Annotated in this window: 39 protein-coding genes (1 of these 39 running past the window's edge); 20 read left to right on the forward strand and 19 right to left on the reverse strand. The window is 71.0% G+C overall.

Translation table 11 applies throughout. The features are described from left to right. Positions 1-197: 197 nt before the first annotated feature. From ACIQM0_RS31880 to ACIQM0_RS31900, 5 genes are read right to left on the reverse strand one after another with little or no spacing between them, the layout of a single operon-like run. Positions 198-1,508 (reverse strand): DUF58 domain-containing protein, encoded by a 1,311-nt coding sequence (locus ACIQM0_RS31880; protein ID WP_401293383.1) that lies wholly within the window; start codon positions 1,506-1,508, stop codon positions 198-200. 11 nt (positions 1,509-1,519) lie between these two features. Continuing rightward, positions 1,520-2,521, reverse strand: a complete 1,002-nt coding sequence (locus ACIQM0_RS31885; protein ID WP_401293385.1) for an AAA family ATPase — start codon at positions 2,519-2,521, stop codon at positions 1,520-1,522. Continuing rightward, positions 2,518-3,741 (reverse strand): DUF4350 domain-containing protein, encoded by a 1,224-nt coding sequence (locus ACIQM0_RS31890; protein ID WP_401293388.1) that lies wholly within the window; start codon positions 3,739-3,741, stop codon positions 2,518-2,520. Before ACIQM0_RS31890 ends, ACIQM0_RS31885 begins: the two co-directional genes overlap by 4 nt. Next, positions 3,738-4,427, reverse strand: coding sequence for a DUF4129 domain-containing protein (locus tag ACIQM0_RS31895; RefSeq protein ID WP_401293391.1), 690 nt, complete (start codon positions 4,425-4,427; stop codon positions 3,738-3,740). Before ACIQM0_RS31895 ends, ACIQM0_RS31890 begins: the two co-directional genes overlap by 4 nt. A 4-nt stretch (positions 4,428-4,431) precedes the next feature. Next, positions 4,432-5,631 (reverse strand): glycerophosphoryl diester phosphodiesterase membrane domain-containing protein, encoded by a 1,200-nt coding sequence (locus ACIQM0_RS31900; protein ID WP_401293393.1) that lies wholly within the window; start codon positions 5,629-5,631, stop codon positions 4,432-4,434. A gap of 140 nt (positions 5,632-5,771) precedes the next feature. Here ACIQM0_RS31900 and mtnA point away from each other — a divergent pair, with 140 nt between their 5' ends. The 7 genes from mtnA to ACIQM0_RS31935 all read left to right on the forward strand — a co-directional run bounded on the left by mtnA (position 5,772) and on the right by ACIQM0_RS31935 (position 14,289). Next, positions 5,772-6,917, forward strand: coding sequence for an S-methyl-5-thioribose-1-phosphate isomerase (gene mtnA, locus ACIQM0_RS31905; protein ID WP_401293395.1), 1,146 nt, complete (start codon positions 5,772-5,774; stop codon positions 6,915-6,917). 4 nt (positions 6,918-6,921) lie between these two features. After that, on the forward strand, positions 6,922-7,611 hold the full coding sequence (mtrA, locus tag ACIQM0_RS31910; RefSeq protein ID WP_187740742.1) for a two-component system response regulator MtrA: 690 nt from the start codon (positions 6,922-6,924) through the stop codon (positions 7,609-7,611). A gap of 1 nt (position 7,612) precedes the next feature. Then, a complete protein-coding gene (gene mtrB, locus ACIQM0_RS31915; protein WP_401293398.1) occupies positions 7,613-9,643 on the forward strand; it encodes an MtrAB system histidine kinase MtrB in 2,031 nt (676 codons plus the stop codon). Positions 9,644-9,728: 85 nt separating this feature from the next. Continuing rightward, a complete protein-coding gene (locus ACIQM0_RS31920; protein WP_401293597.1) occupies positions 9,729-11,498 on the forward strand; it encodes an LpqB family beta-propeller domain-containing protein in 1,770 nt (589 codons plus the stop codon). Between the two features lie 112 nt (positions 11,499-11,610). Continuing rightward, positions 11,611-12,339 carry a ComF family protein gene (locus ACIQM0_RS31925; protein ID WP_401293401.1) on the forward strand — a complete coding sequence of 243 codons (729 nt, stop codon included), beginning with the start codon at positions 11,611-11,613 and terminating at the stop codon, positions 12,337-12,339. A 320-nt stretch (positions 12,340-12,659) separates the two neighbouring features. Next, positions 12,660-13,349 carry a ribosome hibernation-promoting factor, HPF/YfiA family gene (hpf, locus tag ACIQM0_RS31930; RefSeq protein ID WP_363031436.1) on the forward strand — a complete coding sequence of 230 codons (690 nt, stop codon included), beginning with the start codon at positions 12,660-12,662 and terminating at the stop codon, positions 13,347-13,349. A 184-nt stretch (positions 13,350-13,533) separates the two neighbouring features. Beyond that, on the forward strand, positions 13,534-14,289 hold the full coding sequence (locus ACIQM0_RS31935) for a response regulator (protein WP_401293404.1): 756 nt from the start codon (positions 13,534-13,536) through the stop codon (positions 14,287-14,289). Positions 14,290-14,320: 31 nt separating this feature from the next. Here the strand turns inward: ACIQM0_RS31935 and ACIQM0_RS31940 are convergent, their stop codons facing one another. Then, positions 14,321-15,496, reverse strand: coding sequence for a winged helix-turn-helix domain-containing protein (locus ACIQM0_RS31940; RefSeq protein WP_401293407.1), 1,176 nt, complete (start codon positions 15,494-15,496; stop codon positions 14,321-14,323). A 53-nt stretch (positions 15,497-15,549) separates the two neighbouring features. Next, positions 15,550-16,137, reverse strand: coding sequence for a GNAT family N-acetyltransferase (locus tag ACIQM0_RS31945; protein ID WP_401293410.1), 588 nt, complete (start codon positions 16,135-16,137; stop codon positions 15,550-15,552). Between the two features lie 241 nt (positions 16,138-16,378). Here ACIQM0_RS31945 and secA point away from each other — a divergent pair, with 241 nt between their 5' ends. Continuing rightward, positions 16,379-19,195 carry a preprotein translocase subunit SecA gene (secA, locus tag ACIQM0_RS31950; RefSeq protein ID WP_363031403.1) on the forward strand — a complete coding sequence of 939 codons (2,817 nt, stop codon included), beginning with the start codon at positions 16,379-16,381 and terminating at the stop codon, positions 19,193-19,195. A gap of 543 nt (positions 19,196-19,738) precedes the next feature. On the opposite strand, the gene ACIQM0_RS31955 is transcribed toward secA, so the two are convergent. Further along, positions 19,739-20,158 (reverse strand): Rv3235 family protein, encoded by a 420-nt coding sequence (locus ACIQM0_RS31955; RefSeq protein WP_363031402.1) that lies wholly within the window; start codon positions 20,156-20,158, stop codon positions 19,739-19,741. A gap of 289 nt (positions 20,159-20,447) precedes the next feature. On the opposite strand from ACIQM0_RS31955, the gene ACIQM0_RS31960 reads away from it, so the two are divergent. Both ACIQM0_RS31960 and ACIQM0_RS31965 read left to right on the forward strand, forming a co-directional pair. Further along, positions 20,448-20,954, forward strand: a complete 507-nt coding sequence (locus ACIQM0_RS31960; protein ID WP_401293414.1) for a DUF6912 family protein — start codon at positions 20,448-20,450, stop codon at positions 20,952-20,954. Positions 20,955-21,034: 80 nt separating this feature from the next. After that, positions 21,035-21,706 (forward strand): HAD family hydrolase, encoded by a 672-nt coding sequence (locus ACIQM0_RS31965; protein WP_401293417.1) that lies wholly within the window; start codon positions 21,035-21,037, stop codon positions 21,704-21,706. A gap of 94 nt (positions 21,707-21,800) precedes the next feature. On the opposite strand, the gene ACIQM0_RS31970 is transcribed toward ACIQM0_RS31965, so the two are convergent. Beyond that, the gene (locus ACIQM0_RS31970; RefSeq protein ID WP_401293420.1) at positions 21,801-22,367 is read right to left on the reverse strand and encodes a DJ-1/PfpI family protein; all 567 of its coding nucleotides are present in this window, start codon (positions 22,365-22,367) and stop codon (positions 21,801-21,803) included. Between the two features lie 390 nt (positions 22,368-22,757). Here ACIQM0_RS31970 and ACIQM0_RS31975 point away from each other — a divergent pair, with 390 nt between their 5' ends. Beyond that, positions 22,758-27,824: an NAD-glutamate dehydrogenase gene (locus ACIQM0_RS31975; protein ID WP_401293423.1), complete on the forward strand. Its 5,067-nt coding sequence runs from the start codon at positions 22,758-22,760 to the stop codon at positions 27,822-27,824. A gap of 97 nt (positions 27,825-27,921) precedes the next feature. Here the strand turns inward: ACIQM0_RS31975 and ACIQM0_RS31980 are convergent, their stop codons facing one another. Both ACIQM0_RS31980 and ACIQM0_RS31985 read right to left on the reverse strand, forming a co-directional pair. Then, positions 27,922-28,701, reverse strand: coding sequence for an ABC transporter ATP-binding protein (locus ACIQM0_RS31980; protein WP_401293425.1), 780 nt, complete (start codon positions 28,699-28,701; stop codon positions 27,922-27,924). Further along, entirely contained in the window at positions 28,694-29,635 is a 942-nt protein-coding gene (locus tag ACIQM0_RS31985) for an ABC transporter permease (RefSeq protein WP_401293427.1), read from the reverse strand. Before ACIQM0_RS31985 ends, ACIQM0_RS31980 begins: the two co-directional genes overlap by 8 nt. A 117-nt stretch (positions 29,636-29,752) precedes the next feature. Between ACIQM0_RS31985 and ACIQM0_RS31990 the strand changes: the two genes are divergently transcribed. The 5 genes from ACIQM0_RS31990 to ACIQM0_RS32010 all read left to right on the forward strand — a co-directional run bounded on the left by ACIQM0_RS31990 (position 29,753) and on the right by ACIQM0_RS32010 (position 37,838). Next, the gene (locus ACIQM0_RS31990) at positions 29,753-30,370 is read left to right on the forward strand and encodes a TetR/AcrR family transcriptional regulator (protein ID WP_123471426.1); all 618 of its coding nucleotides are present in this window, start codon (positions 29,753-29,755) and stop codon (positions 30,368-30,370) included. A gap of 377 nt (positions 30,371-30,747) precedes the next feature. Next, complete coding sequence (locus ACIQM0_RS31995; RefSeq protein ID WP_401293431.1) at positions 30,748-34,293, forward strand: CDP-glycerol glycerophosphotransferase family protein; 3,546 nt, start codon at positions 30,748-30,750, stop codon at positions 34,291-34,293. Between the two features lie 358 nt (positions 34,294-34,651). Continuing rightward, positions 34,652-35,803 (forward strand): glycosyltransferase family 39 protein, encoded by a 1,152-nt coding sequence (locus tag ACIQM0_RS32000; RefSeq protein ID WP_401293600.1) that lies wholly within the window; start codon positions 34,652-34,654, stop codon positions 35,801-35,803. A gap of 75 nt (positions 35,804-35,878) precedes the next feature. After that, positions 35,879-37,393: a methyltransferase domain-containing protein gene (locus tag ACIQM0_RS32005; protein WP_401293434.1), complete on the forward strand. Its 1,515-nt coding sequence runs from the start codon at positions 35,879-35,881 to the stop codon at positions 37,391-37,393. A gap of 70 nt (positions 37,394-37,463) precedes the next feature. After that, positions 37,464-37,838, forward strand: a complete 375-nt coding sequence (locus ACIQM0_RS32010) for a hypothetical protein (protein WP_401293435.1) — start codon at positions 37,464-37,466, stop codon at positions 37,836-37,838. 79 nt (positions 37,839-37,917) lie between these two features. Here the strand turns inward: ACIQM0_RS32010 and ACIQM0_RS32015 are convergent, their stop codons facing one another. The 5 genes from ACIQM0_RS32015 to ACIQM0_RS32035 all read right to left on the reverse strand — a co-directional run bounded on the left by ACIQM0_RS32015 (position 37,918) and on the right by ACIQM0_RS32035 (position 48,126). Next, positions 37,918-40,092 carry a CDP-glycerol glycerophosphotransferase family protein gene (locus ACIQM0_RS32015; RefSeq protein WP_401293438.1) on the reverse strand — a complete coding sequence of 725 codons (2,175 nt, stop codon included), beginning with the start codon at positions 40,090-40,092 and terminating at the stop codon, positions 37,918-37,920. Between the two features lie 402 nt (positions 40,093-40,494). After that, positions 40,495-41,418: a carbohydrate ABC transporter permease gene (locus ACIQM0_RS32020; protein WP_401293440.1), complete on the reverse strand. Its 924-nt coding sequence runs from the start codon at positions 41,416-41,418 to the stop codon at positions 40,495-40,497. Next, positions 41,415-42,839, reverse strand: a complete 1,425-nt coding sequence (locus tag ACIQM0_RS32025; protein ID WP_401293442.1) for a carbohydrate ABC transporter permease — start codon at positions 42,837-42,839, stop codon at positions 41,415-41,417. The genes ACIQM0_RS32020 and ACIQM0_RS32025 overlap by 4 nt, the downstream gene beginning before the upstream one ends. A 4-nt stretch (positions 42,840-42,843) precedes the next feature. After that, the gene (locus ACIQM0_RS32030) at positions 42,844-44,214 is read right to left on the reverse strand and encodes an ABC transporter substrate-binding protein (RefSeq protein WP_363030593.1); all 1,371 of its coding nucleotides are present in this window, start codon (positions 44,212-44,214) and stop codon (positions 42,844-42,846) included. A 228-nt stretch (positions 44,215-44,442) separates the two neighbouring features. Then, the gene (locus tag ACIQM0_RS32035; RefSeq protein WP_401293445.1) at positions 44,443-48,126 is read right to left on the reverse strand and encodes an FHA domain-containing protein; all 3,684 of its coding nucleotides are present in this window, start codon (positions 48,124-48,126) and stop codon (positions 44,443-44,445) included. Positions 48,127-48,625: 499 nt separating this feature from the next. Here ACIQM0_RS32035 and ACIQM0_RS32040 point away from each other — a divergent pair, with 499 nt between their 5' ends. The 4 genes from ACIQM0_RS32040 to ACIQM0_RS32055 all read left to right on the forward strand — a co-directional run bounded on the left by ACIQM0_RS32040 (position 48,626) and on the right by ACIQM0_RS32055 (position 54,200). Continuing rightward, complete coding sequence (locus tag ACIQM0_RS32040) at positions 48,626-50,305, forward strand: protein kinase (protein ID WP_401293448.1); 1,680 nt, start codon at positions 48,626-48,628, stop codon at positions 50,303-50,305. A 203-nt stretch (positions 50,306-50,508) separates the two neighbouring features. Next, positions 50,509-51,759, forward strand: coding sequence for a protein kinase (locus ACIQM0_RS32045; protein WP_401293450.1), 1,251 nt, complete (start codon positions 50,509-50,511; stop codon positions 51,757-51,759). A 92-nt stretch (positions 51,760-51,851) separates the two neighbouring features. Then, on the forward strand, positions 51,852-52,958 hold the full coding sequence (prfB, locus tag ACIQM0_RS32050; RefSeq protein ID WP_401293452.1) for a peptide chain release factor 2: 1,107 nt from the start codon (positions 51,852-51,854) through the stop codon (positions 52,956-52,958). Between the two features lie 348 nt (positions 52,959-53,306). After that, on the forward strand, positions 53,307-54,200 hold the full coding sequence (locus ACIQM0_RS32055; RefSeq protein ID WP_401293455.1) for a hypothetical protein: 894 nt from the start codon (positions 53,307-53,309) through the stop codon (positions 54,198-54,200). A 94-nt stretch (positions 54,201-54,294) separates the two neighbouring features. Here ACIQM0_RS32055 and ACIQM0_RS32060 read toward each other — a convergent pair whose 3' ends face one another. The 3 genes in view from ACIQM0_RS32060 to ACIQM0_RS32070 are tightly spaced (each overlapping or abutting the next) and all read right to left on the reverse strand, a layout consistent with a single transcriptional unit that may run on beyond the window. Continuing rightward, positions 54,295-55,584 carry an MFS transporter gene (locus ACIQM0_RS32060; RefSeq protein WP_401293458.1) on the reverse strand — a complete coding sequence of 430 codons (1,290 nt, stop codon included), beginning with the start codon at positions 55,582-55,584 and terminating at the stop codon, positions 54,295-54,297. Beyond that, positions 55,581-56,891, reverse strand: coding sequence for a hydrolase (locus tag ACIQM0_RS32065; protein ID WP_401293461.1), 1,311 nt, complete (start codon positions 56,889-56,891; stop codon positions 55,581-55,583). Before ACIQM0_RS32065 ends, ACIQM0_RS32060 begins: the two co-directional genes overlap by 4 nt. Further along, positions 56,891-57,671, reverse strand: partial view of an ATP-grasp domain-containing protein gene (locus tag ACIQM0_RS32070; RefSeq protein WP_401293464.1) — the 3' portion only. 473 nt of this gene lie beyond the right edge of the window; the window shows 781 of its 1,254 coding nt (coding positions 474-1,254); the start codon falls outside the window, past its right edge — the gene reads right to left on this strand; its stop codon occupies positions 56,891-56,893. The genes ACIQM0_RS32065 and ACIQM0_RS32070 overlap by 1 nt, the downstream gene beginning before the upstream one ends.

Here is a 57,671-nt window from a genome sequence, read left to right on the forward strand (position 1 = left end):
ACCCTGTGGGAGAGTAGGACGCCGCCGAACTCCTTTTATAGTTAAGCCCCGTGCCCTTGTGGCACGGGGCTTTTCTGCGTTCCCGACCAGAAAGGGCTTGAACGGATACACGCGGGTCACTTCTGTCCGTCCTTCCGCCCGTCCGTCCTTCCTTCCTTACGGCCGCGCCTGATCCGATCAGGTGCGGCCGCGGCGCGCTACAGACGGCCTGCTGCCTTGAGAGCCAGGTAGGCGTCGGCGAGCGCCGGCGCGAGAGTGTCCGGAGTGGCGTCGACGACAACTACGCCGCGGCGCTGGAGCCGGTCCGCGGTTTGACGCCGTCGGGCCTTGGCCTGGGCACCGGCAGCCGCCTCGTAGATCGCGTCCACTGTGCCCCTCGCGCCGGCCATCTCCTCGATGTGCGGGTCGCTGACGGCCGCCAGCAGCACGGTGTGCCGCTGGGTCAGGCGGGACAGGACGGGCAGCAGGCCCTCCTCGACGGGGGCTGCGTCGAGACTGGTCAGGAGCACGATCAAGGAGCGGGGAGGGGCGCTCGCCAGAGCCGTGGCACTGAGGCCTCTCGCATCCGTTTCCACGAGCTCAGGTTCGAGCGGTGCCATCGCGTCGACCATGGCCGACAGGACTTCCCCGGCCGCCCGGCGCTGAACGCGGGCACGAACACGGCGGTCGTAGGCGAGCAGATCCACACGATCGCCGGCCCGGGTGGCGAGAGCGGTCAGGAGCAGGGTCGCGTCCATCGCCGCGTCGAGACGAGGGACGTCACCGACCCGCCCCGCCGAGGTACGGCCCGTATCAAGGACGACGAGGATGTGACGGTCTCGCTCGGGGCGCCACGTTCGTACGGCGACGGCAGACTGCCGGGCGGTCGCCCGCCAGTCGATCGAGCGGGTGTCGTCGCCCGGGACGTAGGCACGGAGACTGTCGAACTCCGTACCCTCGCCGCGCGTCAGGACGCTGGTGCGGCCGTCGAGTTCCCGCAGCCTGGCGAGACGGGACGGCAGGTGCTTGCGACTGGTGAAAGGCGGCAGGACCCGGACCGTCCACGGCACTTGATGACTGCCCTGGCGTGCCACGAGACCCAGCGGGCCGTACGAGCGGACGGTCACCTGCTCGGCCCGTCGGTCACCACGGCGGGTGGGGTGCAGGAACGTGGTGACGCGACGGCGTTCGCCGGGCGGGACCGTCAGTTTGTGGCGGGACGCGGACTGTTCCGTGCCGGGTCGCCAACTGCTGGGAGGCCAGGCGTCACGGAGGTGTGCCCGCAGTCGGCGGCGGGAACGATTGACTACGGTGAGTTGCACGTCCGCGCTGTCACCGAGTCGAACGGTTGTATCACCAGATCGGGTGAACTGGAGCGGGCGCACTGGCGCAGCCAGGGCATAGTCGCACAGAATTGCTAGAGACAGCGGGGCGTTGACCGCGAGCATGCCCGTCCAGCTCGGGGCCAGGATGCCTACAGGGAGTGACCCCAGGGCGGCGAGCAGCGCGGTGCGTCCGGTGAGGGCCACGATTCACCGCCTCATCGGGGTACGGGGACTTGGGCGAGGACTGCGGTGATGACGGAGTCGGGAGTGACACCTTCCATCTCCGCCTCGGGCCGCAGCTGGATGCGGTGGCGGAGTGCGGGGAGGGCCAGGGCTTTCACGTCGTCCGGAATCACGTAGTCGCGGCCCGTGAGCCAGGCCCATGCGCGGGCGGTGGAGAGCAGAGCAGTGGCACCTCGGGGTGAGACCCCGAGGGAGAGCGAGGGGGAATCACGCGTGGCACGACAGATATCTACGACGTAGCCGGCGATCTCGGGGGAGACGCTGGTCTTGGCAACAGCGGTGCGAGCGGCTTCCAGGTCGGCCGGTCCTGCGACCGGACGTATGCCCGCTGCCTTGAGATCGCGGGGGTTGAAGCCGTCGGCATGGCGGGTCAGGACGTCGATCTCGTCCTCACGGGACGGAAGAGGCACCGTCAGCTTGAGGAGGAAGCGGTCCAACTGGGCTTCGGGGAGCGGGTATGTGCCCTCGTACTCGACCGGGTTCTGGGTGGCCGCGACCAGGAAGGGGTCGGGGAGGAGACGCGGGGTTCCGTCGACGGTGACCTGGCGCTCCTCCATCGCCTCCAGGAGAGAGGACTGGGTCTTGGGAGGCGTTCGGTTGATCTCGTCGGCGAGCAGCAGGTTGGTGAAGACCGGTCCCGGCTGGAAGGAGAACTCTGCAGTGCGGGCGTCGTAGACGAGGGACCCGGTGACATCACTGGGCATCAGGTCGGGGGTGAACTGGACGCGCTTGGTGTCGAGTTCGAGTGACGCCGCGAGGGCCCGGACCAGGAGGGTCTTGGCCACGCCCGGGACGCCTTCGAGCAGGACGTGACCTCGGCAGAGCAGTGCGACGACAAGTCCGGTGACCGCCGGGTCCTGTCCGACCACGGCCTTGGCGATCTCGGAGCGCAGCGCTTCCAGCGAGGCGCGGGCCGTGTCGTCGTTCCTGATGGTCTCGGCTGTCCCGGCGGGAACGGGGGGCGGGGCGGTCATGAGGTACGAACCTCCCTTTCGAGGGAGTCGAGTTGGTCTGCCAGAAGGACGAGCGCGGCGTCGTCGGAAGGAGCCGAGCCGAAGATCAGTTCTTGGAGGCCGCTGTCGGTCGTGCCCAGGCGCGCGGAGACGGCGGGCAGGAGTGCGGCGGGGGAGTGGGCGTCCCGCGGGGAGACACCCACGAGGGGGGCGAGACGGGTGCGAGAGGCGTGGCGCAGTGAGTCGGCGGCCCGGTCGCGGGCGTTGGTCTTGCGGTGGAGGCGGGCACGGCCCTCGGTGGACTCGGAGGCGCGAATGGCCACGGGCAGCCGTTCGGCGATCACGGGGCCCAGCCGACGCGCTCGCCAGACGGCGGCAAGTACGGCGGCGAGTGCGAGTTGCAGGGTGCCCCACAGCCAGCCCGGGGGGATCAGGTCGATGAAGCTGCTCTCGCCGCCCGCGCCCTCGTCTCCCGCACGGTCATTGCCTCCGCCGCTGGTTGAGGCGGAGCTGTCGGTAAGCGAGGGGAGGTACCAGACCAGATGCGAGTGGGAACCGAGGAGTTGAAGGGCGAGCGAGGCGTTGCCCTGCTTGTCCAGACGGTCGTTGTACAGGATGTCCGGGGAACCGAGGAGGACGGTGTCACCCGCGGCCGGCTGCCGGAGGAGCAGCAGGGAGGGAAGGCCATCGGCCGGGTAGCAGGCGAGGGTGTCGAGGCTGTCCGAGGAGTAGCGGAAGCCGCCCGTCTCGACGTCGCCGGCCTGCCGGGCCGCGTCCAAGGAGCACCGCGGGGCACGGGTGGTCACTGGGGCGGATGGCTCTGCCCGGACACCGGGCGCCAGTGCGCCCACGGAGGGAGGACCCGCGGCGAGGAGTACGGTCCGGCCCGCGGTGTCGGTGGTTGCCGCGCGGAGCGTGTTCTGCTGGCCCTGCGTCAGCAGGTTGGGCGCGGCGACGAGCAGTGTGGTGTCGGGGCCGACGGCGGATGTGGCGTCCTGGAGCGTGGTGACGACACGGACGGAGACGCCGCGGTCCTTGAGGAGTTCGGCGACGGCCCGGCTGCCGGAGCGGTCCGCGGAGCGGGGGTCGAGACGGCCGTGCCGATCGCCGGAGTGGGTGGCCGCCAGGGCGACTCCGGCGGCCACGAGCACGAGGACGGCGAGCAGCAGTCCACGTATGCGGTTCCAGACCTGACGGGGGGCCGGGGCGGCAGAGGAGGATGGGGCGGTGACCGCGGTCATCCGGCGGCTCCCCGGAGGGTGCCGGTCAGCTCGGGCCTGGTGGACCCGAGTTCCACGTCCAGGGCGAGCAGGGTCAGGTATGCCCGCTCGTCGGCGGTGCGGCCACCGTATGTGACGTCGTCGAACTGCCGGGCCGCCGCGAGCAGTCGCGTGGCGTGCGCGGGGAGCGGGCGGCCGGCTTCCGCGGCGGCTTCATCGGCCGTGCGGCCGGGGCGCGGGTCCAGCAGGGTGCGTTCCTCGAGGGAGCGGACGATGGCCCGCATCCGTTCCTGGACCGCCTGGTTCCAGCGGCCGGCTGCGGCGTGTGTCTCGGCGGCTGTGCGGTGCTCCGCGGCACTGTGGGGGCCGCTCTCGAAAAGGGCGTCCGACGGTCCGGGACCGCGCTGCGGGGTGCCCAGCCGCCACCAGAGCGCGGCGACCAGAGCGAGGACGACCAGTGTCAGTACGACCAGCCCGACCGGGCCGCCGGGGGCGACGCCCGAGGCGGACGAGAGGAGATCACCGATCCACTGCCACAGGTGGTCGAGGGCACGTTGGAGGGGGTTCGGGTCGTTCTCGTGGTACATCGGTTTGGAGAGTTCGTGCCGTGCCGCCTCGCGGGCGGGCACCCGTGGGGTGTCCACGGGTATGTCGCCGCTCGCCCGGACCAGCAGCTGCGCCGCCGCTGTGCCGCCCACCCCCGGCACGTCGTCAGCTCCTGCTGTCGTAACCCGGCAGACCGGCTGCCCTGGCGAGTTCGAGGTCGAGTGCCTCGCGCCGGATGCGCTGGTCCACGTAGAGCAGCGCCATCACACCCGCGGAGAGCGGGTAGGTGATCGTTGCGATGACCACGTCTCCGATGCCGGAGATGATCAGGAAGGACCAGCCGAAACTGTTGGCGCCCTCGGTGAGGAATGCGTCCAGGCCGCCGCCGTCCGCGACCACCGCGACGATGCCGAACGGGATCCCGATCACCAGGGTCACGAAGAGCGTCAGCAGCCAGGTGAGCGCCAGGATGCCGAAGGTCCGCCACCAGGCGCCCCGGATCAGCTTGGCGGAGCGTCGCATCGAGGCCGTGATCGACTGCCGCTCCAGCATCAGCGCGGGGGAGGCGAGGCAGAAGCGGACCATCAGCCAGACCAGCACGACACACGCGGCGAGAAGCCCGAGGAAGGCGAGCCCGACACCTGCCGTGTCGCCGAGCAGGAAGCCGGGCAGGAGCCCGACGGTCATGATGCCCACGGCCATGACAGCCAGCAGCAGGGTCAGGCCCAGCAGCGGGAGCAGCCGGGGCCGGGCCTCGGCCCACGCGTCGGAGAGGGTGACGGGGCGGCCGAGCACCGAGCGGCTGATCACCACGGTCAGCACCGCTGTGGTGAAGATTGTGGCGAGCATCGTGATGAGCAGGGGCGGGGCATTGTTCAGCAGGCTGGACTGGAGCGAGTCGGCTGCCTGGCGCAGGGCCTCCGAGCCCGTGGCGTTCGCGTCGACCGACGGGGGATCGGGCAGCAGATAGCGGTCCACGAGGATGATCGCGGTCTGGACGATCACGGAGACGGTGAGCGTGATGCCGAGGACCGTGCGCCAGTGGGCGCGCATGGTGGACACGGCGCCGTCCAGGATCTCGCCGACGCCCAGTGGCCGGAGCGGGATGACGCCGGGCCGTGCCGCGTCGGGACGGCCCCAGCCGGGCCCCTGGGGCCGGCCGCCCCAGCCGGGGGCGGCCGGCGGCGCGCCGGGGCCGGGACCGGAACTGCTCGGCGGGGACCACTGCCCTGCGGGCGGCTGCGTGGGAGACCAGTTTCCCGCAGGTCCGCTGCCGTCGACAGGCTCGGAAGGCCGGGGGATACCCGCCTCTTGGCCGTCGGAGGGGGCAGATCCGGGCGGGGCCCAGCCCGGAGTGTCGTTCATTCTCGCTCCTTAACGGTCCTGTCCGCTCATCGGGGCGTCAGGTTGCCAGCCATCGTGCCACGCGTTGCACCCGTCCGGGCCTGGCGCTCTATCTCGTTCGTCCCTTCATTTGTGGGCGGCTCACCGGGCAGACTGGGCGGATGGCTGATCAGGACGCGCAACTGCCGGTGGGCATCGCCCCCTCGGCGCTTCCCGTACTTCGCTGGGACGAGCCACCGGAAGGCCCTGTGCTGGTGCTTCTCGACCAGACGCGGTTGCCGGCGGAAGAAGCCGAGCTGGTGTGTGCCGATGTGCCCGCGCTGGTCGAGGCGATCCGGACGCTGGCGGTGCGGGGAGCACCTCTGCTGGGTATCGCGGGGGCCTACGGCGTGGCTCTCGCCGCGGTACGGGGTCAGGACGTGGAGGTGGCCGCGGGGCTGCTGGAGCAGGCGCGGCCCACCGCGGTGAACCTCGGCTACGGCGTGCGGCGGGCCGCCGGGGCGTACCGGGCGGCGATCGAGAAGGGGGAGGGTCCGGAGCGGGCGGCGGCGGAGGCGCTGGCAGAGGCCAGGGCCCTGCACCGGGAGGACGCCGTGGCCAGCGGGCGCATGGCGCGGTTCGGGCTCGCCCTCCTGGGCGAGCTGCTGCCCGACGGCGGGCATCAGCTGCTGACCCACTGCAATACCGGCGCGCTCGTCTCGGGAGGCGAGGGCACCGCCTTCGCGGTGGCGCTCGGTGCGCACCGGGCGGGCCGGCTGAGGAGGCTGTGGGTGGACGAGACCCGTCCGCTGCTCCAGGGGGCCAGGCTGACCGCGTACGAGGCGGCGCGCAGCGGCATGCCGTACAGCCTGCTCACGGACAACGCCGCCGGGTCGCTGTTCGCCGCCGGGGAGGTGGATGCCGTACTCATCGGGGCGGACCGCATCGCCGCGGACGGATCCGTGGCCAACAAGGTGGGGAGCTATCCGCTGGCGGTGCTCGCGAAGTATCACCACGTACCGTTCATCGTGGTGGCCCCGACCACGACCGTGGATCTGGACACCGCGGACGGGGCGGCGATCATCGTGGAGCAGAGACCTGCAAGGGAAGTGACGGAGGTCACATTTTCACAGGTAGGGGTGATTGGCCGGGAAACGGGTGGCGTGATCGTGGCACCGCTGGGATCCCAGGCGTACAACCCCGCTTTCGACATCACACCGCCGGAGCTGGTCACGGCGATCGTCACGGAAGAGGGCGTAATCTCCCCGGTCACAGGGGTCGGACTGGCAGAGCTGTGTGCCAGGTCATCGCAGATAACGATTAGCTAATGGGATGATGTCGATTATGAAGGGACGCGTCCTTGTCGTCGACGACGACACCGCACTGGCCGAGATGCTCGGCATTGTGCTGCGTGGTGAGGGGTTCGAGCCGTCGTTCGTAGCGGACGGCGACAAGGCACTTGCTGCATTTCGTGAGGCAAAGCCGGACCTGGTTCTGCTGGATCTCATGCTGCCCGGTAGGGACGGCATCGAGGTCTGCAGGCTGATCAGGGCCGAGTCAGGCGTGCCGATCGTCATGCTCACTGCCAAGAGCGACACGGTTGACGTGGTGGTGGGCCTCGAGTCCGGGGCCGACGACTACATCGTCAAGCCGTTCAAACCTAAGGAGTTGGTTGCCCGGATCAGGGCACGTTTGCGGAGGTCCGAGGAGCCGGCGCCGGAGCAGCTGACCATCGGCGATCTGGTCATAGATGTGGCCGGGCACTCGGTGAAGCGGGACGGGCAGTCCATCGCCCTGACCCCGCTGGAGTTCGACCTGCTGGTCGCGCTCGCCCGTAAGCCGTGGCAGGTCTTCACCCGTGAGGTACTGCTCGAGCAGGTGTGGGGATATCGCCATGCCGCTGACACCCGGCTGGTGAACGTGCATGTTCAGCGCCTCCGCTCCAAGGTCGAGAAGGACCCGGAGCGGCCGGAGATCGTGGTGACCGTCCGAGGCGTCGGTTACAAGGCCGGACCGAGCTGACGTGTCCCTGGGTAGCGCTGCTCCGAAGCCCGGGGAGCCGGGAGTCCGTGCGGAGCGGGCTGCCGGTTCAGGGCCTGCGTCGTCGCCTTTCTGGCGGTTCCTGCGGGGCGGCCGGTTGTTTCAGGACCGGGCGCCCGGCGGGCCGGTGCCGCGACTGCTGATGCGCTGGGTACGGCGTCCGCTGCTGCCCGCGGTGCGGCTGTGGCGGCGCAACCTCCAGCTGCGGGTCGTCGCGGGCACGCTGCTGATGTCGCTCGGTGTGGTCCTGCTGCTCGGCCTCGTCGTGATCGGGCAGGTACGCAACGGCCTGCTGGACGCGAAGGGAAAGGCCGCCCAGACGCAGGCCGCGGGCGGGTTCGCGGCCGCCCAGGAGAAGGCGAACGCACCACTCACCCCTACGGCCGGGCAGGGCGGCGATACCGCGGACGGCACGACCGCCAACAACTCCTGGCGGACCGAGCTCGTCGACCAGCTCGCCAGTGGCGGGAAGAACGCCTTCAACGTGGTGGCGCTCAGCGCCGACGAGGGCTCCCGCGCGCCCCGCGGCTCGGGCAGCGTCGAGGCCGCGAGCATTCCCCAGAGCCTCCGCGAGTCCGTGAACAAGGGCCCGGGAGCATTCCAGACGTACTCCCTGATCCGCTACGCGAACGGGCAGGAGTCGCAGCCCGGTCTCGTCGTGGGCAAGCGCCTCTACGACATCGACCGCAACCCCTACCAGCTCTACTACGTCTTCCCGCTGACGCAGGAGGAGAAGTCCCTGACCCTGGTCAAGGGCACCCTGGCCACCGCGGGTCTGTTCGTGGTCGTGCTGCTCGGGGCCATCGCCTGGTTCGTGGTGCGCCAGGTCGTCACACCCGTCCGCATGGCGGCCGGGATCGCCGAACGGCTCTCCGCCGGGCGGCTCCAGGAGCGCATGAAGGTCACCGGCGAGGACGACATCGCCCGGCTCGGTGAGGCCTTCAACAAGATGGCGCAGAACCTTCAGCTGAAGATCCAGCAGCTGGAGGAGCTCTCGCGGATGCAGCGTCGGTTCGTCTCGGACGTCTCGCACGAGCTGCGGACACCCCTGACGACGGTACGGATGGCGGCCGATGTCATCCATGAGGCACGCGTCGACTTCGACCCTGTCACGGCTCGCTCCGCGGAGCTGCTCGGTGATCAGCTCGACCGTTTCGAGTCGCTGCTCTCCGATCTGCTGGAGATCAGCCGGTTCGACGCCGGAGCCGCGGCGCTGGAGGCCGAGCCGATAGACCTGCGGCAGGTCGTGCGGCGGGTGATCGGCGGCGCCGAGCCGCTGGCCGAGCGCAAGGGCACCCGGATCCGGGTGGTCGGTGACGAGCAGCCGGTGATAGCGGAGGCCGATGCGCGACGGGTCGAGAGGGTCCTGCGCAACCTGGTCGTCAACGCCGTCGAGCACGGTGAGGGCCGCGATGTCGTGGTGCGGATGGGGGTGGCCGGCGGAGCGGTCGCGGTGGCCGTCCGGGACTACGGCGTGGGGCTGAAGCCCGGCGAGGCGACCCGGGTGTTCAACCGTTTCTGGCGGGCCGACCCGGCCCGTGCCCGGACGACCGGCGGCACCGGTCTGGGGCTGTCGATCGCCGTCGAGGACGCCCGGCTGCACGGAGGCTGGCTGCAGGCATGGGGCGAGCCCGGTGGCGGCTCGCAGTTCCGGCTGACGCTGCCGCGCACGGCGGACGAGCCGCTGCGAGGTTCGCCGATACCGCTGGAGCCCGAGGACTCACGGCGCAACCGGGAGAGCCGGGAGCGGGCCGCGGCCGCCCCCGTACAGGCCACGGGCAGCGAGCACCGGCTGATGGCCGTGCCCTCCCAGCCGGCGGGCACGGACCGCTCACCGCTGCCGGTACCGGCGCGCGCCCCCGCGGCCGCCCGGCCCGCACCGGTCTCGGTGCACCCGGCGGCACTGCCGGGAAGCGGCGCACGGGTGGTGCCGCGGCACTCCGAGGAGCGGCCCGGCGACAACGACTCCCCGAGGCAGGACCCGGGGCGGGAGGACACGACTCGTGGGCACTGACCGCGATCAGGGCGGCCGCGGACGTGCGGCGGGGCTGACCGTGCTGCTGGGATGCGGCGCCCTGCTGCTCACCGCGTGCGGCTCGATGCCCGTCACCGGGGACGTCAAGGCCGTGGACGCCTCGCAGCCCGGCGACTCCCAGGTGCAGGTGTACGCGGTCGCGCCGCGTGACGGTGCCGCGCCGAACGAGGTGGTCGACGGCTTCCTGGAGTCGATGACCAGCGACGACTCCGATTTCCGTACGACGCGCAAGTACCTCACGCAGCGGTTGTCGAAGACCTGGAAGCCGAGTGCGCTCACCACCGTGCTGGCCAAGGCGCCGAACCGGAGCGACCGGCCGGCCCACGAGAGCGACCGCAGCACCACCGAGGTCACCTACACGCTGTCCGGCGAGAAGGTGGCGACGGTCGACGAGCAGAACGCGTACCAGCCGCTCGCTCCGACGGACTACACCAGCACCCTCCATCTGGTCCGGCAGAACGGGCCGGACGGCAAGGAGTGGCGCATCGACAGCGTGCCGGACGGCCTGGTGCTCGGGCAGTCGGACTTCAAGCGGCTCTACCGTTCCGTCAACAAGTTCTACTTCGCGACCGGGCGCTCCGAGGCGGAGTCCACACTGGTCGCCGACCCGGTCTACATACGTAACCGGACGGATCCCGTCACCGGGATGGACACCGTGACGCAGGCGGTCCGCAGTCTTCTGAGGGGCCCGACCGACTGGCTGCGGCCGGTGGTCACCTCACGCTTCCCCGCGGGGACGGGCCTGCGGAAGGACGTCACCTCGCTGACGCCCGACGACCGCAACGTACTGAAGGTCCCGCTCAACAAGAAGGCCGACGGAGCCGGTCAGCGCTCCTGCCGGATGATGGCCTCGCAGGTGCTCTTCACCCTCCGGGACCTGACATCTGCGCGGGTCGAGCAGGTGGAGCTGCAGCGCTCGGACGGTTCGCCGCTGTGCGTGCTCGGGTCCGATCAGGCCGAGGAGTACGCCCCCGACCGTTCGTCGGGCGGGCCCGACAGCCAGTACTTCGTCGATGCCAAGGGGCACGTGCAGCGCATTCCGGGGAGCACCAGGGGCAGCGGGGAACCGGAGCCGGTGGCCGGGCCGTTCGGCGCCGGGCAGGTGCGGGTGAGCGAGGTCGGCGTGGCCCGGGACGAGCAGTTGGCCGCGGCGCTCTCGCAGCACCGCGATGCGCTCTACGTGACCTCCATCGCCGAGGACGGCCAGCTGCCGGACCCGGCGGTGACGAGCAAGGCCGCCGCTTCCAAGGACCGCCTGACGGCGCCCAGCTGGGACGGCAGGGGCGACCTCTGGGTCGCCGACCGCGACCCGGACAATCCCAGGCTGCTGCGGCTGGCCGGTGGCGCGGGCAAGCCGCAGGAGGTCACGGTGCCCAGTCTGAACGGCAGCCGGATCAAGGGACTGCGGCTGTCCTCGGACGGGGTGCGCATCGCACTGCTGCTGAAGAGCGATGGCCATACGACGCTGAAGATCGGCCGGATCGAGCGTCAGGGATCGCACGACAAGCAGCAGGTTTCCGTGGTCGACCTGCGCCAGGCCGCGCCGCAGCTGGCGGACGTGACCGCGATGTCGTGGTCGGGCGGGAGCCGTCTCGTGGTGGTCGGCAAGGAGCAGGGCGGCGTGCAGCAGGTCCGCTATGTGCAAGCCGACGGCTCGACACCTTCGTCGGGCGTGCTGCCCGGGGTGAACCAGGTGCTCGCGATCGCCGCGGCGGACGACGAGCAGTTGCCGCTGATGGCGGACACACAGGGCGACGGAATAGTGAAGCTGCTGCCCGGAGACAACTGGCAGACGGTCCTCAAGGAGGGATCGGCGCTGGTCTACCCGGGCTGACACCCGCGCCAGCCCGTACCCCGTACCCCGTACCCCTGCGCCATGCCCGCCCGTGTCCGGGCGGTTGTCCACAGGGGTGGTCCGACGGCTCGGGCGAGGGCACAGTGGAGTCATGCGCGGGTGGTGGCGGGAGATCACCGGACTGGTCCTGCCGGTGGCCTGCGGGGGCTGCGGCAGACCGCGGACCGAGCTGTGCGCGGAGTGCGGCGCGCAGCTCCACGGCGGGGCGCCCCGCCGGGTGAGACCCGATCCGGAGCCTCCCGGTCTGCCCCCGGTCCATGCCGCCGCCGGCTACGAGAACGCCGTACGGGCGCTGCTGCTGGCCCACAAGGAGCGGGGTGCGCTCGGCCTGGCGGGGGCACTCGGCAAGGCGCTGGCGGGTGCCGTGCGGGCCGGGGCGGGCCCGCCGTCCGGCCCGGGACCACTGCTGCTCGTGCCCGTGCCGTCGTCGCGCCGGGCCGTGGCGGCGCGAGGACATGATCCGACGCGTCGGATCGCCCTGGCTGCCGCGGCGGAACTGCGGCGTGCGGGCACCCCGGCCCGGGTGGCCGCGGTGCTGCGCCAGGGGCGTGCGGTGGCCGATCAGGCGGGGCTCGGAGCCGGTGCGCGCCGGGCGAATCTGGCGGGTGCGCTGGAGGTGGTGGCGGGAGGCGGCCGACTGCTGGCAGCCGGGCGGGTCGTGCTGGTCGACGACCTGCTCACGACGGGTGCCTCGCTGGCCGAGGCGGCACGGGCGATCGACGGATCAGCCGGGCCGTACGGCACTGGGTCCGGGGTGCGGCAGGCGGCCGTTGTCGCAGTATCTCCGTCCGCCTTCGAAATAAACCGGAACTGGAAGTGAACCTGCATCGTTGCAGGTAGTGAGTGGGTAAAAAGACCTGAACGGAGGTACGTGCGAGTAGCGGGTGCCGACAGGCCGCCGAGCAGGCTATGTTCGGTTGTGAGGAATGGTGAATGCCAGACCTCGACGAATGCACCACCAGGTTTCGGGCAGGTACCCACCAGGAGTTCAGAATCTGGAATTCGGTGGGGTGGACACCTCACCGCCGGGGGAGGAGGAGGTGGAAGCCACCGAGTCCGCGGCTCCGGTCACCACCGGAGCCTGGTGCAAAAAGGAGATGCTCCGCCACTGAGCGGAGCGATCCGGGAACGGAGTTCTGCGTGGACATCGTCGTCAAGGGCCGCAAGACCGAGGTGCCCGAGCGGTTCCGCAAGCACGTGGCCGAGAAGCTGAAGCTGGACAAGATCCAGAAGTTCGACGGCAAGGTGATCAGCCTCGACGTGGAGGTGTCCAAGGAGCCGAATCCCCGTCAGGCCGACCGTTCCGACCGGGTGGAGATCACGCTCCGCTCGCGTGGGCCGGTCATCAGGGCGGAAGCGGCCGCAGGCGACCCTTACGCAGCGCTGGACCTGGCCACCGGCAAGCTGGAGGCCAGGCTGCGCAAGCAGCACGACAAGCGCTACAGCCGCCGCGGCTCGGGCCGCATCTCGGCTGCAGAGGTCGCCGAAGTCGTGCCGGAAGCGGCTTCGTTCAACGCTGACGGTGTGCTGATCGCCGACGAACCGGCGAAGCCCGTGCCCACCACCAGGATCGGCTCGCTCGAGGTACAGGGCGAAGGACCGCTGGTGATGCGCGAGAAGACACATGTGGCGGCACCCATGTCGCTCGACCAGGCTCTCTACGAGATGGAGCTGGTAGGACACGACTTCTACCTGTTCGTCGACTCCGAGACGAAGGAGCCGAGTGTCGTCTACCGGCGGCACGCGTACGACTACGGTGTCATCCACCTGAGGACCGACCCGCTGGCCGCCGATGAGGCGGGCGGCGCGGGTGGTGCGCTCGGCGGCTGACGCCTCCCTCCGTGGTGCCCCTGGTGCGCCTTGTGCGCCCCCGGGGCACCCGCGTGCGACCACAGGATCACCGTTCCGACGCCCAGGCATGAAATCATGGCGACCCAAGCCAATCGGTGCTCTGTGAACTGCCGTTGGCGGACAGTTTGTGAACTTCAGGCCGTGGCCTTCAGGGGGAGGAACGATGGCGGACACCTTCGGGCCCGTGCGCGATGCGAATGATGCCGAGGCTGCTTCCGGTGCCCGTACCGGAGCGGACGAGGACGGTGGTTCCCGCAAGGAACCGATCCGGGTCCTCGTGGTCGATGACCACGCACTCTTCCGCAGGGGGCTGGAGATCGTCCTCGCGCACGAGGAGGACATCCAGGTCGTCGGCGAGGCCGGAGACGGGGCGGAGGCGGTCGACAAGGCCGCCGATCTGCTGCCGGACATCGTGCTGATGGATGTACGGATGCCCAAACGCGGCGGTATCGAGGCCTGTACCTCCATCAAGGAGGTGGCCCCCAGCGCGAAGATCATCATGCTGACGATCAGCGACGAGGAGGCCGACCTCTACGACGCGATCAAGGCGGGCGCCACCGGCTACCTCCTCAAGGAGATCTCCACGGACGAGGTCGCCACCGCGATCCGGGCCGTCGCCGACGGGCAGTCCCAGATCAGTCCGTCCATGGCGTCGAAACTGCTCACCGAGTTCAAATCGATGATCCAGCGGACCGACGAGCGCCGGCTGGTGCCGGCGCCCCGGCTCACCGAGCGTGAGCTCGAAGTCCTCAAACTGGTTGCCACGGGCATGAACAATCGCGATATCGCGAAGGAACTCTTCATTTCCGAGAACACCGTGAAGAACCACGTCCGCAACATCCTGGAGAAGCTCCAGCTGCACTCCCGGATGGAAGCCGTGGTCTACGCCATGCGGGAGAAGATCCTCGAGATCAGGTGACGCGGCCGGGTAAAGCCCCGGAAATGTGTGGTCATGCCAGGACGCGGGCGATTTCCCGCGTGAGCGGCCCGCGCAGTTCCGGTGCCTCCACCCGCTCCAGCCGGACCTCGGTGCAGCCGACCCACGACGCAGCCTCGGCCAGAGCCTCCGCCATCGGCGGCACGGCCTTCGGGCCCGCCAGGGACACCTGCCGGGCGACCAGTGTCGTGCCCTCGCGCGCCGGGTCGACCCGGCCCTGCAGCTTGCCGCCCGCCAGCAGAGGCATCGCGAAGTAGCCGTGGATCCGCTTGGGCTTGGGGACGTAGGCCTCCAGGCGGTGGGTGAACCCGAAGATCCGCTCGGTGCGCGCCCGCTCCCAGACCAGCGAGTCGAACGGCGACAGCAGCGTCGTACGGTGCCGTCCGCGCGGCTCGGAGGCCAGCGCCGCCGGATCCGCCCAGGCCGGCTTCGCCCAGCCCTGCACCGTCACCGGCACCAGACCGGAGTCCGCGACCACCGCGTCGAACTGCTCGGCCCTGAGCCGGTGGTAGTCGGCGATGTCCGCGCGGGTGCCCACGCCCAGCGACTGCCCGGCGAGCGCCACCAGCCGGCGCACGCACTCCGCGTCGTCCAGGTCGTCGTGGAACACCGCGGCGGGCAGGGCGCGCTCCGCCAGGTCGTAGACCCGCTTCCAGCCGCGCCGCTCGGTGCACACCACCTCGCCGTACATCAGGGCCCGCTCGACGGCGACCTTCGACGCCGACCAGTCCCACCACTCCCCGCCGTTGTTCGCGCCGCCCAGCTCCGTGGCCGTCAGCGGGCCCTCGGTGCGCAACTGCTTGATGACCGTGTCGTACGCGCCGTCGGGCAGGTCGTGGTGCCACTGCGGGCGCGAGCGGTAGGCGCGGCGGCGGAAGGCGAAGTGCGGCCACTCCTCGACCGGCAGGACACACGCCGCGTGCGACCAGTACTCGAAGGCGCGGCCGCCCGACCAGTACGCCTCCTCGACGGGACGCCGGCCGACCGCGCCGAGGCGCGCGTACGGAATCAGCTCGTGCGACCGCGCGAGCACGGAGATCGTGTCGAGCTGGACGGCGCCGAGATGCCGCAGCACGCCGGGCACCCCGGCCCGGCGGTCAGGGGCGCCCAGGAATCCCTGGGCGCGCAGGGCGATCCGGCGGGCCTGATCGGCGGAGAGTTCGACGGCGGGGGGCTGCACAGGCGTCATGCCTCGAACCCTAGAGGGCGGCACTGACAGTCCGGCCCGGAATTCCGCGGTCCTCACGAGCGGGTGGGCGGCACCGCCGGAAGGTAGGCGCAGGTCCCCGGCAGCCCGAGGTCGGACGGGAGCAGCGCACCGGCCCACGTATCGCGCCGCACTCCCTTGTTGAGCAGTCCGGAGCGCTGGTCGCCCTCCATGAGGAAGCCGGCCCGCAGCGCCACGGCCCGGGAGGCGGCGTTGCCGATCTCGGCCCGCCACTCCAGCCGGTCCCCGCCGAGCGAAGTGAAGGTCCAGTGGGCGGCACGGCGGACCGCTTCCGTCATGTAGCCGCGGCCACGGTGCTCCCCGGCAGTCCAGAACCCCACCTCGTACGTCCCCGGCTGGTTGCGGCGGTTGATGCCGAGCGCACCGGTCAGGGCCCCGCCGTCACGCAGCACGACGGCGAAGTTGTACATGGAGTCGTCCTGCCAGCCGCCGGGCGAGAACTGCTGGGTGAAGAGCTCCGCGTCGGTGCGGCTGTACGGCGAGGGAACGACCGTCCAGCGCTGGATGTCCGGGTCCTGGCAGGCGGCGTGCACCGCGTCCGCGTCGCCCGGGGAGAAGGGGCGCAGCAACAGCCGGTCGGTGGTGAGAGTGATCGGTTCCATGTACGGATTCTGGTGACCGGCCGGGGCGCGGAGCGAGCACTTTTCGGACTTCCCGGCACCTTCGGTGCCCTTCGTCCGTTGATCGGGAAGGGCACTGCGAGCTCAACGCAGTGGCAGCCCTCCCGGCGCGGCGGGGTCCTCGCTTACGATGGCCGTTGCGGTGGGGCCCACCTGCCGTGCCCGCGCCAGAGTCCATAACACGACCCAGTGCCAGGCCCGACCGGCAAGGAGACCAGCCTCAGTGTCCGTCTTCAACAAGCTCATGCGTGCAGGCGAAGGCAAGATCCTGCGCAAACTGCACCGCATCGCGGACCAGGTCAGCTCCATCGAAGAGGACTTCGTCAACCTCTCCGACGCCGAGCTGCGGGCGCTCACCGACGAGTACAAGGAACGGTACGCGGACGGCGAGAGCCTGGACGACCTGCTTCCCGAAGCATTCGCGACCGTCCGTGAGGCCGCCAAGCGGGTCCTCGGACAGCGCCACTACGACGTTCAGATGATGGGCGGCGCAGCCCTGCACCTCGGCTACGTGGCCGAGATGAAGACCGGCGAGGGCAAGACCCTGGTCGGCACGCTGCCCGCGTATCTCAACGCGCTCTCCGGCAAGGGCGTGCACCTGATCACGGTCAACGACTATCTGGCCGAGCGTGACTCGGAGATGATGGGCCGGGTCCACAAGTTCCTCGGACTGGACGTCGGCTGCATCATCGCCAACATGACGCCGGCCCAGCGCCGTGAGCAGTACAGCTGCGACATCACGTACGGCACGAACAACGAGTTCGGCTTCGACTACCTCCGCGACAACATGGCGTGGTCGCAGGACGAGCTCGTCCAGCGCGGTCACAACTTCGCGATCGTCGACGAGGTCGACTCGATCCTGGTCGACGAGGCCCGTACCCCGCTGATCATCTCCGGCCCCGCCGACCAGGCCACCAAGTGGTACGGCGACTTCGCCAAGCTGGTCACCCGGCTGGCCAAGGGCGAGGCGGGCAATCCGCTCAAGGGCATCGAGGAGACCGGGGACTACGAGGTCGACGAGAAGAAGCGGACCGTCGCGATCCACGAGCCCGGTGTCGCGAAGGTGGAGGACTGGCTCGGCATCGAGAACCTCTACGAGTCGGTGAACACCCCCCTCGTCGGGTACCTCAACAACGCCATCAAGGCCAAGGAACTCTTCAAGAAGGACAAGGACTACGTCGTCATCGACGGCGAAGTCATGATCGTCGACGAGCACACCGGCCGTATCCTCGCCGGCCGCCGCTACAACGAGGGCATGCACCAGGCGATCGAGGCGAAGGAAGGGGTGGACATCAAGGACGAGAACCAGACCCTCGCCACGATCACCCTGCAGAACTTCTTCCGCCTCTACGGCAAGCTCTCCGGCATGACCGGTACGGCGATGACCGAGGCCGCCGAGTTCCACACGATCTACAAGCTCGGCGTCGTGCCGATCCCGACCAACCGGCCGATGGTCCGGGCCGACCAGTCGGACCTGATCTACCGCACCGAGGTCGCGAAGTTCGCCGCTGTCGTCGACGACATCGCGGAGAAGCACGAGAAGGGCCAGCCGATCCTGGTCGGCACCACCTCCGTCGAGAAGTCCGAGTACCTCTCGCAGCAGCTGTCGAAGCGCGGTGTGCAGCACGAGGTTCTCAACGCCAAGCAGCACGACCGGGAGGCGCCGATCATCGCGCAGGCCGGTCGCAAGGGTGCCGTCACGGTCGCGACGAACATGGCGGGCCGCGGTACGGACATCAAGCTGGGCGGCAACCCCGACGACCTGGCCGAGGCTGATCTGCGCCAGCGCGGACTCGACCCGGTCGAGCACGTCGAGGAGTGGGCGGCCGCGCTGCCGGCGGCGCTGGAGAAGGCCGAGCAGGCGGTGAAGGCCGAGCACGACGAGGTCAAGGACCTCGGCGGGCTCTACGTCCTGGGCACCGAGCGGCACGAGTCGCGCCGCATCGACAACCAGCTGCGCGGTCGTTCCGGCCGTCAGGGCGACCCGGGCGAGTCCCGCTTCTACCTGTCGCTGGGCGACGACCTGATGCGTCTGTTCAAGGCGCAGATGGTCGAGCGCGTGATGTCGATGGCCAATGTGCCGGACGATGTGCCGATCGAGAACAAGATGGTGACGCGGGCGATCGCGTCGGCCCAGTCGCAGGTCGAGCAGCAGAACTTCGAGACGCGTAAGAACGTCCTGAAGTACGACGAGGTGCTCAACCGGCAGCGCGAGGTCATCTACGGCGAGCGGCGCCGGGTGCTCGAGGGCGAGGACCTCCAGGACCAGATCCGTCACTTCATGGACGGCACGATCGACGACTACATCCGCCAGGAGACGGCGGAGGGGTTCGCCGAGGAGTGGGACCTGGACCGGCTGTGGGGCGCGTTCAAGCAGCTCTACCCGGTGAAGGTCACGGTCGCCGAGCTGGAGGAGGCCGCGGGGGATCTCGCCGGGGTCACCGCGGAGTTCATCGCCGAGTCGGTCAAGGACGACATCCACGAGCAGTACGACGAGCGTGAGAAGTCGCTCGGCTCCGACATCATGCGTGAGCTCGAACGCCGCGTGGTGCTGTCCGTGCTGGACCGCAAGTGGCGTGAGCACCTCTACGAGATGGACTACCTCCAGGAGGGCATCGGCCTCCGGGCCATGGCGCAGAAGGACCCGCTGGTCGAGTACCAGCGCGAGGGCTTCGACATGTTCAACGCCATGATGGAGGGCATCAAGGAGGAGTCCGTCGGCTACCTGTTCAACCTGGAGGTCCAGGTCGAGCAGCAGGTCGAGGAGGTGCCGGTGCAGGACGCGGGGACCTCGCTCTCCAAGGAGGACGCCGTTCCGGCGGCGCGTCCGGAGATCCGGGCGAAGGGGCTCGACGCTCCGCAGCGTCCCGACCGGCTGCACTTCTCCGCTCCCACGGTGGACGGGGAGGGCGGGGTCGTCGAGGGCGACTTCTCCAACGTGGACAGTGACGGGGGCGGTGCCGAGTCCGACGGGCTCACCCGGGCTGAGCGGCGCAAGGCGCAGAAGAGTGGTGGGGGTGGGCGGCGCCGCAAGAAGTAGCGCGCGCTGACTGCTGGATCACGGCCGGGGCCGGACACCAATGGTGTCCGGCCCCGGCTGTTGTGCGTGTGGGTGTGGGTCTGCGCGTGTGCGGGTGCGGTGGTGGGCGGGGCGGTGGGTGCGCCTGCGGCGGGCCTTGTCCCCTCCCCGCCCCTTCCCGTAACCGGGGCTCCGCCCCGGACCCCGCGCCTCAAACGCCGGCGAGGCTGGATTGGGGCCGACCGGGAGGGTTGGGGCGGGAGAGGGCTGTGTGGGCCCGTGTGGGCCCGTGCGGCCCGGCGGTGAGGGGAATGGCGGGTGAGAGGCTGGGAGGGCTGGAGTCGGGCCCGTGTGGGCCGGTTCGGGCTGTGGATGTCGGGTGGGTGGGGTTGGGGGTCGGCTCAGGGTGGGGGCCGGTCCCCAGGGTTGCGGCGCAGGCGGCACGTGGCTCCGGGCTCGGCGCCCCAGGCTGGCGGGGCTCGGCCCCCAGGGTGGTCGGGGCACCGTGGTGGCGCCCCGACCACCAGCGGCGTCCGGTGGCCCCTTCGGGGCCCCTTCCGGGGGTCAGGGTTGGCGGGCCGGGGTGTTGCCCAGTTCTACTGCGGCGCAGCGCCAGCGGAGGTCGGGGCCCTGTTCCAGGCGGAAGGCCATGGCCCGGACCTGTTCGCCCGCCGCGATGCTCGCGCAGGCCTCGACCACGCCGGGGGCCGGCTGGGCGCCTCGGCACATGCGGATCACCGGTCGGGCGCCGCGGCTCCTGAGCGGGGTGGCGGGGGCCAGTTCGGCGAGTTGGTCGTAGGCCTCCCCGATGGTGTGGCCGAGCATCCAGTGGACGGGGCGCTGGCCGCTGAGGACGGCCAGGAGGCGTTCCGCGAACCACTGGTGGGGGCGGACGCGCCGGGGCGTCCGGAGGCGTTGCGGGGGTACGGTCTCGGGCCTGCGTGCGTCGTGCCGTCCGGCGGGCCGGGTCCTGTTCGTGGTCACTGCTCATCGCCCCCGTGCTTCAGAGGCCCGGCATCTACCGGGCGGTAACTTCTGCTGTGGATCTTCTACGGGGCGGCGGAGGCCCCCGCAAGCGTCCGAGGAGCCGGGAGAGGGGGCCCGGAATTCACCTATCCGGGTGGCGGACCCGGTCAGGGAAGGGGAGCGGGGCCGGGGCGGACAGGGTGAGCAGCGGTTGCCGGGTGGACGGGGCGGGGCCCGTGCAGGTAACCCCAAAGGGGGACGCCGCACGTATCCTGAGGGCGTCTCCGACTACGAAAGCGGCCAAGCCATGCGCGTGTACGTCCCTCTGACCCTCTCCGGTCTCGCAGCGGCGCACAGGGCGGGCGAGCTGGGCCCCGGCCCGCGCACCGCGTACGCGGTGACCCCCGGACTGCGTGAGTGGTACGTCTCCGACGACATCGAGGAGCTGGAGTACGCGGCGCTCAACCGGGCCGCGTCCGCTTCGCTGCGGATGATCGCCGGGGACCCCGGTGCCACCCGCCGTCGCGTCGTCGTCGCGGTCGATGTGCCGGACGGGGCCGCGGTCGCCGACCCGGACCACATCCTGGACGCCTCTTCGCTCGGTGAGGTCACGATCGCCTCAGCGGTGGCGCTGGCGAAGGCGGCCGCGGTGCACATCGACTCGGACGAGGCGGACAAGGACGTCACGGCGGCCGCGGCCGCGCTGGGGGCGGCGGACCTCGGTGACGACGACGCGCAGTTCACCGTGGACGGGGCGGAGGACCACGAGCTGCTGTGGTTCGGCGTCCAGGAGATCCCGAACCTGATCGGCTGACGGCGGAGCGGGGCGGCCCGAGCGGCCCCGTGCGGCGGCCGCCGCACCGGTTGTCAGTGGCGGCGGGTATTTTTCTTGGCATGGGGACGCAGGGGAAGTACCGCACACATCTGGTCTGGGACTGGAACGGCACACTGCTCGACGACAACATCGCGGTCGTCGGCGCGACGAACGCCGCGTTCGGCGAGGTCGGCGTGGCGCCGATCAGCCTGGACCAGTACCGGGAGACGTACTGCATCCCGATACCCCGCTTCTACGAACGGCTGATGGGCCGGCTGCCCACCGAGGCCGAGTGGGACGTGATGGACCTCGCCTTCCACCGTCACTACACCGAGCAGCGCGAGGGCTGCGGGCTGACGGAGGGGGCCGCGGAGCTGCTCGCGCAGTGGCAGCAGGCCGGCCGGAGCCAGTCCCTGCTGAGCATGTACGGGCACGACGAGCTGGTCCCCGTGGTGCGGGGTTACGGCATCGAGTCGCACTTCGTGCGCGTCGACGGCCGCACCGGGCGCTCCGGCGGCAGCAAGGCGCAGCACATGGAGCGGCATTTCGCGGCGCTGGACGGGATATCCCCGGAGCACGCGGTGATCATCGGTGACGCGGTGGACGACGCGGTGGCAGCCGCCCACGTCGGCGCGCGGGCGGTGCTCTACACGGGCGGTTCGCACAGCCGGTCCAGCCTGGAGGCGGCCGGGGTGCCCGTCGTCGACACCCTGGCCGAAGCGGCGGCGCTCGCCCAGCAACTGGGCCGGTAGGGGCAGGCGGCCCATGGCGGTCGGCCGCGCAGCCGCGCCCAGCGCAGCCGCGCCACCATGCCCCGCGCCGCCGTGCCCCGCTACTGCCCGGTGCTCAGGTGACCGGTGCCTTCGTGCGGAGCACGGTCAGGAATTCGCGCATCCAGGCCGAGTGGTCGGGCCAGGCGCGGGACGAGACCAGGGTGCCGTCCACCACGACCTCGGTGTCCTGGAAGGCGGCCCCGGCCGACTCCATGTCCGGCTCCAGCGCGGGATAGGCCGTGACGCGGCGGTTCTTCAGCGCGCCGGCCGCGGCCGTCATCAGCGGGCCGTGGCAGATCTGGGCCACCGGGCGGTCCGTGTCGAAGAACGCCGTGAGGATCTTGCGCAGGTCGGCGTCGTTGCGGAGGTACTCGGGGGCGCGGCCGCCCGGGACGACCAGGGCCACGTAGTCGGCCGGGTCGACCTCGGCGAAGGCCAGGTCGGCGGGCCAGGTGTAGCCGGGCTTCTCCGTGTACGTGTCGAAGCCGGGCTCGAAGTCGTGGACCACGAAGCGGAGCGTCTTGCGGGAGGGAGCGGCGATGTGGACGTCGTAACCCTCCTCGCGCAGCCGCTGGTACGGATAGAGGACTTCGAGGGACTCGGCGGCGTCGCCGGTGACGATCAGGATCTTCGGTGCCATGGCGGGGCTCCCCACGGTTCGTCGGCCTGTTGCGGTTACCAGAGTGCGTCGGCACGGCGCGACGCGCTGTCCAGAGTGTCAAAGTTCGGGGCTTTCTTTGTACACATACGGCTCGTGACGGTCACCGGGGCGGGCGAGATAGCCTGGACCCCGTGATCAGCGCGATACGCCTCGGGGGCAGCGAAGCCCCCGGCCTGCGCCCGGAGTGCCACAGCACCCGGGCCCTGACTGATCCCCTCAGCCCGGCCCGACGGCCAAAAAAGGCCAATAAGGTCCCGGGCGTCTCTCATTGCGGCATAGCGTCGACTCAGACCGGAAACCCCGTGTCGTGGCGGTACGTCGTCTTTTTCACCTACGTCACGCAACGGCGCGCGACAGGAGCCAGAGGACATGCAGACCAAGCTGGACGAAGCCAAGGCCGAGCTGCTCGCACGGGCCGCCAAGGTAGCTGACAACAGTCCGGGCGGTGGTGTCGGTGGCCCGGGGAGTACCCCCCGGGTGCACGTCGCTGCCACCGGGGCCGACAACGGCAACGGGGCCGGGCAGGAGCGTCCGGGCCAGGACGTGCTGCTCGCCTATCTCCAGCGCTACTACCTCCACACCGCTCCGGAGGACATCGGCGGCCGCGACCCCGTCGACGTCTTCGGCGCCGCCTCCTCCCACTACCGGCTGGCGGAGAACCGCCCGCAGGGCACGGCGAACGTCCGGGTGCACACCCCGACCGTCGAGGAGAACGGCTGGACCTGCAGCCACACCGTCGTCGAGGTCGTCACCGACGACATGCCGTTCCTGGTCGACTCCGTCACCAACGAGCTGTCCCGCCAGGGGCGCGGCATCCACGTCGTGATCCACCCGCAGGTCATCGTCCGACGCGATGTGGCCGGCAAGCTGATCGAGGTCCTCACCGACGGCGCGGGCGTCTCGACCGGCGCGCAGAACGGGCGCAAGAACGCCAAGGGAGCGAAGGACGCCAAGGCCGAGCTCCCGCACGACGCGCTCGTCGAGTCCTGGATCCACGTCGAGATCGACCGCGAGTCCGACCGCGCCGACCTCAAGCAGATCCAGGCCGACCTGCTGCGCGTCCTGTCCGACGTACGGGAGACCGTCGAGGACTGGGAGAAGATGCGGGACGCCGCGCTGCGCATCGCCGACGACCTGCCCGGCGAGCCGCTCGACGACCTCGCCGACGACGAGGTGAACGAGGCCAGGGAGCTGCTGCGCTGGCTCGCCGCCGACCACTTCACCTTCCTCGGCTACCGCGAGTACGAGCTCAGGGACTCCGACGCGCTGACCGCCGTTCCCGGCACCGGCCTCGGCATCCTGCGCTCCGACCCGCACCACACCGAGAACGAGGCCCACCCGGTCAGCCCCTCCTTCGACCGGCTGCCCGCCGACGCCCGCGCCAAGGCCCGCGAACACAAGCTCCTCATCCTCACCAAGGCCAACAGCCGGGCGACCGTGCACCGCCCCAGCTACCTCGACTACGTCGGCGTGAAGAAGTTCGACGCCGAGGGCAACGTCATCGGTGAGCGCCGCTTCCTCGGACTGTTCTCGTCCGCCGCCTACACCGAGTCCGTGCGCCGGGTGCCGGTCGTCCGCCGCAAGGTCGCCGAGGTGCTGGAGGGCGCGGGCTTCACGTACAACAGCCACGACGGCCGCGACCTGCTCCAGATCCTGGAGACGTACCCGCGCGACGAGCTGTTCCAGACGCCGCCCGACCAGCTGCGCTCCGTCGTCACCTCGGTGCTCTACCTCCAGGAGCGGCGCCGGCTCCGGCTCTACCTGCGCCAGGACGAGTACGGGCGCTACTACTCCGCGATCGTCTACCTGCCGCGCGACCGCTACACCACCGGTGTGCGCCTCCGGCTGATCGACATCCTCAAGGAGGAGCTGAACGGCACCAGCGTCGACTTCACGGCCTGGAACACCGAGTCGATCCTGTCCAGGCTGCACTTCGTCGTGCGGGTCGCCCCCGGCAGCGAGCTGCCCACCCTCACCGACGCCGAGGCCGACCGCATCGAGGCCCGGCTCGTCGAGGCCGCCCGCTCCTGGGCCGACGGATTCCAGGAAGCGCTGAACGCCGAGTGCGGCGAGGAGCGCGCCGCCGAGCTGCTGCGCAACTACGGGCACTCGTTCCCCGAGGGCTACAAGGCCGACCACTCGGCGCGTGCCGCCGTGGCCGACCTGGTCCGCCTCGAAGCCCTCAAGGAGCACGAGCGGGACTTCGCCCTCAGCCTGTACGAGCCGGTCGGCGCCGCCCCCGGCGAGCGCCGCTTCAAGATCTACCGGACCGGTGAGCAGGTCTCCCTCTCCGCCGTTCTCCCGGCGCTCCAGCGCCTCGGCGTCGAGGTCGTCGACGAGCGTCCGTACGAGCTGCGCTGCGCGGACCGTACCCACGCCTGGATCTACGACTTCGGGCTGCGGATGCCGCATGCCACGGGCAACGGCAGCTACCTGGCCGACGACGCCCGCGAGCGGTTCCAGGAGGCCTTCGCCGCCGTGTGGACCGGTGAGGCCGAGAACGACGGCTTCAACGCGCTGGTGCTGAGCGCCGGTCTGAACTGGCGGCAGGCGATGGTGCTGCGCGCCTACGCGAAGTACCTGCGCCAGGCCGGATCGACGTTCAGCCAGGACTACATGGAGAGCACTCTCCAGAACAACGTGCACACCACCCGGCTGCTGGTCTCGCTCTTCGAGGCCCGGATGTCGCCGGAGCGCCAGAGCGCGGGCACGGAGCTGACCGACGGGCTCCTCGAAGAGCTCGACGGGGCCCTGGACCAGGTCGCCTCGCTCGACGAGGACCGGATCCTGCGGTCCTTCCTCACCGTCATCAAGGCCACCCTGCGCACCAACTTCTTCCAGAACGCGAGCGAGGAGGGCGACAAGGGGGGCCGGCGCACGGACAGCGGTCTGCCGCACAACTACGTGTCGATGAAGTTCGACCCGCAGTCCATCCCGGACCTCCCGGCCCCGCGCCCGGCGTTCGAGATCTGGGTCTACTCGCCCCGGGTCGAGGGCGTCCACCTGCGGTTCGGCAAGGTCGCCCGCGGCGGTCTGCGCTGGTCCGACCGGCGCGAGGACTTCCGTACCGAGATCCTCGGCCTGGTCAAGGCGCAGATGGTGAAGAACACCGTCATCGTGCCGGTGGGTGCCAAGGGCGGCTTCGTCGCCAAGCAGCTCCCCGACCCGGCCGTCGACCGCGACGCCTGGCTGGCCGAGGGCATCGCCTCGTACCGCACCTTCATCTCGGCGCTGCTCGACATCACCGACAACATGGTGACCGGCGAGGTCGTGCCCCCCAAGGACGTCGTCCGGCACGACGAGGACGACACCTACCTCGTCGTCGCCGCCGACAAGGGCACCGCGAAGTTCTCCGACATCGCCAACGAGGTCGCCGTCGACTACGGCTTCTGGCTGGGCGACGCGTTCGCCTCCGGCGGCTCCGCCGGCTACGACCACAAGGGCATGGGCATCACCGCCCGGGGCGCCTGGGAGTCCGTCAAGCGGCACTTCCGGGAGCTCGGCCACGACACCCAGAGCGAGGACTTCACCGTCGTCGGTGTCGGTGACATGTCGGGTGACGTGTTCGGCAACGGGATGCTGCTCTCCGAGCACATCCGGCTCGTCGCGGCCTTCGACCACCGGCACATCTTCATCGACCCGAAGCCGGACGCCGCGATCGCGTACGCCGAGCGGCGCCGCCTCTTCGACCTGCCGCGCAGCTCCTGGGCCGACTACAAGAAGGAACTGATCTCCGCGGGCGGCGGCATCCACCCGCGCAGCGCCAAGTCGATCCCGGTCAACGCGCACGTCCGCGAGGCGCTCGGCATCGAGTCGGGGGTCACCAAGATGACGCCCGCCGACCTGATGCAGGCGATCCTCAGGGCCCGCGTCGATCTGCTGTGGAACGGCGGCATCGGTACGTACATCAAGTCCTCCACCGAGTCGAACGCGGACGTCGGCGACAAGGCCAACGACGCGATCCGCGTCAACGGCGAGGACCTGCGGGCCAGGGTCGTCGGCGAGGGCGGCAACCTCGGCGCCACCCAGCTCGGCCGGATCGAGTTCGCCCGCACCGGCGGCCGGATCAACACCGACGCGATCGACAACAGCGCCGGTGTGGACACCTCCGACCACGAGGTGAACATCAAGATCCTGCTCAACGGCCTGGTGCGGGACGGCGACATGACCGTCAAGCAGCGCAACAAGCTGCTGGCCGAGATGACCGAGGAGATCGGTCATCTGGTGCTGCGCAACAACTACGCGCAGAACACGGCGCTCGCCAACGCCGTCGCGCAGGCGCCCTCACTGCTCCACGCCCACCAGCGCTTCATGCGCCGGCTGGGCCGCGACGGCCATCTCGACCGGGGGCTGGAGTTCCTGCCCACCGACCGGCAGATCCGCGAGCTGCTGAGCGCCGGCAAGGGGCTCAGCCAGCCCGAGCTGGCGGTGCTGCTGGCCTACACGAAGATCACGGCGGCGCAGGAGCTCATCGGGACCAGCCTGCCGGACGACGCGTACCTGCAGAAGCTGCTGCACGCCTACTTCCCGCGGCAACTGCGCGAGCGGTTCCCCGAGGCGGTCGACGCGCACGCGCTGCGGCGCGAGATCATCACCACGGTGCTGGTCAACGACACCGTGAACAGCGGCGGTTCGACCTTCCTGCACCGGCTCAGGGAAGAGACCGGCGCCTCGATCGAGGAGATCGTGCGGGCGCAGGTCGCGGCCCGCGAGATCTTCGGGCTCGGCAGGGTGTGGGACGCCGTGGAGGCGCTCGACAACCGGGTGTCCGCCGATGTGCAGACGCGGATCAGGCTGCACTCGCGGCGCCTCGTCGAGCGCGGTTCGCGCTGGCTGCTCGGCAACCGGCCGCAGCCGCTGGAGATCGCCGGGACGATCGACTTCTTCCGTACCGGTGTCGAGCAGGTCTGGGCCGAGCTGCCCAAGATGCTGATGGGCGCCGATCAGGAGTGGTACCAGTCGATCCTGGACGAGCTCACGGAGGCGGGTGTCCCGGACGAGCTGGCGCAACGCGTCGCCGGATTCTCGTCCGCCTTCCCGGCGCTCGACATCGTGGCGATCGCGGACCGTACGGGGAAGGACCCGCTGGCCGTCGCCGAGGTGTACTACGACCTCGCCGACCGGCTGTCCATCACCCAGCTGATGGACCGGATCATCGAGCTGCCGCGGGCCGACCGCTGGCAGTCGATGGCCCGTGCCTCCATCCGCGAGGACCTGTACGCCGCGCACGCGGCGCTCACGGGTGACGTGCTGAGCGTGGGCAACGGCGCGTCCACGCCGCAGGAGCGGTTCGAGGCGTGGGAGGAGAAGAACGCGGCGATCCTGACGCGGTCGCGCTCCACGCTGGAGGAGATCCAGGGGTCGGACGCCTTCGACCTGGCGAATCTGTCGGTGGCGATGCGGACGATGCGGACCCTGCTGCGTACGCACGTGTAGCGGGTGAGGGGTGGGGCGGCCGCCGGGTGTCCCCGGTGGCCGCCCCACCCCTCGATCGTCAGTCGCGCCCGAGATGCCGCCCCCGCCCCGGGGGCGGTTATTTCTTGCCGGTGAACTTCTCGTAGGCGGCGACCACTTCCTTCGCCGGGCCGTCCATGCGCAGCGTTCCCGACTCCAGCCAGATCGCCCGGTCACAGGTCTCGGTGATCGACTTGTTGTGGTGGCTGACCAGGAAGACCGTGCCGGCCTGCTGGCGCAGTTCGATGATCCGGTCCTTGCTGCGGCGCTGGAACTTGGCGTCGCCGGTGGACAGGGCCTCGTCGATCAGCAGCACGTCGTGGTTCTTGGCCGCGGCGATCGAGAAGCGCAGCCGGGCGCCCATGCCGGAGGAGTACGTGCGCATCGGCAGGGTGATGAAGTCGCCCTTCTCGTTGATGCCGGAGAAGTCGACGATGTCCGCGTAGCGCTCGCGGATCTCGTCGCGGCTCATGCCCATGGCGAGTCCGCCGAGGACGACGTTGCGCTCGCCGGTCAGATCGCTCATCAGCGCCGCGTTCACCCCGAGCAGCGAGGGCTGGCCCTGGGTGTGGACGCGGCCCTTCGTGGCGGGCAGCAGACCGGCGATGGCCTTCAGCAGCGTCGACTTCCCCGAGCCGTTGGAGCCGATCAGGCCGATCGCCTCCCCCTTGTACGCGGCGAAGCTGACCCCCTTCACTGCGTGCACCTCGCGCACCCCGGGGGACTGGCGGCGCGAGGCGAGCCGGCTGAGGGCCGAGGTGGCGCTGCCCTTGCCGGTGCGGGCGCCGTTGACCTTGTACGTGATGTGGACGTCGTCGACGACGACCGTCGGTACTCCGGGCGATGTGCTCTCAGCCACGTCCGTAACTCTCCTCGGCCTGCCAGAAGTAGATGAACCCGCCGACGCCGCACACCAGGGCCCAGCCCGCGGCGATGGCCCACACGTGCGGGGGGAGCTGTCTGCCGTCGAAGCTGTCGATGAGCGCGAACCGCGTCAGGTTGATGAAGACGGCGGCCGGATTGACCTCCAGCGCCAGCTTCACCAGGTGCGGGACCCGGTCGCCCTGGAGCATCGTGCCGACGCTCCACATGACGCCCGACGCGTACATCCAGGTGCGCAGGACGAACGGCGTCAGCTGCGCGATGTCCGGGGTCCGCGCGGCGAGGCGCGCCATGACCATCGAGATGCCGGTGTTGAACACGGCCTGCAGCGCCAGGGCCGGCACCGCCAGCAGCCAGGAGGGCTGCGGGTACTGGCCGAACACCAGCAGGATCAGCACCAGGGCGCCCAGTGAGAAGAGGAGCTGCTGGAGCTGTTGCAGGGCCAGCGCGATCGGCAGCGAGGCGCGCGGGAAGTGCAGGGCGCGGACGAGCCCGATGTTGCCGCTGATCGCGCGGGTCCCCGCGGTGATCGAGCTGCTGGTGAAGGTCCAGATGAAGACGCCGGTGACCAGGAACGGGACGTAGTCCGGGACGCCGTGCTTCGTCTTCATCAGGACGCCGAAGATGAAGTAGTAGACCGTCGCGTTGAGCAGCGGGGTCATGATCTGCCAGATCTGGCCGAGTTTCGCCTGGCTGTACTGGGCGGTGAGCTTGGCGGTGGCGAACGCCGTGATGAAGTGCCGCCGTCCCCACAGCTCCCGGACGTACGCGGGGAGGGACGGCCTCGCCCCGCTCACGGTCAGCCCGTGCCGGGCGGCGAGGGCGGCGAGTTCTCCCGGTGCGTACGGGGGCGGGAGCAGGGGCGGCGGCGTGTCCACCGGGGCCGCCGGGGCTGTTGTCTGGCTCACCACGATCGCTTTCGTCGGGGGGCAGGAACACACATGAGCGACGGGACGGAACCGTATCGTCGCAACGCCGAGGGTAGGACGCTTCGACGTCGCAACGCAACCGTTTCGTCGTCGCGGACTATGATTCGGGCCATGACCACCGACCCGGGAAGCCGCCGCCGTGTCCCCGCCGGAGCCGCCGTGCTGCGCGAGGACGTGACCGATGCGATCCGCAGCGCGGTCTTCGAGGAACTGGCCGCGGTCGGCTTCGCCCGGATGTCCATCGAGGGAATCGCCCGGCGCGCGGGCGTCGGCAAGACCGCGGTCTACCGCCGCTGGAAGTCCAAACTGCACCTGGTCCTCGACCTGGTCTCCGCCGTCGCGGTGCAGGGCATGCCCGCCCCGGCCACCGGTTCGCTGTACGGGGACGTCCGCGCCGTGCTCGAACTGGCCGCCTACGCCCTGCGCCACCCGCTGGCCTCCCAGGTCATCCCTGACCTGCTCGTCGAGGCGGCCCGCAACCCGGAGATCTCCGCCACCATCAAGGCCGCCCTGCTCGACCCGCAGCTGGGCATCGCCGCCGTCGTCGTACGGGACGCCGTGGCGCGCGGGGAACTGCCGGAGGGCAGCGACCCCGACCGCGCCCTCGACCTGATCGTCGGCCCGCTGTACTGGCGCCTCGCGGTGGTCAGGGGCGAGCTGCCCGCCGGGTACCTGGACGACCTGGCGGCCTCTGCCGTGGCCGCGCTCACCCGCTGACCGGGATGAGGAACCGGCCCCGCGTGCTCTGCGTCTTCTCCTGTGGCAGACCGGGTGGTCCCGCGTGTGTCCGCCCCCGGTTGCGCTTCGGGCCGGGGTGTGAGTGTGCTTTTAGGAGCCGCCGGTCCATCGGATAGTCTGGTGGACGGGCCGCCCACCGGGCCTCCCGGAGCATGCGCCACACCGTGTTCCCGGGCCGTCCGGGCGAAGCCCCGGGCACTGCCGTCACCGCCGAGGACGAACCCCTGGACCGGAACGGCTTTGCCCACGGGGCGAGCACGGTGCAGGCGTAGTCACTCGTTCGGGACCGTAACCGGTGACCCCCGACCGTTCACACGGTTGAGCCATACGGACAGCCAGGCCCCCGATGAACGGACGTGCTCAACATGCCGCCACGGCTCAGTGTCGTTGTCCCCGTCTATAACGTGGAACTCTTCCTGACGGACTGCCTGAAGTCCCTCGCGGAGCAGACCATGACCGACCTCGAGGTGGTGATGGTCGACGACGGGTCCACCGACGGCAGTGCCGCTCTGGCCGCCGAGTTCGCCGCGCGGGACGACCGCTTCCGGCTGGTGAGCCAGAAGAACGGCGGACTGGGGCACGCCCGCAACACCGGTGTCCGCAACTGCGACCCGGAGAGCCGTTACCTGGCCTTCGTCGACAGTGACGACATCATCCCGCCGAACGCGTACGAGCTGCTCGTCGGGGCGCTGGAGGAGACCGGCTCGGACCTCGCGTCCGGCAACGTGCTGCGGCTGCGCGCCGGCGGCAAGCTCCAGCAGTCGCCGATGTTCCGCAAGCCGATGGCCACGACCCGGCTGCGCACCCACGTCTCCCGCGACCTGGACCTCCTCGGCGACCGGATCGCCTGCAACAAGGTCTTCCGCCGCTCCTTCTGGGACAAGCACGAGTTCGCCTTCCCCGTCGGCGCGCTCTACGAGGACATTCCCGTCGTGCTGCCGGCCCACTTCCTGGCCGGCTCGGTCGACATCGTGAAGGACCCCGTCTATCACTGGCGGGACCGCCCCGGCTCGATCACCACCAGCCGGGCCGTCGTCCGCGGCGTCCGCGACCGGGTCGCGCACGTGCAGGGCGTCTCCACCTTCCTGGCGGAGAACCGCCCGGCCGCCGACAAGAACCACTACGAGGCCCACGCCCTCGCCAACGACCTCTGGTACTTCATGGAGGTCCTGCCCGACGGTGACGCGGAGTACCGCGAGGCCTTCCTCACGCACTGCAACGCCTTCATCGACCAGGTCGACCCGACGGTCCTGGACGGGCTCCCGCTGCGACTGCGCCTGATGTGGTACCTGGTGCGCGAGCACCGCATGGAGGACCTGCTGGCGCTGCTCGCCTACGACAAGCGCGAGCCCGGGGCCTTCGCCGTACGCGGCGTGCGCCGTCGGCAGGCCGAGTACCCGGTGCTGAAGCAGCCCGTGCCGGCCCAGGTGCTGCGCGTCGCCGACCGCGACCTCCCGCTGGCCGCCCGGCTGCGGGACGCGCAGTGGCGCGACGGCAAGCTGCACCTCAAGGGGTACGCCTACATCCGCAACCTGCCCGTCGCCTCGGGCCCCAGCGAGTTCCGGATCGGCTGGCTGCGGGCCGGCCGGCGCAACGTGGTGCCGCTGCGGCTGCGCAGGACCGACGAGCCGGAGGCCACCACGCGCTCCCGCCAGAGCCTGCACGACTACGACCGGGCGGGCTTCGAGGCCGTCATCGACCCGGCCAAGCTCCGCATCGCCGCCGACGGCAGCCCCAAGCAGCTCACCTGGCGCCTGGAGGTCGGCATCGCCAGGAACGGCCTGCTGCGCCGCTCCTTCCCCTCCGTCCGCGAGGCCTCCGTCGCACCGCCCGTGTACCGGCCCGACGGCGACCACCGGATCGTCCCGGCCTTCGACGGCGACAAGCTGGTGCTGCACGCGGAGCGGATCGACGCCCGGTTCGAGACCCACCGCGCGGGCGACACGGCCGGCACCGTCGTGGTGTCCGGCATGGTCCGCGACCGCCTCGCCGGCGGCGAGCTGCGGCTCGGCCTCACGCACAAGGCCACCGGCGCCGCGTACGACGTCCCCGTCACGGTGGGCGAGGGCACCGAGTCCTCCGCCGCCGGCTGGCGCCGCTTCACCGCGGAGCTCCCGCTCGCGGCCCTCGCCGAGGCCCGCCCCACGGCGGACGACACACCGAAGAGCCTCGGCTACAGCGTCCACTTGGTCGGACCCAAGGACCAGAAGACGCCGATCGACGTGCCCGGCCCCGTACTGCCCGGCCGCTACCTGCTCGGCGACGGCGCGGACGGCGTACGCCGCGAGCTCGCCTTCGTCACGAGCTCCCGCGGCAACCTGCTGATCAGCGACCGCACCGTGCAGCCCTCCGTCGAGCTGGCGAGCTGGACCGACGACGGGCTGCTGTTCCTGGAGGGCACGTTCCCCGAGGACTCGGAGCACCCCGTCGAGCTGGTGGTCCAGAACAGCGCCCACCGCGAGGAGGCGACGTTCCCGGTCACGTTCTCCGGCGACGACGACGCACGGCGCTTCCGGGCCGAACTGCGGCCCGACGCCGTCGAGGGGCCCGGCGGCCCGCTCCCGCTGGGTGAGGGCAACTGGTACTTCTTCCTCCGCGAGAAGGGCGCGGGCGACGAGAGCGGCGACATCGCGCTGCGCATCCCGGCCGCGGCCTTCCGCACCCTGCCCGCCACCCGCACGCTCTCCGGCCGCGACTACACCATCGAGCGGCGCTTCGGCGACCAGCTCCTGGTCGTCTCCGCCCCGGTGCTCTCCGCCGCGGAGCGCGGCCTGCGCGCCAAGAAGCTGCTGAGCGACTCCTACGCCGCCCAGCGCACCGCGCCGCTGCGCGAGGCCGCGCTGTACAGCAGCTTCGACGGCCGCCAGGTCTCCGACTCGCCGCGTGCGGTCTACGAGGAACTGGTGCTCAGGGGAGTCGAGCTGGAGCACCTGTGGGTGGTGCGCGACCAGCAGGCGATCGTCCCCGCGGGCGCCACCGCCGTGGAGCACGGCTCGGCCGCCTGGCACGAGGCGCTGGCCCGCAGCCGGCACATCGTCACCAACACCCAGCTGCCCGAGTGGTTCGTGCGGCGCGAGGACCAGACGGTCGTCCAGACCTGGCACGGCACCCCGCTCAAGCGCATCGGCCTGGAGCTCGCGGGCACGATCCAGGCGAACGCCGCCTACATCAACACGCTCAAGCAGCGCGCCGCGCAGTGGAGCTTCCTGGTCTCCCCGAACACCTTCTCCACCCCCGTCCTGCGCCGTTCCTTCGGTTTTGAGGGCGAGGTCCTGGAGTGCGGTTATCCCCGCAACGACCTCTTCCACGCCCCCGACCGGAGGAAGGTCGCCGAGGCGGTACGGGAGAGGCTCGGGATCCCGGAGGGCAAGCGGGTCGTGCTGTACGCGCCGACCTGGCGCGAGGACCAGCAGCTGGGCGGCGGGCGCTACTCGCTGGGCCTCCAGCTCGACCTGGCCGCGGCCGAACGCGAACTGGGCGCGGACACCGTCCTGCTGGTGCGCCGTCACTACATGGTCACCGACCGGCTCCCGGACAGCGGCACCGGATTCGTCCGCGACGTCTCGCGCTACCCGGACGTCGGCGATCTGATGCTGATCAGCGACGCGCTGGTCACCGACTACTCCTCGCTGATGTTCGACTTCGCCCAGACCGGCCGTCCGATGCTCTTCCACACCTACGACCTGGAGCACTACCGCGACACGCTGCGCGGATTCAGCTTCGACTTCGAGGCGCGTGCTCCCGGTCCACTGATCCCGGGCTCCGACGACCTGATCGACGCCCTGCGCGACCCTGTCCGGGCCATCGCGGGACACGCGGAAGCGTACGAGGCATTTCGGCGGGACTTCTGCGACCTGGACGACGGCCGGGCGACCGCCCGGGTGGTCGACCGGATGCTGTAGTCCTCGTCCCACGCGAAACCCCGCCCCCGCAGGGGCACACGTGCCCGGCCGGTACCCGTACCGGCCGGGCACCGGCGTGTGGTGAACCGCCGCACGGCACCGCGGTGAACGGAAATTGACGTACGGATTGTGCGAACTGGGTGAACCGTTCGAGTGATTCGGCATTCCGGGTGTTTGTCCAGACCCGCAGCGCATCCGAGCCGAACGCCCCATAAGTGTGTTGATCGGTGCGTCGCATAGCGTCGCCGGGTTGCTACGTTCTGTTTTCATGGGTATCCGGACGCGGTGCGAATCCTGGGACGTGCGACGCGCAAGAGCCGTTGTGCTCGTTGCCGCGGCCGTGGGCCTCGTGACTCGCATGGTCATCGCGGCGAATACGCCGGGCCCGACCGACGTACGCATCTTCGCGGGATTCGCCAAGGCGGTCACCGTGTACGGCCCCGTCCGGATCTACGAACACCCGCTGCCCGGCCTGCCCGTCTACAACCACCCGCCGCTCGCCGGCTGGATGCTGCTCGGCCTGAACGGTCTCTCCGAACTCGGAATGTCGTTCGCCACGCTCATCCGGTCACCCGCGTCGATCGCCGACTTCTGCTGCGCGGTTCTCGTGTTCGAGATCGTCCGGCGGCGTGCCGCCCAGGGCACGGCGGTCCTGTGCGGCATCGGAGTCGCCGTCAGCCCGGTACTCATCGCCACCTCCGGCTACCACGGCAACACCGACGCCGTCGCCATCGCGTTCGCCCTGGCCGCCGCCCATCTGCTGGCCGACCGGAAGTCGCCGCTGGCCGCGGGGGTGGCCGCGGCGCTCTCGATCAGCGTCAAGTTCATTCCGGTCGTGGTGATCCCGGCGCTGTTCGTCGCCGCGCTGCGCGGCGGCCGGCCGGCGGCGGTCCGCTTCGCCGCCGGGTTCGGCGCCCTGTTCGCCCTGGTGTGGGGGCCGGTCCTGGTGACCGTGCCGCAGCACCTCAGGGAGAACGTCCTGGAGTACGGGGGCGGCACCTACCGTCTCTGGGGGCTCGTCCGGTTCGCCGACGTCCTCGGGCTGCCGGAATCCGTCATCACCTTCATGCAGGGCGGCGGGCACTTCCTCTTCGTGCTCGTCTGCGCGGCCGCCGGGGTCTGGCTGGCCTGGCTGCGGCCCGCGCAGCTGCCCGGGGTCGTCGCCGCCACGCTGGGCCTGCTGCTGCTCCTGTCCACCGCCTCCGGTCTGCAGTACCTGACCTGGGCGGCCGCCGGAACGTTCGTTCTCGGGTTCTGGGAAGGGCTCGCCTACAGCTGCGTGGCCGGACTGACGGCCGTCCTCGGCTACGGCGGGCCCTCCGCCGTGCGCTGGAGCGAGCCGGTCCTGGAACTGGGCGCCGCCGGCTGGATCGTCCTGGCGGCCGGCCTCGTCACCGGCATCCGCCGGATCCTCGCGACCGAGCCCGGCACCCCCCGGAAGGCCCCCGCGGAGCGCACGCCGCTCACCTCCCCCCGCACCTCGCAGCCCTCCGGTTCCGCCGTCAACTGACCGCGCGCACCGGAGCCGCATCCCCCCACCGACCCGTTCCCGACCCCAGCACCGAGCGCAACTGGAGAACGCCCCGTGAAGGAAAGCCCGAGTCCCAGGATCGGCATCCTGGTGGTCGCGTACAACGCGGAGACAACGCTCGAGAAGACCCTCGACCGGATTCCGGAGGACTTCCGGTCCCGGATCGACGAGATCCTCATTCTCGACGACGCGAGTCATGACGCGACCTTCACCGCCGGCTGCCGATGGTCCCAGGCGGAGGGAATGCCGCGGACCGTGGTGATGCGGCACACCAAGAACCTCGGATACGGCGGAAACCAGAAGGCCGGATACGCGCTGGCCGCCGCACACGGCCTGGATATCGTCGTGCTGCTGCACGGCGACGGACAGTACGCCCCGGAACTCCTTCCGGACATGGTCGCCCCGATCGAACGCGGCGAATGCGAAGCGGTGTTCGGATCGCGGATGATGAAATCCGGCAACGCCCTCAAGGGCGGTATGCCGATGTACAAATGGCTCGGCAACCGCATTCTCACCCGGCTGGAGAACAGCCTCCTCGGTTCGCGGCTGACCGAGTTCCACTCCGGGTACCGCGCCTACAGCGTCGAGGCGCTGAAGAGGCTGCCGATCGACCGGAACACCGACGCCTTCGACTTCGACACCCAGATCATCGTCCAGCTGCTCGACGCGGGAATGCGGATCAAGGAGATCCCCGTGCCCACGTACTACGGTGACGAGATCTGCTACGTCAACGGCATGAAGTACGCGAAGGACGTCGTCAAGGACGTCCTCGAATACCGCCTGGCGGTCAAGGGGTTCGGCACCTGCGCCTGGATCCCGAAGCCCGTCGAGTACGCCTTCAAGGAGGGCGACGGCTCCTCGCACGCGGTCATCCTGGAGAAGATGCGGAAGCTGCCGCCCGGCCGGGTCCTGGACCTCGGCTGCTCCGGCGGTCTGTTCGCGGAGCGGCTGGAGGCACTCGGCCACGAGGTGACCGGTGTGGACTTCGTCGAGGTGCCCGGGGTGCGCGAGAAGTGCACGTACTTCCACCTCGCCAACCTGGAGGAGGGCCTGCCGCCCGAGGTCGGCGTCGACTTCGACTACGTCGTCGCCGGGGACGTCATCGAGCACCTCTCCCGCCCCGAGCGGGTGCTCACCGAGGTCGCCACCGTGCTGCGGCCGGGCGGCCGGGTGCTGCTGTCCGTGCCGAACTTCAGCCACTGGTACTCACGGATGCGGGTCGCGATCGGAGCATTCGACTACGACCGCCGCGGCATCCTCGACGAGACGCATCTGCGCTTCTTCACCCGGGCCAGTCTGCGCCGCACGGTGCGCGACGCGGGGTACGACGTCCTGGACATCGCCTCGACGGGGGCGCCGTTCTGGTCGCTGCTCGGCCGGGGCCCGCTCGCCGCGGTACTCGGCGGGCTGTCGAGGCTGCTGACCCGGATCCGGCCGACGCTGTTCGGCTATCAGCACGTCGCACTGCTCACCCCGCATGCGGCCGAGACGATCATCGCTGGAGAGCACGTCGATGTACAGGACATCCTCAACCGACAGTACGTCCCCGCCGACCGGGTCGGCGTCTGAGGCGACCGTTCCCCCGCCCACCGCCGCCCACGCGTCCGAGAACCCGGCCGCCGCCCTCAGGAGCAAGGTCTTGTCCCTCCCCAGTCTGATGCTGCTGCTGTTCGCCGTGTTCTCGTCCGCGGGCGGCCAGATCATGCTCAAGCACGGGATGAAGGGCGCCGCGGCCGCCGCCGGGGAGCACGGTGGCTCCGTCGCCCTGCGGGCCGCCACCAGCCCCTGGGTGGTGGTCGGGCTGGTGATCTTCGCGGTCTCCGCCCTCGCCTGGATGTCCACCCTGGCCAAGGTGCCGCTCTCCATCGCGTACCCGTTCAACGCGCTCGGCTATCTGCTGATCGTGCTGGCCGGGGCGACGGTGCTGCACGAGCGGACCTCGATGTGGACCTGGGGCGGCTCGCTGCTCGTGGTCGTCGGCCTGGCCACGGTCATGGCGGGCCAGCAACGCTGAGCCCGCGCGCGGGCCGTCACGCCGAGGGGCCCGTCACCGGAACGTTCCGGTGACGGGCCCCTCGGCGCGAACAGGCGGATCAGACGGTCCCGGAGGCCTGGGGCTCCTCGCCCAGCAGGACCCGGCGCACCACGCGCTCCGCGGCGCGGCCGTCGTCGTACGGGCAGAACCGCTCGCGGAACGCCTTCAGCAGCGCCTCGTTCGCGGGACTGTCCCAGCTGCCGTCGGTGAACGCCAGGGCCAGCTCGTCCGTGGTCGTCGCGACGGCACCCGGGGTCTCGCCGGGCTTGCCGGAGAGCAGGTCGAAGACCACACCGCGGACGGTGCGGTACGTCTCCCAGTCCGGGGCGTGCACCACGATCGGGCGGTTCAGATGGGCGTAGTCGAACATCACGGAGGAGTAGTCCGTGATCAGCGCGTCGGCGGCCAGGCAGAGGTCCTCGATCCGCGGGTGGTCGCTGACGTCGATGATCGACGGGTTCTCGGGCAGTCCGGCGCCGCCGTAGAAGTAGTGCGCGCGCACCATGACCACGGTGTCCGGGCCCACGGTCTCGCAGAACCGGGCCAGGTCGAGGCGGCTGGTGAAGCCGGCCTCGTAGTCGCGGTGGGTGGGCGCGTACAGCAGGGCGCGCTGTCCGGGGCGGATGCCGAGCCCCTCGCGGATCTTGTCGATCTGCTCCCGCGTAGCCGTCGCGAAGACGTCGTTGCGGGGATATCCCGTCTCCAGCGAGCGCGCGGCGCTCGGGTAGGCGCGGGACCACACCTCGGTCGAGTGCGGGTTGGCGGAGACGCTCCAGTCCCACCGGTCGACCCGCTTCAGCAGCCGGTCGAAGTTGAGCCCCTGGGCGGCCGCCGGATAGTTCTGCTGGTCCATGCCCATGATCTTCAGCGGGGTGCCGTGGTGCGTCATCACATGGATCTGGCCGGGGCGCTTGACCAGGTGGTCGGCGAAGTTGACGTTGTTGAAGAAGTACGTGGCGCGGGCCAGCACCGACCAGTAGCGGCGGGTGCCGGGCACCACGTAGTCGATGCCCTTCGGCAGCGAGTCCACCTGGTTCTTGGACACCACCCAGACCCCGTGCACATCGGGGGCCAGCTCCTGGGCCTTGCGGTAGATCGCCTCGGGGTTGCAGCTCACGCCGCGGTTCCAGTAGGCGGCGTAGACGGCGAGCTTCGGGTCCAGCGGAAGCTTGCGCTGCGCCTTGTAGTAGCGCGCGGTGAACGACTTCTTCGCCTTGGCGCGCGCCGTGCTGGGGGCCGTGCGCAGGCCCCGCCGGGTGGCGAGCGCGGTGTCGAGAGCGCCGAGCGCGGCGTACTTCCCGCCGCCCATCAGCTGCGGCCGGAGCCCCTTGGCGCCGCCGGGGAACGTGAAGCCGTCGGGGCGGTGGCCGCTGTGGAACGAGGCGACGGCGGTGACGTACTGCCTGCGGCGCTTCGTCACCGCGGGGTACGCGGACAGGAGCTCCTGGACGGCGCGGTCGAAGAGCAGCGCGCGCACGGGGTTCAGGGCGGGGCGCGCCTCGACGAAGGTCATCAGGTCGCCGTAGGCGTCGACCAGCTCCAGCGGCGTCGTGCCGGTCGTCGGCTCCGCCTCGTCCGCGAGACCGGGCAGGTAGCGCTGCTGGCGGTGCTCGACACAGGCGGTGCCCAGCGTGGCGACCGAACCGGCGACGGCGAGCGTCTTCAGCGCGTACATGCGCTCACCGTGCTGGCCGGGGCCGAAGGACAGGCTCTCGCTCTCGGCGAGGGTGCGGCGCACCGCCCGGTTCCAGGACACCGGCGCGATGTCGAGGAGGCCGGAGCGGGCGGCGAGGGTGTGCGGGCCCGCTGGCATGGCGCTCAGCAGCTCCAGCGACCGGGTCATCCGGGTCTTGCCGCGGAACGGGCGCTTGCGGTGGCCGAAGACCAGCACATCGGGATCGTCGGTGGAGTCCAGCCGGTCCGCGATCTCCTGCAGCGCGCCCGGCAGGTAGACGTAGTGGCCCTCGAGGAAGAGGAGGTAGTCCCCGGTGGCCCGCTCGGCCCCGGCGTTGCGCCGGCCGTGGGCTCCGGAGCCCTCGGGCAGGTGGATCGCCTGGACCCGGCTGTCGCGGGCGGCGAACTCGTCCAGCACCAGTCCGGAACCGTCCGGAGCACCGTCATCCACACCGATGACCTCGATGTCCGTGAACGACTGCGAGAGCACCGACTCCAGGCACTCGCGCAGACTTCCCCGGGCGCGGCGGACGGGGATGATGACACTCAGCCGGGGCATACAGACTCTTTCTCGGACTGTGCGTACTGGGGCGCACACAGATTACTGCGGAGCGCTCAGCAGAACGGGCAGGGGGCTGACAACGGTGCGACGGTCGGGGAGGCGGGCAGGTCGGGCCCCGGTGGGGGCGGCCGGCCGGCCGTGCCATCCGATCGATGGATACGGACGCGGATATCCCGGCCGGAACCGGCAGACACAACACTCTGCCGTCGATGTGGTCGACCGCGCGGCTGATGAAGGCCCCACTTATCATACTACCCACGCCCTTAAGCGAACCTTGGACATCCGGGGGTGCGCGGGACGGTGGCTCCCGGGCACGCGGACGGGGCAGTCCATGGTCGCTGACCGGACTGCCCCGTGTTGACGCGCATGACCCCGGGGGCGTGGATCGCGCCCCGGCGGCTACTTGACCGCGCCCGCCATGACGCCGGAGACGAACTGGCGCTGGAAGGCGAAGAACACCGCGAGCGGGATCACCATCGACACGAAGGCGCCGGGCGCCAGGACGTCGATGTTGTTGCCGAACTGCCGTACCTGCTGCTGGAGTGCGACCGTGATCGGCGGCGAACCGGAGTCCGCGAAGATCAGTGCGACCAGCATGTCGTTCCACACCCAGAGGAACTGGAAGATCCCGAGCGAGGCGATGGCGGGACCGCCGAGCGGCATCACGACCCGGGTGAAGAGCCGGATCTCACCCGCCCCGTCGAGCCGGGCCGCCTCCAGCAGCTCCCGCGGGATCTCCGCGAAGAAGTTGCGCAACAGGAAGATCGCGAAGGGCAGGCCGAACGCGGTGTGGAAGATGATCACGCCGAAGGTCGTCTCGAAGATGCCGACCGCGCCGAACAGCTTGGAGACCGGGATCAGCGCGACCTGCACCGGGACCACCAGGAGCCCCACCACCACCAGGAACCACCAGTCGCGGCCGGGGAACTCCATCCAGGCGAAGGCGTATCCGGCGAGTGAGCCGATCACCACGACCAGGACGGTCGACGGAACGGTGATCATGATGGTGCTGAACAGCGAATCGGTGATCGTCGAATTGTCCAGCAGCCGGGAGTAGTTGTCGAAGGTCAGCTGGGACGGGACGGTGAAGACCTTCCACCAGCCGGTCGCCGCGATCCTGTCCGGGCTGCGCAGCGAGGACAGCAGCAGCCCGATGGTGGGCATCAGCCAGAACAGCGCCACCAGGACCAGGACGACCCGCATCACGCCGCCGCCGGCCCGTGCCGCGATCCGGGCGCCGAGCGAGCGCCGGGCCTTCGGTACGCCGGTGTCCGGGGCGTCGTCCGCCCCGGCGGGCGGGGCCGTGGTCGAGGGTGTCGTCATCGGCGCCCCTCCTTCCTGATTCGCCTGATGTTGAAGAGCATCACCGGAACCACCAGCAACAGCAGGAGTACGGCGATGGCGCTGCCGATCCCCAGGTCCGCGTCCGTGCCGAACGAGGACCGGTAGAGCTGGAGCGCCAGTACGTTCGCGTCGTCCTGCGAGGAGCCCGGCGCGATGATGAAGACCAGGTCGAAGACCTTCAGGACGTTGATCATCAGCGTCACCAGCACCACCGCGAGGACCGGGGCGAGCATCGGCACCGTGATCCGGCGGAACACCTGCCACTCGTTGGCCCCGTCGACCCGGGCCGCTTCGAGGAGTTCGCGCGGCAGGCCCGCCAGGCCGGCCGCGATCAGCACCATGGCGAAGCCCGCCCACATCCAGACGTAGCTGCCGATGATGCCCGGGGTCACGAGGGTCGGACCGAGCCAGTCGACCCCGTTGTACGGCTCCTTGAAGTTGGACTCCGGGAGCCGGAGTTCGGCCCCGTCCGCCGCGGCGGGCAGGGTGAACGTGCCGTCGGCGCCCGCGGTGGCAGAGGCGACCACCTTGCCGTCCTTGACGGCCTCGACCTTGATGCCCTTGAGGCCGAGCTCCTTGGGGTCGATGACGTTGGGCTTGCCGCCGCCGCCCTGGGTGAAGTCCAGCCAGGCGGTGCCGGTGATCTTCCCGTCGTTCGCCGTCGCGGGGGCCCGTGCGGGCTTCGCGTCGGAGGGCATCTTCGCCGGCAGCACCCCGACCAGGGGCAGTTGGACCGGCTCCCCGGCCCGGACCGGCACCTTGGTCACGAAGGACCCGCCGCCGGCTGCCTTCAGCGGGTGGACGGGCAGCGGATGCGCCTTGGGGAAGCCCGCCGATTCGGAGAACGTGTCGTGCACGCCCACCCAGACGGCGTTGGCGACCCCGCGCTCCGGCGCCTGGTCGTAGACCAGCCGGAAGATGATGCCCGCGGCGAGCATCGAGATCGCCATCGGCATGAAGACGATCAGTTTGAACGCCGTGCCCCAGCGGATCCGTTCGGTCAGCACGGCGAAGATCAGGCCGAGGACGGTGGAGACGGTCGGCGCGAGGACGACCCAGATCGCGTTGTTCTTGATCGCGGTACGGATGGTGTCGTCGGAGAACAGCGCCTTGTAGTTGTCGAGTCCGGCGAAACCGGTCCCCGCCTGGTCGAAGAACGACCGGTAGACGGAGTACACGATCGGATACACGACGAGCGCGCCGAGCAGCACCAGCGCGGGCAGCAGGAAGAGCGCCGCGATGACCCTGCGGGTGCCGGTGACGCTCTTGCGGCTGGGCACCTTGCGGGCGGGCGGCTGCCCGGAGCCGGGCTTTCTGGGGGCGGGTACCGAGGTCCCGCCGCGGGCTTGGGTGTCGGCGGGGGGCGCCTCGTCGGCGCCCCCCGCTGCGGCTGTCGTCATCCCGTCAGCTCTTGTACGCCTTGGCCGCGTCGGACTCCAGTTTGGCCTGGGTCCCCGCGATGTCCTTCGGGCTCTTCAGGAAGTCCTGGAGGGTCTTCCACTCACCCTTGCCGGGCGTCCCGCCGAACGACTGCGGCGCCTGGTCGGACATGTCGAACCGGACGGCGTCCCCGGCGGAGATCAGCGCCTTCGCCATCGTGCGCTGCACCTCGTTCGGGTACGCGGCGGCGTCCAGGGCCTTGTTGGGCGAGATGAACCCGCCCTGCTCGGCCCAGATCCGCGCGGCGTCGGTGGAGGCCAGCCAGGTCAGCAGGGCCTGGGCGCCCTTGCTGTCCTTCAGGGCCACCGCCGCGTCCCCGCCGGTCACCACGGGCGACTCGGGGCCGACCGCGGGGAACGGGAACACCTTGGCGTCCGTACCGATCTTGGCCTTGGTCTGCGCGATGTTGACGCCGACGAAGTCACCCTCGAAGACCATCGCGCCCTTGGGCTGGTCACCGCCGCTGAAGGTCTGGGTGACCGAGGCCGGGAACTCCGTCTGGAGCGCGCCGTCGGCGCCGCCCGCGATCAGGGCGGGCTTCCCGAAGAGCTGCGCGAGCGTGGTCAGCGCGTCCTTGACGGACCCGTCCGTCCACTTGATCTTGTGCTGGGCCAGCTGGTCGTACTTCTCGGGACCCGCCTGGGAGAGGTAGATGTTCTCGAACCAGTCGGTGAGCGTCCAGCCGTCCGCGCCGGCGACCGAGACCGGGGTGACGCCCGAGGCGGACACCGTCTCCGCCGTCGCCAGGAAGTCCTTCCAGGTCTTCGGCTCCGACGCGCCCGCGTTCTCGAACGCCTTGGCGTTGTACCAGATCAGGGACTTGTTGGCGGCCTTGAAGTACACGCCGTACTGGGTGCCGTCCACCGCGCCCAGGTCCTGCCAGACCTTGGAGTAGTTCTTGGTCAGCTGGGCCTTCGCCTCGGCGCCGGCCGGCTTCGCCCACTTCTTCGCGACGGCCTGCTGGATCGCGCCGACCTGCGGGATCATCGCGACGTCCGGCGGCTGGCCGCCCGCGATCTTCGTACCGAGGAAGTTGACGATCGGGTCCTGCGCCGGGACGAAGGTGACCGTCGCCCCCGTGCGCTTCTCGAACTCCTTCAGGACCTTGACGAAGTTGGCCTGTTCCGGGCCGGTCCAGACCGCCGCGACGGAGATCTTCTCGCCGTTCAGTTTCGGCAGTACGACGCTGGACGCCTTGTCCTTGCTTCCTTCGGAGGCGCCTCCGTCGGTCTTGCCCTTTCCGCCGTCACCGTCGTCGCCGCAGCCGGTGAGGGCCAGTGCGCCGATGGCTGTGAAAACCATGGCGGCTCTGCGAATCCGAAGCGTTGTGCGCATCCGTGCCCCGTCTCTCCTGTGCGCTTGCACCGACCGGCACCGTCGGACCTCCGACGGTGCCGGTCATTCATTACTTGGTCGTGTGCGCACAGTCCTACGCCCGGCATCCGGGTGCCGCAATACCGATATCGGGCCCAACTCGCTGATCGTGATGGGCTCGTGACGTCAACTCATGGACGGTATCCGGAGATTGGGGACGACAGGCCGTAGCTCGGGCCTGTCGCCCCTTCAGTGGTGCGCGGGCGCGAGCGGCGCCAGCGGCGCGGCGTTCACCGAACGCGCCGCGCGCTCCAGCGCACTGGCCAGCAGCGCCAAGTCCGTCGGCCCGTTGCCCAGTTCGCGCACCGGGCGACGGGTGGGCGGGTCGCCCATCCGCTCCCACTCCAGCGGTACGACCGTGGGGCGCAGCGTCGCCGTGCGCGGAATGCGCCCCGTGACCCGGCCGCCCTGGAACGGCGTCACCCGCCCGTCCGGATGACCCAGCCGTCCGCGGCCCGGCGCCGGCTCGTCCGGCGAGGGCGGCACGACGGGCGGATCGAGCACCACCCGCAGCCGGGCCCCGCGGGCCAGGTCCGTGTCCTCCGTGCGGTCCGGGCGGGCGGACGTCGCGACCAGGTGGACGCCGAGCCTGCCGCCCTCCCTGGCCACCGCCTCCAGCGCCCTGACGACCGAACCCGCGGCCGGTCGGCCCGGACTGCCCAGCGCCGGGGCGATCAGCGCGTCGAAGTCGTCCACGAGCACGACGAGCCTGGGCAGCGGCGGGGGTCCCGGCTCCGGCGGCCGGGCCGCGGCGTGCCGCAGCTGCAGGGTGCCGCTCATCTGGGAGTCCACGTCGCCGCGCTGCTCGGCCGCGCTCGACGGCCACGGACCGCCCGGCCGCCCCGCAGCCCCGGACCGGCTGTGCCACTCGGCGAAGTCGAGCCCGCCGAGCAGTTCGGCCCGTCGTTTCACCTCGGCGCCCAGCGCCTGCGCGAACTCCCGCATCCTGACCGGATCGGAGGCCACCAGGTGCGAGAACACGTGCGGGAGTTCGGTGCAGGGACGCAGGCTCTCGCCGCGCTCGCCCCCGGCGCCGTCCACCAGCAGGATGCCGAGCCGGTCGGGCCGGGCGGCGGCCGCCAGCGACGCGGCGACCGCCCTCAGCAGTTCGGTACGTCCGCTGCCGCCCGGCCCCTCGATGAGGAGGTGCGGGCCCTCGTCGGCGAGATCCACACTCACCGGTCCCCGGGGCCCGGCCCCGAGCACCACGACGGGCCGCCCGGCGAAGGCGGCGCCCGCGTCGGCGGGGGCGGCCGGACGGGAACCGGTGTCCGCCGCCGCACCGCCGGGAGCGGAGCCGCGTGCGGCGACCCGGGGTGCGTCGCTCTGACGCGGCCCGCTGACCCGGTTCGAGGAACGCCCCGAACCGGCGGAGCGAAGGCTGTCGTTGTCCCGCAGATCGGCGGACACCTCCGCGGACCCGTACCGGGCACGGGTGTCGGAGCCGGGCAGGGTGCGGGAACTCGGCGTGTCCCCGGGCCCCCCGTCGTACCGCTGCCCGCCCACCCGGGGGTGGGGGGTGCGGCCGGACGCGGAGCCGTCGGTGCGCTCGGGGTACGGGGTGCGTCCCGAGCCGCGGTCGTACGCGTCGAGGCCAGAGGCGCCGCGCGGCATCCCCGCGTGGGTCTCGTTGGAGCCGCCGCGAGGGGGGTACGGGGTACGGCCCGAACCCGGGGCGTACGTGCCGTCGGGGTAAGGGGTGCGTCCTGAACCCCGGCTCTCCACGGCGTTCGGGTACGGGGTACGGCCCGAGCCCGGGGCGTCCGTGCCCCGGGCGGCGGACGGGCGGGGTGTCTCGCCGCTCGTGCGCTGCGCTCCCACCCGGGGGGCCGCGCCGCCGGAGCCGCGGACCGTCGCGCCCGGCTGGTCGTCCGCCGTCGAGGCCCAGCGGGCCATCAGGGAGGCCGGGGTGGCGCGGGCCAGGCCCAGTTCGTCCAGGAGGCGGGCGGAGGGCGGGAGCGCCACCGCGGCCGGCCGGCCGGGCAGCCCGGCCGAGCCCTCCGCGCGCAGCGGGGCCAGGGCCCTGCCGAACCGTTCCGCCCAGTGAGCGGAGACCGCGTCCACCGCGGCGACCGTGCCGTGGCCGGCCGCCCGGCCGCCCGCCGTCCGCAGCAGCCGCAGCGCCGTCGCCACATCGCCGCTGAGCATCGCCACCGCCCCGCACTCCCGGAAGGCGATCGAGGCATGGCACGCCGCCTCGTAGGTCGCGGCGACCGGGGAGGTGGGGGTGGCGGCCGGGGTCTCGGCCAGACAGATCAGATGGATGCCCGCCGCCGCGCCCGCCCCGGCCAGCCGGGCGGTGCTCTCGCGCAGCGCGGAGGAGCCGGGGTCGCCGTCCACGATCACCACGGTGAACGGGCCCTCGTAGTGCCGGGCGGCCTCGGCGACCGTCGCGCGGTCCACGCTCGCCCAGCCGGGCCCCAGCGGCCCGTCGTCCAGCCGGCGCACCAGCTCCGTGGTCCGGGCGACGGCCTGCTCACGGTCGAACGCGAGCAGCAGCCGGCAGTCCTGGCCGTGCATCGGGCGCAGATGCGGCAGCCAGCCGAGCCAGGCCCACTCGCGCCGTCGCTCCTCCACCCCGCGCGCCCGGTCCGCGCTGATCAGCACGATCTCCAGATCGGCGGGGGAGTGCAGGGCGGCCAGCTGCGCCACCGCGGAGCGGGCGAGCCCCGTCAGCCGGTCGCGCGGCCCGGCGAGCCCCAGCGAACCCGCCTCCCGCAGCCCCACCGTCACCGGCACGGCCGGCAGCTCGGCCCGCTCGGTCGTGCCCAGCCGGACCACCAGCGCCTCCGGATGCGCGGTGTCGCGCTCCCACAGCCGGGGGCCGGGTCCGATCGCGGTCAGCAGTACGGACGCCGGATCGGGCCAGGTGCCCTCCGGGGCGGTGGGCGGCGCGGTGAAGGTGGCGGGGTCAGGAAGCGGCGCGGCCGTCTCGTCGGGAGCGCTCTCGTGCACCGGGTCGCCCTTGCCGCCCGCGAGCCGGCGGGCCCAGGCGCCTATGCCCCGCCGGGGTGCTTCCTCGTCCGGGTGGCGGGGGCGCCCGGAGCCGGGCCGCGGCCGGGCCGCGGGGTGCCCGCCCCGGTCGTCGTCCCGCGCGCCGCGTTCGTGGCCGTGGAAGTCGGGTTCCTCGTGGTCGGGGGGCACGGCCTCGCCGTACCCGTGGGCGGAGCCGTCCCCGTAACCGTGTCCCGGAACCGGGTCCTGGTCATGGTCCGCGTCGGCCGGCGCCCTGGCCACCCGCAGGTGCCCCTCGCCGTCCGGCGCCGTGCTCAGCGTCGGCGTACGCGCCCCGGAGGTCAGCCGGAGCGTCGACTCGCCGAGCCGCAGCAGCGCACCGGGTTTCAGCCGGACCGGACGGTCGCGCACCTCCGTGCCGTCCAGCGAGGTGCCGTTGGTGGAGCCCAGGTCGGCCACCGCGACCCGGCCGTCGTCGGAGACCGTCACCGCGCAGTGCAGCCGTGAGACGTCGGGGTCGTCGAGCGGAACATCGGCCTCGGCCGAGCGGCCGATCCGGATCTGCCCGCCGTGCAGCAGGTGGACCCCGCCCGCGTCCGGTCCGGCGATCACGTGCAGCCGCGCCGGAACGGCGTCGTCCGTCGACTCGTCCTCGCCGGGGACCTGGAGCGAGAGCACCGCCCCGTCGACCAGGGGCGGTTCACCGAGGGCGCTGCGCTGCGCGTCGAGCCGCTCCCGCCCGGCGAACAGCACCACCGCACCGCTGCCGAGGGAGCCGTCGGGCCCGGAGACGGCCGCGGCCAGGCCGGAGGCCACGGTGGCCAGCGCCGTCCCCGCGGGGGCGGTGACCAGCACATCGCAGGCGCGCGCCGGGGTCTGGCCGCTGCGCGGCGCGAGGACGGTCAGCCGGATCTGCATCGCCGTCAGCGGTCCCTTCTGCGCGGGGTGCCAGGCAGGGGAAACGCCCTGTGATTCCCCCCACCCGGCACGGACGCGTCGTCCGGTACAGGTTCGTCACGTATCGCAGGGCTCCCGGCCCCACAGTTCCGTGCTGGAGGCATCCTCGCACCTGCCACTGACAACACGCCCGCGGGTCTCCGCTAAGTGATCTTGAAAGGTCGGCTGTGCGCCCAAAAGTGCCTGCTTGGCCCGTTCTTCGGCGGTGCCGATCCGGCCGGAACCCTCGCCCGGGGACGCCGCGCGCGGCCGGGCGCGGCAACCATCCGGCCGAAGTGAGCGTCTTCCTCCGCAACCGGTGCGCGGGGAGCGGGAAGATCCGGTCCCCCCGGGAATTCCGGACAAAGCGGCAACCGGGCGGAGCCGGCCACCCACCGCCGGACAGGCTCTAGAGTGGGCCGGAAACTTCTGGAGGAATCCGGGGGACCGCAAGCACCACGATCAGCAGGGAGCGCATGACGTGCGGCCGGTAGGCAGCAAGTACCTGCTCGAGGAGCCGCTGGGACGCGGCGCCACGGGCACCGTCTGGCGCGCCCGCCAGCGTGAGGCCGCGGGCGCGGAGGCGGCCGTCACGGGCCAGCCCGGCGAGCTCGTCGCGATCAAGGTCCTCAAGGAGGAGCTCGCCAACGACGCGGATGTCGTGATGCGGTTCCTGCGCGAGCGCTCCGTGCTGCTGCGGCTGACCCACGAGAACATCGTGCGCACCCGGGACCTGGTCGTCGAGGGAGACCTCCTCGCCCTGGTGATGGACCTGATCGACGGCCCGGACCTGCACCGCTACCTCCGCGACAACGGCCCGCTCACCCCGGTCGCCGCCTCGCTGCTCACCGCGCAGATCGCCGACGCGCTCGCCGCCAGCCACGCCGACGGCGTCGTCCACCGCGACCTGAAGCCCGCCAACGTGCTGGTCTCCGAGCGCGACGGCGTGATGCACCCGATGCTCACCGACTTCGGCATCGCCCGGCTCGCGGACTCCCCGGGGCTGACCCGGACGCACGAGTTCGTCGGCACCCCGGCCTATGTGGCGCCGGAGTCGGCCGAGGGCCGCCCGCAGACCTCGGCCGTCGACATCTACGGCGCCGGAATCCTGCTGTACGAGCTGCTCACCGGCCGGCCGCCGTTCGCCGGCGGCACGGCGCTCGAAGTCCTGCAACGGCACCTCAGTGAGGAGCCCCGCCGCCCCAGCACCGTCCCCGCACCGCTGTGGACGGTCATCGAGCGCTGCCTGAGCAAGGACCCGGACCGGCGGCCCAGCGCCGAGAACCTGGCCCGCGCGCTGCGTACCGTCGCCGCCGGCATCGGCGTGCACGCGAACTCCGCGCAGATCGCGGCCGCCGACGGGGTGGCCGCCCTGCTCGCCCCCGACCCGGCGCCGACGGCCGTCCCGGAGACGCCCGGAGCGGCGGACCCGACGCAGGTGCTGCCGAGCAACGCCGGTTCGTACGACCCGAACGCGGCCACCAGCGTCATGCAGCAGAACGCCGGACCGGGCGGCGGCCACGCCGACCCGACCGCGGTCCTGCCGCCCGTCCCGCCGCAGCCGGACGGGGCCCCGCAGCCCGACGGGCCGCACCCCTGGCAGTCCCAGCTCCAGGCCGCTCGCGACCGCAACGACCAGACGCAGGTCCAGTACCTCGACCCGAGCCAGGACCCGCTGCGCCGCCGCCCCCAGCGTCAGCAGCAGCCCCAGCAACAGCAGCAGCCGCGCCGGCAGCAGCAGTACCCGCCGCAGAACCGGCAGCAGCCTCAGCAGCAGCAGCAGTACCAGCAGCAACAGCAGTACCAACCCCAGCAGCAGCAACAGCAGTACCAACCCCAGCAGCAGCAACAGCAGTACCAGCCGCAGCAGCGCCAGCAGTACGCGCCGCCTCAGCAGCCGCAGCAACCCCAGCAGCCTGCTCAGCGCGCGCCCCGCGAGCCCAGGCAGCGCAGCGCCAACCCGATGAAGATCCCCGGCCTCGGCTGCCTGAAGGGCTGCCTGTTCACGCTGGTCCTGCTCGTCGTCGCGAGCTGGCTGATCTGGGAACTGACCCCGCTGAAGGACTGGATCGGCCAGGGCGAGAGCTACTGGCACGCGATCAGCGACGCCGCGAGTACGGTCTCCGACTGGGTCTCGAAGCTGGGCGGCAGCGGCAACTGACGGAGCGGGGCGCCGCCGACGCAGCCGGACGCCCCGTCAATTCTGTAGCTATATCGACTTCTGCGAACCAATTCGACGGCAATTCGTACGCAGAAGTGAAGGTTGGCGCCATCCAGGGCACGCAACCCCCCGATCGCCGCGTAACTTTGTCGACCGGGGGTTGTTGCGCGAAGGCCCAATCGCCAGCCGCTGAGGGAGCAGTCTTGGCACGGAATATCGGCAGCCGGTACACCGCCCACCAGATCCTGGGGCGCGGCAGCGCCGGCACGGTGTGGCTCGGCGACGGCCCCGAGGGGCCCGTCGCCATCAAACTGCTCCGCGAGGACCTCGCGTCGGACCAGGAACTCGTCGGGCGGTTCGTCCAGGAGCGCACCGCCCTGCTCGGACTCGACCATCCGCACATCGTCGCCGTCCGCGACCTCGTGGTGGACGGCAACGACCTGGCCCTGGTCATGGACCTGGTCCGCGGCACGGACCTGCGCACCCGGCTCGACCGCGAACGCAGGCTGGCGCCGGAGGCCGCCGTCGCGATCGTCGCGGACGTGGCCGACGGCCTCGCCGCCGCGCACGCCGCCGGAGTGGTCCACCGCGACGTCAAGCCGGAGAACATCCTGCTCGACATGGAGGGCCCGCTCGGCCCCGGCAACTCCCACCCCGCGCTGCTCACCGACTTCGGCGTGGCCAAGCTGATCGACACCCCGCGCCGCACCAAGGCCACCAAGATCATCGGGACGCCGGACTATCTGGCCCCCGAGATCGTCGAGGGCCTCCCGCCGCGCGCCGCCGTCGACATCTACGCCCTCGCGACGGTGCTGTACGAGCTCCTCGCGGGCTTCACGCCCTTCGGCGGCGGCCACCCCGGCGCCGTCCTGCGCCGCCACGTCACCGAGACGGTCGTCCCGCTCCCCGGCATCCCCGAGGAGCTCTGGCAGCTGCTGGTCCAGTGCCTGGCGAAGGCCCCGGCCTCCCGGCTGCGCGCCTCCGAGCTGGCGGCCCGGCTGCGCGAGCAGCTCCCGCAGCTGGCCGGCATACCGCCCCTGGACGTGGACGAGCCGGACGACGAACCGGAGCCCCAGCCGCACGGGCAGAGCTACGACGAGCAGCAGTACACCCCGGCGGCGGAGGAGCCCCGCCGTCGTGGCGCGGTGCCGCTGGTCCCCGGCTCGTCCCCCGACTCCAACCGGGACACCCACACGAGCATGCGCGTCCCGGCCCCCGACGAGCTGTCCGGCGGCCCCCGGGGCACCGCCCGCGCCCCGCGCGCCCCCGGCCGGCCCCGGCCCGGCTCGGCGCGCAACAAGGCGGCGGCCATCCGCAAGCGCCGCCTCACGCTGGGCGCGGTGGCCCTGCTGCTGGTCGCCGGACTCGGCGTCGGCGGCTGGCTGGCGATGAGCGGCGACGACGCGGACGCGCCCCCGCAGGCCCCCGGGAACTCCGCCCCCGGCGCCCCCTGAGCGCGCCGGAATCCGGCCCCGGCACCGCCCCCGCGGGACGGCGATCACACGGCCCGAGGAACGTCCGCGCCGACAGCCGTTACGCTGGACCCGTGGCAGTCGTCGATATTTCCGAAGAGCTGAAGTCCCTCTCCTCGACCATGGGGTCGATCGAGGCCGTCCTGGACCTGGATGCGCTGAGGGCGGACATCGCCGCGCTCGAGGAGCAGGCGGCAGCGCCGTCCCTCTGGGATGACCCGGAGGCGGCGCAGAAGATCACCAGCAAGCTTTCGCACATGCAGGCCGAGGTCCGCAAGACCGAGGCGCTGCGCAGCCGGATCGACGATCTCGAGGTTCTCTTCGAGCTCGCCGAGGACGAGGGCGACGCGGACGCGCTCGCCGAGGCCGAGTCGGAGCTGACCTCCGTCAAGAAGGCGCTCGACGAGATGGAGGTCCGTACCCTCCTGTCCGGCGAGTACGACGCGCGCGAGGCCCTGGTCACCATCCGGGCCGAGGCCGGCGGCGTCGACGCCGCGGACTTCGCGGAGAAGCTCCAGCGCATGTACCTGCGCTGGGCCGAGCGGCACAACTACAAGACCGAGGTCTACGAGACGGCGTACGCCGAAGAGGCCGGCATCAAGTCGACCACCTTCACCGTGGAGGTGCCGTACGCCTACGGCACGCTCTCCGTCGAGCAGGGCACCCACCGGCTCGTCCGGATCTCGCCCTTCGACAACCAGGGCCGCCGCCAGACGTCCTTCGCGGGCGTCGAGGTGCTGCCGGTGGTCGAGCAGACGGACCACGTCGAGATCGACGAGTCCGAGCTCCGCATCGACGTGTACCGCTCCTCCGGCCCCGGCGGCCAGGGCGTCAACACCACGGACTCCGCGGTCCGGCTGACCCACCTGCCGACCGGCATCGTCGTCTCCTGCCAGAACGAGCGCTCGCAGATCCAGAACAAGGCATCCGCGATGAACGTCCTCCAGGCGAAGCTCCTGGAGCGCCGCCGCCAGGAGGAGCAGGCGAAGATGAACGCCCTCAAGGGCGACGGCGGCAACTCCTGGGGCAACCAGATGCGGTCGTACGTCCTGCACCCGTACCAGATGGTCAAGGACCTGCGTACGGAGTTCGAGATGGGCAACCCGGAAGCGGTCTTCAACGGCGAGATCGACGGCTTCGTCGAGGCGGGCATCCGCTGGCGCAAGCAGAACGAGAAGTAGTCTCCTCCGTACAGCAGTTGGGCCCCGGGCAGTCACCACCGCCCGGGGCCCCTCTCGTTCCGGAACGGGCGAGTCGGGGTGATGCCGTGGTGAACGCGTCACAGTCGTGGTTCCGAATGAAGGGCAACGACCTTCAAACCGGGGCACATTGCGCGGAACGGCCTTGACGTAGTCCTTAACTCTGGCCAGGCTGCTGGAGCAGCATGCGTATGTCTGGGACGGGTGTGATCGGGGGCGGGCGGCACGGCCACGGCACGACGTCGGCCGGCGTTCGGAGCAAACCCCGCAGGGCCGTGGCCCGCATATGGCTGCTCCACTGACGAGAACAGCTACTGGGGGTAGCAGCACATGACGAAGAAGACGCGAGTACGCGTCGCGCGGATCGCCGCGAGTGCGGTCATCGCCGCGGGCGCCTCGCTCACCGTAGCCGGTGCGGCGCAGGCCGTCGGCCTCGGCGTCAACGCCGAGGCCGATCAGAGCGGCGTGAACATCGGTGTCTCCGGTGACGACGACGCGGCGGGCGGCGGTGACGCCACGGGTGGCGAGGACGCCGCTGGTGGTGGCGACGCGGCCGGTGGTGCCGATGTCGCTGGTGGCGCCGACGTGGCTGGTGGCGCTGACGTGGCCGGTGGCGCGGATGTCGCCGGTGGTGGCGACGCCGCGGCCGGTGGTGACGATGCCGCTGGTGGTGGCGACGCTGCCGCTGGTGGTGAGGACGCCGCTGGTGGTGGCGACGCCGCGGCCGGTGGTGAGGACGCTGCTGGTGGTGGCGACGCTGCCGCTGGTGGTGAGGACGCTGCTGGTGGTGGCGACGCCGCGGCCGGTGGTGAGGACGCTGCTGGTGGTGGCGACGCTGCCGCTGGTGGTGAAGATGCTGCTGGTGGTGGCGACGCGGCGGCCGGTGGCGGTGACGCCGCTGCTGGTGGTGGCGACGCGGCCGCTGGTGGCGGTGACGCCGCTGCCGGTGGTGGCGACGCGGCGACCGGTGGCTCCGGCTCCGGGACCGACGGCGGCAACGCGGGCACCTGCACCGTCGACCTCGACGGTGCCGAGTGCGCCGACAACACCGACACCGACTCGGTCGGCAACCAGCCGGCCGAGCAGGGCAAGGGCAAGGACGAGCTCGCCGAGACCGGCGCCGCCGAGACCACGTTCCTGCTGGTCGGCGCCGCGACGATGATCGCCGGAGGCATCGGCTTCCGGATCCTCCCGCGCCTGGTGAACGGCCGTACCACCGCCTGAGTGCGGTAGCTCCGCCTGTACGAACAGAGGGACCCGGTCCGCGGAAGCGGACCGGGTCCCTCTGTTCGAGCGCCGTACGTGGGGGGAAGCGGGATCAAGCCGTGGTCCCGGCCGTCTCCCGGGGCTCCGGAGCGGGCGGGACCTGCGCGGTCGGCGCGGCCTCCGCCGGCTCGCTCGTGGCGGCGACGCCCTCCCGCCGTGCGGAGAGGAAGCTGACGCCCGCGCAGACCAGCGCGATCGCCCCGACCACGTACCAGTTGAGGCCCGGGGTGTCGGTGGAGCGCGAGAGGTCGTAGAGCGCCCCGGCGGACAGGGTGCCGATCATGTTGCCGAAGCTGCGGAAGAAGTGCATCGCGCCCATCGCCCGCGCGAGCCGGTCCGCCGGCATCCGGTTGGCGACCCAGAGGTCGAAGGACGGCGTGAACAGGATGTCGCCGAAGACCACCACCAGGCAGCCCACGACCACCCAGGTCGCCGTCTGACCCGCGCCGAACAGGGTGTACGCCACCGCCATCGCCAGGAACGCGACCCCCATGACCTGGCCGGGGCGCAGCCGCTTGGACATGTACCGGAACGCCGGGTACTGCAGGACCAGGAGCGCGAGACCGGTGATCCAGAAGGGGGTGGAGACCGGCATCTCGGAGACGAACTCCTCCATGTGCAGCGGCATGCCGACCAGGAAGGTGATCGACAGGACCCAGAAGACACTGGAGAGCAGGAAGTAGCTGCCGCCCCCGCCGAGCTGGAGGCCCTTGAGGATCGCCACGTTGACCAGGGGCGCCCTCGCGGCCGACGGGTCGGCCTTCGCGCCCGCGTCGGCCGGGATGAACGAGGCCGCGGCGGCGCAGTACCCGGCGAACAGGACGAACACCACCAGGAACAGGATCGCCATGGACGAGCCGAGGAAGATCCCGCCGATCACCGAACCCGCGATGACACCGAGCTGGCAGGACATCTGGAACGAGGAGAAGGCCTTGGGGCGGTCCTTCTCCGGCAGCGTGCCCAGGATGTTCTTCAGACCGGGGAAGGACACCCCGGAGCCGAAGCCGACGAAGAAGGCGAGCAGGCTGTAGAACAACACCCCGTGCGCGAAGCCCATGCCGCCCAGCGCGACGGCCTCCACGGCGATGCCGACGATGATGCTCGACCGCGTACCGAACCGGGCGGCGACCCCCTCGTAGAAGAAGGTGGCGCTCAGCCGGCCCACGTACGTCAGGAACATCACGAACCCGGCCCAGAAGCCGCTGTACTCCACGCCGAGCGTCGAGATCAGGTGCGGGAACCAGATGTAGTTGCCGATATGGGCGAGCGCGATACCGGAGTTGACGCCCAGCAGGACCTTGCGGGTCTCCGGGCTCAGGACATGGCGTTCCTGGCGGCTCATACGGTGACCTTTCCTTGGGTGGGGGTGGCGCGCAGGCCGCGGATCGCCGCCACGATCGCGTCGCGGTCGACAGCTCTGCCCTGTACGTACGTGGCCTGCGGAAGCTCCGACAGGGGACGGCCGGCGGCGGCCGGGGCGATCAGGTTGAAGGTGGCCGGAAGGCCCTGCGCGATCAGGTCCGTCACCGGATCGCGCCCCGACAGCTCGTCGAAGAAGCCGCGGGCCGTGCTGGTCGCCGTACGCAGCAGTGCCTCGCGCAGCCCCGGCTTGCCCAGGTCGTCACCGGCCAGCAGATCCAGCTCGCCCTTGAGCGCGTCGCCGTGGAAGGCGCCGGTGTTGCCGCAGTCCGTCCCGATCAGCAGCTTCCCGCGCTCCAGCGCCGCCAGGCTGTTGTCGCGCATGTTGACCAGCGCCGCCGTCCGGGTGTCCTGGACCTGGAACCGGATGCCGAACGGCTCCTCGATCTCCGACACGTACCTGAGGTTGGCGAGATCCTGGGTCTCGCGGAAACCGGGCCGCTCGTACTCGCGCAGGAAGTCCTCGCGCTCCATGATCATGGGGCGCAGCCCGCTGAGGGTGGAGACGAACCGGGCGCCCTCCAGCCGCTGCCAGTCGGCGGCCGACAGGCCGACGTCCCGCACCGGGTGGGCGAAGATCCGGAAGCCGAACGCGTAGGCCTGCATCACCTCGTCGCGGGTGTTGCAGTCGATGACGGTCTTCAGACCGGCCTCGGCGGCCAGCCTCGGTACGTGGGCGAGGATGTCGGCCGGCAGCCGGGAGAAGCGCTTGGCGCTCTCCGGCTGTTCGGCGCCCTCGGTGAACATGACCTTCAGGAAGGTCGCGCCGCGCACCGCGTTGGCCGCCAGCACCGTGGCCAGGTCGTCCTGGACGCCCAGCATGAAGACGGGGGCCGGGAACTCGACACCGTGGCCGTAGTGGCCGTCCATGTCCTTGGTGGCCGTGGCCGCGTATCCGCAGTGGGCCACCTCGGGCCAGGGCATCCCCGACTCCCTCCTGCCCTGCTCCCAGCCCTCCTTGACCAGCGGGAAGCCGAACATGTCCACGACGTGCGTGACCCCGTGGTAGAGGTACTGCATCGCGGAGATGCGCGGGTCGTCCAGCGAGTCGTCGAAGTTGGCGGGCAGTCCGAGGTGGGCGTGGGCCTCGGTGAAGCCGGGCCACAGCTCGGGCGTGACGCTGTCGTCCGCGTCCCGGTCCGCGACGGCCCGGACGGACGCGAAGTGGCCCTCCTCCACCGCGACTTCGTACAGTGCGCCCGGGTCGAGTTCCGGGATGGCTACGCGCATCAGCGGGCCACCTTCGCCGTGATGGTGAACTCGATGTCGTCGAGCGCCGCCCGCACCCGGCCGGACGCCTCGTCGCGGTCCTTGCCGGTGTAGATCAGGTGGCCGAGCCAGTCGAAGTTGCTCTTGGAGAGCCGGGAGACGGTGCGGCCGGGCTTGGCGTACGCCAGTGCCTCCTCGAAGCCCGGGGTGCCCTTGAGGCGGTCGAAGCCGATGGAGACGATCTCGCCGTCGACCGGCGAGCCGAACCAGTGGCCGCCGGCGATGACCTCGCCGGGGACGGGCAGTTCGGGCTCCTCGCCCAGGGCCTGGCGGATGACCTCCAGGTAGGGGTTGACGCCGCTGGACAGCTCCATCAGCTGGGGCACGATGCCGCCGGTGAGCCGGCCGTTGACCTCGCAGAGGACCGGGCCGTCGGCGGCGAGGATGTACTCGGCGTGGATGAAGCCGAAGTCGACGCCGAGGCCCTTGAGGACCTTCTCGTTCATCGTGAACAGCTCCGCTTCCAGCGGGTGGCCGCGGAAGTAGGTCAGGCCCATCTCGATGAAGTACGGGAAGCCGCTCAGATTGCGGTCGGTGATCCCGAGGTTGACGATCTCGCCGCCCTGGAGCACGCAGGCCTCGACCGAGACCAGCTCGCCCTCGACGAACTCCTCGACGACGATCTCCGGGATGCGGGTGACCCCGCGGCCGTAGTCGTCCACCTTCGCCAGGTCGGCCAGGTAGTCGGTGAGCTCCTGGTCGTCGCGGAGCAGGAGCACGTGCAGGCTCGCCGTGCCGTCG

The organism is Streptomyces sp. NPDC091387, from assembly GCF_044756945.1.
Taxonomy (GTDB): Bacteria; Actinomycetota; Actinomycetes; order Streptomycetales; family Streptomycetaceae; genus Streptomyces.

Excerpts from the sequence above, each read along its gene's own strand:
- ACIQM0_RS31885 (WP_401293385.1), bottom strand. The coding sequence starts at position 2,521 with ATGACCGCCCCGCCCCCCGTTCCCGCCGGGACAGCCGAGACCATCAGG.
- ACIQM0_RS31890 (WP_401293388.1), bottom strand. The coding sequence starts at position 3,741 with ATGACCGCGGTCACCGCCCCATCCTCCTCTGCCGCCCCGGCCCCCCGT.
- ACIQM0_RS31900 (WP_401293393.1), bottom strand. The coding sequence starts at position 5,631 with ATGAACGACACTCCGGGCTGGGCCCCGCCCGGATCTGCCCCCTCCGAC.
- mtnA (WP_401293395.1), top strand. The coding sequence starts at position 5,772 with ATGGCTGATCAGGACGCGCAACTGCCGGTGGGCATCGCCCCCTCGGCG.
- mtrA (WP_187740742.1), top strand. The coding sequence starts at position 6,922 with ATGATGTCGATTATGAAGGGACGCGTCCTTGTCGTCGACGACGACACC.
- ACIQM0_RS31920 (WP_401293597.1), top strand. The coding sequence starts at position 9,729 with ATGCCCGTCACCGGGGACGTCAAGGCCGTGGACGCCTCGCAGCCCGGC.
- ACIQM0_RS31925 (WP_401293401.1), top strand. The coding sequence starts at position 11,611 with ATGCGCGGGTGGTGGCGGGAGATCACCGGACTGGTCCTGCCGGTGGCC.
- ACIQM0_RS31935 (WP_401293404.1), top strand. The coding sequence starts at position 13,534 with ATGGCGGACACCTTCGGGCCCGTGCGCGATGCGAATGATGCCGAGGCT.
- ACIQM0_RS31940 (WP_401293407.1), bottom strand. The coding sequence starts at position 15,496 with ATGACGCCTGTGCAGCCCCCCGCCGTCGAACTCTCCGCCGATCAGGCC.
- ACIQM0_RS31945 (WP_401293410.1), bottom strand. The coding sequence starts at position 16,137 with ATGGAACCGATCACTCTCACCACCGACCGGCTGTTGCTGCGCCCCTTC.
- ACIQM0_RS31960 (WP_401293414.1), top strand. The coding sequence starts at position 20,448 with ATGCGCGTGTACGTCCCTCTGACCCTCTCCGGTCTCGCAGCGGCGCAC.
- ACIQM0_RS31965 (WP_401293417.1), top strand. The coding sequence starts at position 21,035 with ATGGGGACGCAGGGGAAGTACCGCACACATCTGGTCTGGGACTGGAAC.
- ACIQM0_RS31970 (WP_401293420.1), bottom strand. The coding sequence starts at position 22,367 with ATGGCACCGAAGATCCTGATCGTCACCGGCGACGCCGCCGAGTCCCTC.
- ACIQM0_RS31975 (WP_401293423.1), top strand. The coding sequence starts at position 22,758 with ATGCAGACCAAGCTGGACGAAGCCAAGGCCGAGCTGCTCGCACGGGCC.
- ACIQM0_RS31990 (WP_123471426.1), top strand. The coding sequence starts at position 29,753 with ATGATTCGGGCCATGACCACCGACCCGGGAAGCCGCCGCCGTGTCCCC.
- ACIQM0_RS32000 (WP_401293600.1), top strand. The coding sequence starts at position 34,652 with ATGGTCATCGCGGCGAATACGCCGGGCCCGACCGACGTACGCATCTTC.
- ACIQM0_RS32015 (WP_401293438.1), bottom strand. The coding sequence starts at position 40,092 with ATGCCCCGGCTGAGTGTCATCATCCCCGTCCGCCGCGCCCGGGGAAGT.
- ACIQM0_RS32020 (WP_401293440.1), bottom strand. The coding sequence starts at position 41,418 with ATGACGACACCCTCGACCACGGCCCCGCCCGCCGGGGCGGACGACGCC.
- ACIQM0_RS32025 (WP_401293442.1), bottom strand. The coding sequence starts at position 42,839 with ATGACGACAGCCGCAGCGGGGGGCGCCGACGAGGCGCCCCCCGCCGAC.
- ACIQM0_RS32030 (WP_363030593.1), bottom strand. The coding sequence starts at position 44,214 with ATGCGCACAACGCTTCGGATTCGCAGAGCCGCCATGGTTTTCACAGCC.
- ACIQM0_RS32035 (WP_401293445.1), bottom strand. The coding sequence starts at position 48,126 with ATGCAGATCCGGCTGACCGTCCTCGCGCCGCGCAGCGGCCAGACCCCG.
- ACIQM0_RS32055 (WP_401293455.1), top strand. The coding sequence starts at position 53,307 with ATGACGAAGAAGACGCGAGTACGCGTCGCGCGGATCGCCGCGAGTGCG.
- ACIQM0_RS32060 (WP_401293458.1), bottom strand. The coding sequence starts at position 55,584 with ATGAGCCGCCAGGAACGCCATGTCCTGAGCCCGGAGACCCGCAAGGTC.
- ACIQM0_RS32065 (WP_401293461.1), bottom strand. The coding sequence starts at position 56,891 with ATGCGCGTAGCCATCCCGGAACTCGACCCGGGCGCACTGTACGAAGTC.